The organism is Plasticicumulans acidivorans, from assembly GCF_003182095.1.
Classification (GTDB): Bacteria; Pseudomonadota; Gammaproteobacteria; order Competibacterales; family Competibacteraceae; genus Plasticicumulans; species Plasticicumulans acidivorans.
This window is the reverse complement of record NZ_QGTJ01000004.1, coordinates 1-56790: the sequence shown is the minus strand read 5'-3', so window position 1 is coordinate 56790 and position 56790 is coordinate 1. Positions and strand designations below refer to the sequence as shown.

The following is a 56790-nucleotide window of genomic DNA, read 5'->3' as shown; positions in this document are numbered from 1 at the left end:
CGGGCGCCTGAAGCGGCCGCCGGGTGGCCAGCCCGCTCCGATAAAACAGGCTCCGGCACGCCGCGTCGGAGCCTGAGCGTCGACCCGCGCGGCGCGTCGCGGCACCCCGTATCTGCTTGCGCCGCTAGCAGCGGGCGCCCGCTCCGCCGTCCGGCGGACAGAAGCGCGCCGGCGGCATGATCAGCTCGCCGGGGCCGAGCATCAGCGGCCGCCAGTTCGCATCATCGAGCTGCATGACGTAGCGGTCCCCCGCCGTCGCCGCCCCGAGCGCGAGCGTCAGCGCGTCGAAGGTCACGCCGGCCGGCTGCCAGCCGACCAGCGCCAGATCGGCGAGGTAGCGCTCGCCGGGAGTGACATAGCCGCTGCCGTACAGCGCCTGCTCCGCATCCTCAGTGCCCTGCGGGCGCCACAGCGCAGCATTCAGGTTCATCAGGTAACGCTCGCCGGGCCCCAGCTCATCGAGACGGACCGGGGTCTGCAGGCTCAGGGGAATCCAGCCGCTGTCGGCCAGCGTGTGCAGATAGCGCTCGCCGTGCGTCGTGAATCCGCCGACGCCCTCGGCATGTGCCCCAGCGGCGCCGGCCAGCGCCATGGCCATGGCGACGACGAGGCGGCCCCGCTGCGCGAGACGTGGTGCATTCATGGCGATCTCCCTCCCGGGCAGATGATCCACGATGCCGATCCTGAACATCGAGCGGCGCGCCACAGGCACCCGGCGCGCTATCTCAAGATTAGACCAGCAGCCCGCGATCGCAACACAAATAACTTTTATATCAAACAGTTATCAAGCGATTCTCAGGCGCTTCGCGAGCAGCCCGCTCAGCCGCGCAAGATGCCCTCGCTGAGCAGGTAGTCGTAGATCGCCTGCGCGGCGGCGGCCGGTTCCGGCTGCACCAGCAGCTGGCCCTTGCCGGCGCTGGCGGCCGCGCCCTGCGCGGCGCGCATGCGCTCGGCACCGCTGCCGCTGATCAGCTTCAGGCGCTTCGGGCGCTTGCGCGCCGGCTGCTCCTCGCCGGGCGGCTGCCACAGCGGCGCGGCGGGCACCGCGATGCGCTCGATCTGGCCGCGCTGGGCACGGGCGTAGGCGCTCTGCCGCGGCTCCGGGGCGGCGCGGTCGACGCTGAGCAGCACCGGCAGCGCCGCTTCGACACCGCGCCGGCGGCCGCGCGGCAGCGCCTGCGCCAGCTGGGCACGACCACCGTGCAGCTCGAAGCCGGCGACCGCGGGCACGATCGGCATGCCCAGCGCCGCGGCCAGACGGTAGGGCAGTTCGCCGCTGCCGGCGCCCTGCTCCGCCGCCGCACCGCACAGCACCAGCGCCGGGCGCAGCGCCTTGAGGTGCGCGACCAGCACCGGCAGCACATCGGCGTGCGCCGGCACACCGAGCACGCTCAGCCGCTCGACGCCCATGCCGAGGTATTCGCGCAGCGCCGGCTCGTCGGCGTCGCCGGCGTGGATCAGATGGATGTTGGCGCCCGGCACGTTCAGCGCGAGCTCCAGCGCACGTGCATCGAGCACCGCGCGGCGGTTGCGCGCCGAGGCCGGATGACGGCCGACCGAGACCAGAACGGCGATATCAAGCGCCATGACGCTTCTCCTCGATGAGCCGGGTCAGCGCCGGCATCACCCGCTGCGCGTCCTGCACGATGGCCAGATCGGCGCGCTTGACCATCTCGGCGTGCAGATCGGTGTTGACGGCGATGACTCGCTCGCAGCGGGTGATGCCCTGCAGATGCTGCGGCGCACCGGCGATGCCGAAGGCCAGATAGCAGCGCGGATCGACCAGCGTGCCGGAGGCGCCGACCTGACGGTGACGCGGCAGCAGGCCGGCGTCGCAGACCATGCGCGAGCCGCCCTCGGTGGCGCCGAGCGCAGCGGCGACGGCATGGAAGGCGCTCCAGTCGTGCACGCCGTTGCCGGCGGAGCAGATGAAATCGGCCTCGGCCAGCGGCACGCTGTTGGGATCGATCGCCAGCAGGCCGCGATCGAGCAGCCGCGTCGGCGTGTCGAGCTCCGGCACCGGCAGCGCCAGCGCCTCGTGACGCACGCCGCCGAGCGGATCGGCGGCTTCCGGCGCCAGCAGCAGCAGGCGCGGCGGCGCCATGTGGTAGTCGCTGCGGCCGCCGTTGCCGCGGGCGATGGCCTCGCCGGCGCTGAGCTTCTGCACGCGCACCGCGGCAGTCTCGCCGAGCTGTGCCGCCAGCCGGCGGCCGAGATCGCCACCGCCGATCGGCGTATCCGGCAGCAGCACGTGGCGCGGATCGAGCGTGGCGATGACCGCGGCGACGGCGGCGGCACGGGCTTCCGGCGCGTAGCCGGCGAACACCGCGGCGTCGAACTGCAGCACCCGGTCGGCGCCGGCGAGGTCGAGCCCTTCGGCCGGGCCGAAGCAGACGGCGACCACGGCGCCGCCGTCGGCCGCCAGCAGCCGCGCCCCGCCGAACACGTCGCGGTCGTGTGCCGACAGGCGGCCGTCATCGAGGTCCGGCACCGCCAGCACCCAGAACGCCGGCTCGGCGATGACCACGGTCTTCAGTGCCGGCTCGGCGGCGCGCAGCGGCGCACTGGCGGCGACGCTGGCGCTGCCCGGGCGCTGGCTGCGGTCGATGCGCACCCGGCCGTTGGCCTGCGGCCCGGCGGCGTACCAGGCGCGCGGATCACGGCGCGGCAGGCCGCGCGCGGAGAGGGTTTCGCCGGCCGGCTCGCCGCAGTACAGGCGCTCGGCGCGCGGGTCGCGGCGCACGCGGCCGCTGCCTTCGAGGCGCGGGCGGCGCATGTTGCGCAGACGCGGTGTCGTGCTCATTTCCCGGCCTCCACGGCAGCCAGCAGCAGTTCGGCGAGATCGGCGACATCGGCGCGCGGCTGCACCACGCCTTCGAGCATCACCGCACAGTTCGGGCAGGCGACGGCGACCAGCTCGGCGCCGGTTTCGCGCACGTGGTCCATGCGCACGTCGGGGATGCGGCGCTTGCCGGGCACGTCGGTGAAGGTCGAGCCGCCACCCCAGCCGCAGCAGGAGGAGCGCATGCCGGAGCGGTTCATCTCCACGACCTTGATGCCGATGCCCTTGAGCACGCGCCGCGGCGCCGAGACCTCGCCGTTGTAGCGGCCGAGGTAGCAGGGATCGTGGAAGGTCACGCGGCGACCGCTGTCATCGGCGGCGGGCTTGAGGCGGCCGGCCTCGATCAGCTCAGCGAGCAGCGTCGAGTGATGGACCACGCTGTAGTAGCCGCCGAGGGCCGGGTATTCCCTGCCGAGCACCTGCAGCACATGCGGATCGGCGGTGACGATGCGCGCGAAGCGCCCGGCGTAGCCGTTGAGCGTGGCGATGTTGCGGCGGGCGAGCGCCTCGAAGGTTTTCTCGTCACCGAGGCGACGGGCGACGTCGCCGCAGTCGAGCTCCTCGGCGCCGAGCACGGCGGGTTCGATGCCGGCTTCGCGCAACAGCTTGACCAGCGCGCGCAGCGTGCGCTGATTGCGCATGTCGAAGCCGCCCTCGCCGATCCACAGCAGCGCCTCGGTGTGCTCGACCTCGGCCAGCAGCGGCAGGCGCAGGTCCGCCGCCCAGTCCAGGCGAGCGCTGGTCGGCCGGCCGCAGACGGTATCGGTGGCCTTGAGCTCTTCGAGCACCGCCGGCGCCTTGTTCGGCGTGGCGCCGAGTTCCAGCGTCTGGAAGCGGCGCAGGTCGACGACGGCATCGACGTGCTCGATCATCATCGGGCATTCGTAGACGCAGGCACGGCAGGTGGTACAGGCCCACAGCGTGTCCGGGTGGATCATCGCGCCGCTGCCGATGATCGGCTTGTCGATGGCGCCGTGGGCGCTGCCGACCGGGCGCTGCGGGTACGGGCTGCCGCTGTAGCCGAGGTCGGAACCGTGCGTGCCGCTGGCGGCGACCAGATCCTGGATCAGCTTCTTCGGGTTCAGCGGCAGGCCGGCGGCGAAGGCCGGGCAGGCCGCCTCGCAGCGGCCGCACTGCACGCAGGCGTCGAAGGCGAGCAGACGGTTCCAGGCGAAGTCGCGCGGCTGCTCGACGCCGAGGCGCTCGGCCGTCGCCGGCAGCGGCTGCAATGCCGAATCCGGCGTGGTCGCGCCAAAGCGCGCCGGGCGCGGGTGAAACGCCAGGTGCAGCACGCCGTTGAGCGCGTGCTTGAGCGGGCCGTAGCCCATGCCGACGTACAGCTCGATGCAGGCCCAGGCGCCGAGCGCGAGCAGCGCCAGGCCGCCGAGCGAGGCCCAGGAAAACGGCGCGATCAGCCCCGCCGCCGGCAGCGTGGCGATGGCAAAGAACACGATGAAGGCGGTGAAGGCATACGGCAGGCGGTCGAAGCCGCCGCGCGACAGCCGCGGCGAGACCTCGGGCTTGCGTCGTGCGTACAGGCGCAGCAGACCGGCGCTCATCAGCGCCAGAAACGCCAGCAGCAGCCAGGCGAGGACGACACCGCCGAGCGCGAACAGGTGCACGGCGAGAATCAGGGCGGTGGCGGCGATGAAGCCGCCGGCGGTGAGCATGTGCATGCGGGCGGCGGCGCGGCCGGTGTCGCCGGCCTTGGCGCGGCCGACCGGGTCGCGCAGCACGGCGTCGTGCACGTCATGCAGGTAACGGCCCGGCATCGCCAGCAGGCCGGCGACGGCGTCGACCGCCGCCGCGCGGCCGGCGCGCCAGCGGGCGGCGCGGGCCACGGCGAGCGCGGCCAGCGCGAGCAGGCTGGCCAGCACCAGCAGACCGGGAATCAGGGCATTCATCGGCAGTACCCCATGGGGTTGGGGCGCGGCGCGCGCGCCGGCCGCCCCGCACGGGGCGGGGCGTCAGGCGCGTCGGGCGGCGCTCAGAAGTCCTTGCACAGACGCAGCGAGTCGTAGATCGCGCCGTGGATGTCGCGCGGCGAGATGCAGTCGCCGACGCGGTACATCAGGAAGCCCTCGCCGGAAATCTCCGGCTGCGGCTGGTAGGCGAACAGCGTGTCGAGGTCGGTCTGGCCGTGGTTGCGGCTCTCGGCCTTGAGCTCGAAGTACAGCGCCTCGGCCGGGCGGATGCCGTTCTCGACCACCACCTGATCGACGACGCGCTCTTCCTGGCGGCCGGTGTACTCGTTTTCGAGCACGGCGATCAGCTTGTCGCCCTCGCGGTAGACCTCGTGCAGGAAGGTGTTGGGCGTGCAGATGACGTCCTTCTCCGCCAGACGCTTGTTGTAGACCGGCACGGTGGTGCCGCCCATGCCTTCGGCGACGTGCAGGTCGGGGGTGACGATCTCCACCAGCGCACCGCGGTTGGCGATGAAGTCCGCCGTGGTGGCGCCGGCGAACAGGCTGGTGACGTCGAACACCAGCACGTTGGCCTTCGGCTCGACGCGCCCGGAGAGGATGTCGTGGGTCGACACGCACAGCCCTTCGGCCGCGCCCCAGCCGGGGAACTGATCGATGAACGGCACGCCGCCGGTGGCCATGATGACGATATCGGGCTGCTCGGCGCGGATCATCGCCGCATCGGCGGCGGTGTTCAGGCGCAGGTCGACCTTCAGCCGCTTCAGCTCCAGCCCGAACCAGCGCACGATGCCGCCGATCTGGTCGCGCGCCGGCGCCTTCGCCGCCCAGCGCACCTGGCCGCCGATCTCCGGCTCCTTCTCGAACAGCGTCACCGTGTGGCCGCGCTCGGCGCAGACGCGGGCGGCCTCAAGACCGGCCGGGCCGCCGCCGACGACGACGATGCGCTTTTTGACCTCGGCCTTGCTGAACTGGTGCGGCATCACCGCCTCGCGGCTGGTGGCGGCGTTCTGCGCGCAGAGCACGTCGAGGCCCTGGTACTGGCGGTCGATGCAGTAGTTGGCGCCGACGCACTGCTTGATCTCGTCGAGGCGGCCTTCGCGCATCTTGTTGACGAAGTGCGGATCGGCGATGTGGCCGCGGGTGATGCCGACCAGATCGACGTGGCCTTCGTCGAGGATGCGCGCGGCCTGCAGCGGATCGCGGATGCCCTGGGCGTGGATCAGCGGGATCTTCACCTCGGCCTTGATGCCGGAAGCCAGATGCAGGAACGGCTCCGGCGGGTAGGCCATGTTCGGCATGCAGTTGGCGAGCGTGGCATGGGTGTCGGCGCCGGAGCCGGTGACGCTGAGCAGGTCGATCAGGCCCGTCTCGGTGTAGAAGCGGGCGATGCGGATGGCCTCCTCGTGGTCGATGCCGTCCGGGTGGAATTCATCGGCGCACATGCGCAGGCACAGCAGGAAGTCGTCACCGGCGCAGCGGCGCACTTCCTCGATCACTTCCAGGCCGAAGCGCATGCGGTTGTCGAAGCTGCCGCCGTAGCCGTCGGTGCGCTTGTTGGTGCGCGGCGACCAGAACTGGTCGATCAGCTGCTGGTGGTCGGCCGACAGCTCGATGCCGTCGAGGCCGCCTTCCTTCGCCCGCCGCGCCGCCTGGCCGAAGGCCTTGATGATGCGCTGGATGTCTTCGAGCTCGATGGTCTTGGCGGTGGCGTGGTGCACCGGCTCGCGCAGACCCGAGGGCGACACCAGGTGCGGCCAGTTGCCGCCGTCCCAGCGGTTGCGCCGGCCCATATGGGTGATCTGCGCCATCAGCGCCGCGCCGTGGCCGTGCACCGCGTCCGAGAGCTTCTGCAGCGGCACGATGATCTTGTCGTTGCTGAAGTCGAGCGACTTCCACCACTGCGCCGGACTGTCGGTGGCCACCGAGCTGGAGCCGCCGAACATGGTCATGCCGATGCCGCCCCGGGCCTTTTCGGCGTGGTAGCGGATGTAGCGGTCGCCGGGCACGCCGTCTTCGGCGTAGACCTCGGCATGCGGGGTGCTGATGATGCGGTTGCGGATCGTGACGTGCTTGATCCGCAGCGGCTCCAGAAGCTTGTCGAACTGGCCCATGGCGGTCTCTCTCTGGCAACGAAGGATGCGGGGCCGTGGCGAACGACGGGCGCACGCTCCCCGTGCGGCGGCCGGCGGCCGCCGCTTCAACACCCGATTGGCTGGAACGTCAGCCGGTGCTCAGACCGGCTTGACTTCGAACAGGCAGTACTCGGCGCCCTCGGCGGCGCACTGGATTTCTTCGGCGTGCACCTTGTAGTGCCTGCCGAGCGCGTCGCCGACGTACTCGACCGCGCCTTCCCACCAGCCGCTGAACATGTAGTCGACCTTGTGATCGGCCTGCTTGTACTGGTTGACGAAGGAGGAATGGTCGAGGCGGATGCGGGCGTGGCCGCTTTCCGGGTCGAAGGATTCGATCGAGAACATGCCCCAGCCGCGCTGTGACAGCCGGCGCAGGTAGTGCTCGAAGGTCTGCAGCGGCGTGAAGCCGTAGTGCGCGGCCTCCTGCTGGCACCAGTAGTAGGCCGACTTGTGGCCGGCGGCATCGAGCAGCTTGCGGTATTCGGCGACGCCGAGCGCGGCCTCGATCGCCTTGTGGTTGTTCACGAAGAAGTGCTGCGGCACCAGGATCATCGGCAGCGCATCGGCCTTCCACCAGCCGGTGACGTCGTCGACTTCGAGCGGAATCTGCGGCTGTCCCATGATCAGGCCCCCCACACGTCTTTGAGCACGCGCATCCAGTTGCCGCCGATGACCTTGCGCACTTTGGTCTCGGACCAGCCGGCACGCAGCATCGCCGCGGTCAGGCTCGGGAACTCGCCGATGGTCTCGAAGCCCGTCGGGTTCTTGATCTTGCCGAAGCGGGTCAGCCGGCGCAGATAACCCTTGTCGTGGGTCAGCCACTCGAAGAACGGCTGGTCGTAGCCTTGCGTGAAGTCGGTACCGACGCCGACGCTGTCCTCGCCGGCGATGTTGATGATGTAGTCCATCGCCTCGACGTAGTCGTCGACGGTCGACTCGATGCCCTTGGCCAGAAACGGGGTGAACATGGTCACGCCGATGAAGCCGCCGCGCTCGGCGATGAAGCGCAGTTCCGCGTCGGACTTGTTGCGCGGATGCTCCTTCAGGCCCGAGGGCAGGCAGTGGGTGTAGGCGACCGGCTTTTTCGATTCGAGGATGACATCCTCGGAGGTCTTCGAGCCGACGTGCGACAGATCGCAGAGGATGCCGACGGCGTTCATCTCGGCGACGACTTCACGGCCGAAGTCCGACAGGCCGCCGTCCTTCGATTCGTAGCAGCCGGTGCCGACCAGGTTCTGCGTGTTGTAGGCCATCTGCATGACGCCGACGCCGAGATCCTTGAACACCTTGAGGAACGGGATCTGGTCTTCGATGCCGGAGAGGTTCTGCCAGCCGAGGATGATGCCGGTGCGGCCTTCCTGCTTGGCGCGCAGGATGTCGGCGGTGGTGTGCACCGGCGTGATCAGGTCGGCGTTGTCGCGGAAGAACTGCTTCCACCGGGCGATGTTGTCCAGCGTGCCGCGGGCGTTTTCCCACACGCTGCAGGTGCAGTTGGCGGCGGTCAGCCCGCCCTTGCGCATATCCTCGAAGATCGCGCGGGACCAGTTGGCGATGATCAGGCCATCGATGACGATGGCATCCTGATGCAGTTCCTGGGGAGTCATGGCTCGTTCGCTTCCTGTGTGGCGGCACGGTGGCGGTACGGATCGGTGCTCGGCATCCGCCGGGCGGTTCCGGCCGGTGTGCTGATGGCCGGAGTCTATGCCCCGCCCCGCCGCCGCCCTTGGCCCGCCAGCGACAGCGACTTGCACGAATGCGTCATCCCGACTACGACAGTCCCGGTGAGGCACACAGATGACGCAGGCAGGTAAGTCCTTGCAAAGCCCGGTTGCCGCTCGCGTCAATTGGCCTGACGCCGCGCTGGCGCCGTGCAAGAATGCGCAGAAGTTCCCTAGTGGCAACGCCCGACGCAGACAGGTCAGCGGGTCATTCCCGCATCACGCCAAGGAGCCAGAGAACAGATGGATGTCCGTCGGGACTCCTCAGCCGAGAAGCCCACCCTCGCCCGCAGACGAACTGCATGGCTGCCGCGCGCCCTGCTGGCCCTGCTGCTGCTGTGCTGCCAGCTGGGGGTGCCGGTGGCCGCCGACGATCCGCAGGACGCCGATCCGATCGTCATCGTCACCCGCCGCGACCTGTCGCTCGACCGGCTGTCGAGCAACAGCCTGCGTTCGATCTTCGCGTTACGCCTGCGCAACTGGCCGAACGGCACGCCGGTCAAGGTGTTCACGCTGTCCGACAGCGACCCGATTCACGAGCGTTTCTGCCGCGAAGTCCTCGGCATCTACGGTGCCAATCTGCGCGCCGCCTGGGATCGCGTCATCTTCACCGGCCTCGCCGCCTCGCCCAACGTCATGCCGACGGAAGGGGCACTGCTGGACGCCGTCGCCCACACGCCCGGCGCCATCGGCTATGCCCGGCGCAGCGAAGTGACCGATGCCGTCAAGGTCCTCTACTTCGAACAGGGACGCTGAAATGGACCGCAAGCCTTTCTTCCTGTTGCTGTGCTGCACATGCGTGCTGCCAGTCGGCGCGGTCGCGGCGGAACCCGACCCCTATCCGCTGTCCACCTCGGACCGCTACGGCCTGAACTTCAACGGCTTCGTCAGCCAGGGCTATTTCAATTCCAGTTCGAGCTCGAACAACTTCAACCGCAGCGGCAAGCCGGGGGGCTCGTTCGATTTCACCGAGGCGGCGGCCAACATGCACTGGCAGTGGACCGACCGCATGTCGTTCGCGGCGCAGGCGCTGTATCGCAAAGCGCCAGCCTCGGTCGATGACGGCGTGCGCCTCGACTACGCCTTCGTCAACACCACCTTCCAGACGCCGTTCACCGACGCCGCCGGGGTCATGATCGGGCGCTTCAAGAACCCCTTCGGCTTCTACAACGAAACCCGCGACGTACCGTTCACACGCCCGGGCATCATCCTGCCGCAGTCGATGTACACCGAGCGCGGCCGGCCGTTCGCGATGAGCTCGCAGGGCATTCTGGTCTACGGCGATCTCTACCGGCCGTGGGGCACGCTGGGCCTGAAGCTGAGCTTCGGTGAGCCGGTGCCCGGCGGCAGCTCGCTGGAGTACATCATCTTCAACAAGGACCTGCCCGGCGAGTTCGAGCCGCGGCGGGCAATCACCGCACAGCTGCGCTATGACGGCCCCGAGCCGCAGCTCGGCTGGAGCGCCGCGCTGAGCTACCAGGAATATTCCTACGACCTGACCAAGCCGCGCGCCTCGCTCGGCCTCGACAGCTTCCGCTTCAGCTACAAGAGCGTGGCGCTGTCGCTGCAGTACGCCGAGCCCGACTGGAAAATCACCAGCGAAAGCTCACGCGGCGTGGCCTTCGACGATGCCGTGCGGCTGACCACCTACCTGCAGGGCGATTACCGCATCCTGCCCGACCTCAGCGTCTTCGCCCGCGCCGACCTGATGATCCTCGACAACCGCGACCGCTGGGGCAAAAAAGCGGAGGCCGCCGGCCGCGGGCCGGACTACAACCGCTACGCCAAGGACTACTCCATCGGCATGAACTGGGAACCGCGCCCGGACCTGTCGCTGCGCCTGGAATGGCACCACACCATCGGCAACGCCTTCCTCAGTTCGGCGGAAAACGATCTGCTGGACGCCGCCAAGACCTGGAACATGGGCATGGCGCAGATTTCCTACCGTTTCTGAGCGCGGTGGCCAGCGACGCTGCCACATAAGGCCATGTCGCCGCCGGGTATGTCGCTTTGGCGATACCGCGCGATACTGAAAACTCGCCGCTCTTCACCCCGTGCGGCGGGCAACACCCGCTCCCCCCATTCTCAAGCCGCGCCCGCGCGCCCGGTGTCCCATGCAATCGCTGCTGTCCTCGGTTCTCGCCCTGCTGATCTCGGTCGCGCTGCTCAGCCTGGCGGTAGGCATGTTCGGCACCTTCCTCGGTCTGCGCGCCTCGATCGAAGGACTCTCCAACGAGATCATCGGCCTGATGTCCTCGGGCTATTACGCCGCCTTCATCGCCGGCAGCCTGATCTGCGGACGCATGATCAACGCCATCGGCCACACCCGCGCCTTCGCCGTGCTGGCCTCGATCAACGCCGCGCTGGTGGTGGCGTTTCCGCTCTCCGACTGGCCACCGCTGTGGATCGCGCTGCGCGCCGCAACCGGCTTCTGCATCGCCGGCATCTACGTGGTCATCGAAAGCTGGCTCAACGCCCGCGCCAATCCGTCGAACCGCGGCACGCTGCTGTCGCTGTACCTGATCGTCACCTACGGCGGGCTCGGCACCGGCCAGTTCCTGCTCAACCTCGCCGATCCGCACAACGACCGCCTGTTCCTGATCGCCACGATCCTGTTTTCGCTGATGGCGGTGCCGCTGTCGCTGTCGCGCGCGAAGATGCCGGTGCTGCCGCAGACACGTGTGCGCCTGAGCATCATGGAGCTGCTGCGCGGCGCGCCGGTCGGCACCAGTGCCTGCGTCTGGTCCGGCATCTCCTGCGGCGCGGTCTACGGCCTGGGGCCGATCTTCGCGCAGGACCTCGGCCTTGAGGTCTCGCAGATCGCGCAGTTCATGAGCGCTCTGGTGATGAGCGGCCTGCTGCTGCAGTACCCGGTCGGGCGGCTGTCCGACCGCTTCGACCGCCGCGCCGTGCTCGTCTGGGTCTGCCTGCTGATCGTCGTCACCTGCGCCGGTATGCATGCGCTGCTGCTCTATTTCAACGGCAGCGGGCTGCAGCTGTGGTACGGCGCACGCTACTGGCTGCTCGGTCTGGCCGCGCTGTACGGCGGACTGTCGTTCACCGTCTATCCGCTCGGCGTGTCGATGGCCAACGATCAGGTGCGCCCGGAACAGATGGTGCCGGCCGCCGGCCTGCTGCTGATCTCTTACTCCATCGGCGCCACGCTCGGCCCGGCCGCGGTGGCCTGGCTGATGGAATACATGGGCCCGATCGGCCTGTTCGCGCTGCCCGGCGCCAGTGCCGTGCTGCTCGGCGTGCTGTCACTGTGGCGGCTGCTGCGCTACCCGGAACTGCTGCCGCGCGAAGGCCGCGACGACCCGGTGCCGCTGCCCGAATCGACGCCGCGGGCGCTCGAAATCGGCGCTTCGGCGGTACGCCCGGGCGAACCCGGCTGAAACCGGCATCCCCCCTCGGGCGATCGGCGCCGGAGCGGGCCTCCTTGCGCTAACCGGCGGGCCATCATCAGAAAATTCACACACTGATCGACTAGGCTGACCCCATTGGATGCGTGCCCGACGGCCGATGCACCGGCCGCCGGGTTCCTGCCCGCGCAGCCGGCCATACCGCCCAGGCCGAAGGAGTCAGCACCATGCCCGCCCCATTGATCGCCGCTGCCGTGTCCGCCGTCGCCCCGGCACTGGCCAAACGCGGCCTCGACCTGCTCAGCGGTGTGTTCCGCGGCGCCCTCGACCAGGGCACCCAGCAGGTCGCCGAACTGATCCACGACAAGACCGGCATCGACGTCAACGACATCGCCGATGAAAAACTCAGCGACGAGCAGTGGCGCCAGCTCAAGGAGTTCGAACTCGCCAATCAGGAGCAGCTGCTGACGACGCGTCAGGCCAGCGAGGCACACGAGCTGGAGATGGAACGCCTGCGGGTGCAGGACTCCGCCAACGCCCGCGCCGCCGCCACCCAGCGCGATGCCAACGATGACCGCTTCGTGCGCCGTTTCACCTACTACTACGCCTACCTGATCACCGGGCTGACCTTCTTTTTCATCTTCGCGGTGATCGGCGCCAGCGTCTTCAAGCAGGCGCCGATCAACCCCGACGCCTGGCGCATGATCGACACCGTGCTCGGCTTCCTGCTCGGCGTCGGCCTGTCGGCGATCATCCAGTTCTTTTTCGGCTCCAGCCAAGGCAGCCACCGCAAGGGCGAGCAGCTGGAAGCGCTGGCCCGCGCCACCTCCAGCGAAGGGAGGAGCGCACCATGAGCCTCAATCGCCAGCAGGCCATCTTCCTGCAGCACGTCGCCGAGCTGATCCGCAAGGCACCGGAACTGGGCCTGACGATCACCGGCGGCGAGCTCTACCGCACGCCGGAACAGCAGGCGATGTACCTGCGCGACGGCCGCAGCAAGACGATGAACAGCCAGCATCTCAAACGTCTGGCGATCGACCTGAACTTCTTCGTCGAGCAGCCCGATGGCAGCCTGCGTCTGGTCTACGACGACGAGCGCGTGCGCCAGCTCGGCCAGTTCTGGGAAAGCCTCGACCCGAGCGCCAACCGCTGGGGCGGCAGCTGGTCGAGCTTCAAGGACGTGCCGCACTTCGAGCGCCGTGAAAGCGCCGGCAGCAAAGCCGCCGTCGCCGCCGCGCCGGCCGCCACCCCGGTGGTCAGCGCCCCGCCGACACCGGCCGCTGCACCCCTCGGGCGCATGCCGCGGCTGGCCGGCACCGTCGGTTTTCGCCAGACCAACCAGCGCGACGACGTCGAAACCATACAGCGCCTGCTCAACCTCAACGCCGCAGGCTTCGGCCTCGATCCACTGCTCAAGCCCGACGGCATCTTCGGCACCAAGACCACCGAGGCCGTGCGCGGCTTCCAGCAAAAGATGATCGGCATGGCCGAGGGCGACGGCTGCGTGCAGCCGGGCGATGCCACATTGCGCGCGCTGTGCGCCACGCTGCCGGGCGCGCTCGATGCCGTGCTGCTGCAGTTCATCTTCCTCGCCGCCGCCGAGGACGCGCTCGCCGCCCTGGCGGCGCCGATCATCGACACGATGCAGCGCCACGACATCACCACGCCGCTGCGCGCCGCGCACTTCATCGCGCAGATCGGCCACGAGAGCGGCGAGCTGCGCTACCGCGAGGAGATCGCCAGCGGCGCGGCCTATGAAGGCCGCCGCGACCTCGGCAACACCCAGCCCGGCGACGGCCGCCGCTACAAGGGCCGCGGCCTGATCCAGCTCACCGGCCGCGCCAACTACGCCGAATACAGCAAGACCAGCGGCCTCGATGTCGACGTCGTCGCCGACCCGGCCCGCGTCGCCACCGATGATCGCCTCTGCGTCGACGTCGCCGGCTGGTACTGGTCACTGCGCGAGATCAACGCCCTGGCCGACCGCGACGACCTCGAAGCCGTCACCCGCCGCATCAACGGCGGCTTGAACGGGCTGGCGGACCGCCGGCGGCTGCTGGGACGAGCGAAGGCGCTGCTCGGTGCGTAGAACCCTCCGGCCAAAAGAAAGGGTCGGGTGCCTGGTCACCCGACCCTTGCTGTCAACATCCCCCGCTGAACGCGGGCGACGTTTCTACTCTACGCCACTGCCGGCTTATTGCACGCCTTTCAGCCAGGCGGCGACCTTGTCCGGGTTGGCGGCGATGTAGGCGGCGGCTTCCTTCTCGAAGGAGGTCGATTTGGCCTTCAGCATGATCGCTTCGAGGTCGGACAGCGGCAGCTTGAGGTTCTTGATGAACGCCGCGGCGGACGGGTGATCGGTCTCGAAGCCCTTGCGCGAGACGGCGTGGATCGCCTCGGCGCCACCCATCACGCCCTTGGGCTCGTCGAGGTAGCGCAGCGGGTACTGCGCGAACATCCAGTGCGGGCTCCAGGTGGTGACGACGATCCATTCCTTGCGCTTCACCGCGCGGTCGAGCGCGGCGACCATCGCGGCGTCACTGGCCGTCTGCAGGTGATAGCCGAGCTCATAGGCCTTGATGACCTTCTCCGAAGCCTGGGTCAGACCGGCGCCCGGGTCGATGCCCTGGATGGTGCCCTTGAGCTGCTTCTTGACTTCGGGCTTGGTCAGGTCGGTGATCGACTTCAGCTCGCTTTCCGGGATGTAGGTCGGCACCGCCCAGCCGAGCTTGGCGTTGTCGTAGAGGATGCCGAGGTCGACGACCTGATCCTTGAACTTGGCCCAGTAGTTCTGGTGCGTGGTCGGCAGCCAGGCCATCAGCATGACGTCGGTATCGCCTTTGGCGACGCCCTGGTACTGCAGGCCGATATCGGCGAGCACCAGCTCGACCTTGTAGCCGAGCTTCTGTTCGAGGATCTGCTTGGCGATCTGCGTGGTCGCTTCGCAGTCGGACCAGGCGGTCCAGCCGATCTTGATCGACTTGTCCTCGGCATGCACGGCACCGGCGGCGAGGCCGGCAGCGACGATCGCACTGCCGAGCAGGTTCTTCATCGTATGGCGCAAGGTTTTGATCATCGGGACAAACTCCTGCTGCTGGGAAAAGGAGGCCGCGTGCCGCCGGGGGTGGACGGCAGCGGACTCATACGGGGGGTGGGGGAAACCGGAGTGGCGGAAGCTCAGTGCTCGGCGCGCGGCGCCTTGCGGCCGCGGCCGAAACTTTCAGTGATGCGGTCGAGGATGATCGCCAGCAGCACCATGCCGAGACCGCCCTCGAAGCCGAGGCCGACGTCGAGCCGCTGGATGCCGCGCAGCACCTCGTCACCAAGGCCGCCGGCACCGATCATCGAGGCGATGACCACCATCGACAGCGCCATCATGATGGTCTGGTTGATACCGGCCATGATCGACGGCATCGCGTTGGGGATCTGCACTTTGAACAGCAGCTGCGTCGGCGTGCAGCCGAAGGCGAGGCCGGCTTCGATCATCTCGCGGCGGACCTGGCGGATGCCGAGGTTGGTCAGACGCACCACCGGCGGCATCGCGAAGATCACCGTGGCGAACATGCCGGGCACGCGACCGAGGCCGAAGAACATCGCCGCCGGGATCAGGTAAACGAAGGCCGGCATGGTCTGCATGAAGTCGAGCAGCGAGCGCACCACCGCCTCGACGCGGTCCGAGCGCGCCGCCCAGATGCCGAGCGGAATACCGGCGATCAGCGCCGCCACCGTCGAGGCCAGCACCAGCGACAGCGTGACCACGGTCTGGTCCCACAGCCCGATGCCGTGCAGCACGGCAATCGCCGCCAGGGTGAACAGCGCGAAGCCCTTACCGACGCGCCAGAAAGCGAGGCCGACGAGGAGGCCGCCAAGCAGCCAGATCGGCATGCTGGTGAGCAGCGATTCGACGATGCCGGACACCCAGCCGATGCTCGCCGCGATGATGTCGAACAGCCACTGGAAGTGGTTGAGCAGGAAATCGACGAAGTCCTTCACGTAGTCGCCGATCGGCAGCCATTTGTCATCCACGGGCCTTACCTCGCGTCGCAGAGTTTGTGCAGCAGGGCCGACTTGGAGATCGTGCCGCGGTAGCGACCGTCGGCGCCGACCACCGGCAGCGGGAACGGCTGGTTCGCCGCGCGGCCGAGCAGTTCGTTGATGTGAGTGCTCTCATCGACCGCCTCGCCGGCTTCGAGGAAGGCGGCGTGCACATCGCGCTCGCTGCGCTCGACGGCATCGAGCAGCGAAGGAATCGACACCACGCCGAGGTAGCGGCCGTCGGCGTCGTGCACATAGCCGTATTCGTGCTTGTGCTGGCGCAGCGTGTGCAGCGCGCTGTCGAGCGAACTGGCCGAACTGGTGATGTTGAGCATTGGCATGTGCGGCTCGTCGCCGAGCAGGTCACTGGCCGAGAGAAAGCGCGTGATGTCGACGCCCTTGAAGAAGGCGCGCACGTAGTCGTCGGCCGGATTGCGCAGGATCTCCTCCGGCGTGCCGACCTGCACCACGCGGCCGTGGCGCATGATGGCGATGCGCGAGCCGATACGCAGCGCCTCGTCGAGGTCGTGCGAGATGAACACGATGGTGCGGCTGTGTTCTTTCTGCAGCCGCAGCAGCTCGTCCTGCATCTCGGTGCGGATCAGCGGATCGAGCGCGGAAAACGCCTCGTCCATCAGGATCACGCTCGGGTCGGTGGCCAGCGCGCGGGCCAGGCCGACGCGCTGCTGCATGCCGCCGGACAGCTCGTCCGGGTAGCTGTGCAGGAAGGCGCCGAGGCCGACGCGCTCCAGCGATTCCTGCGCGCGGCGGCGGGCGTCCTTGCGGTTCATGCCGGCGATGTCGAGGCCGAAGGCGGCATTGTCGAGCACCGTCAGGTGCGGCATCAGCGCGAAGGACTGGAACACCATCGCCATGTTGCGCCGGCGCAGCGCGATCAGGTCGTGCGGCGCCAGCTTGGCGACGTCCTGACCGTCGACGATCACCTGACCGGCGGTCGGCTCGATCAGGCGGTTGAGCAGGCGCACCAGCGTCGATTTGCCCGAGCCCGACAGGCCCATGACGACGAAGATTTCGCCTTCCTCGACGCTGAAGCTGGCGTCATCGACGCCGATCACCAGCCCGGTCTGTTTGTAGATCTCCTCCTTGTCGAGGCCCTGCCGCAGCAGCTCGAAAGCGCGTTCGGGTCGCGTCCCGAACACCTTGTAGAGGTTCTTGACCACCAATTTTTCTGTCATGAGCGCGTCATAGCCTCGTTTATGTTCCTCGGTCGTCGGTCCAGCGCGGACGGCGCGCACGAACCCCTTTACGGTGTATTGCTGCGCCCGGCGGCGGCACTGGCATGGCTGCTCGGTGCAGTTTCATACTGTGAGCGGGGCGAGCTGCCCCGGCCGACGCATCCCTCGCCGATCCCGCCATGCCTGAAGACACCGAACGGCAAACCAGCCCGCTGCACATCGGCTTCGTGCTGCTGCCGCAATTCACGATGCTCGCCTTCACCTGCGCGGTTGAGCCGCTGCGCATGGCGAACATGCTCAGTGGCCGCGAGCTTTACCGCTGGACGTTGCTGACCGGCGACGGCACGCCGGTGCCGGCCAGTAACGGTCTGCTGCTGACGCCGCACGCGGCGCTGGCACAAGCGCCGGCGCTCGACGTCGTCTTTGTCTGCGGTGGTGTCAACGTGCACCAGACGCTCGACAAGAACCTGATCGCCTGGCTGCACAAACAGGTCGCGCGCAAGGTGGTCATCGGTGCGCTGTGCACCGCGACCTACCTGCTGGCCAAGGCCGGCCTGCTCGACGGCTACCGCTGCACGGTGCACTGGGAGCAGATGGCCAGCCTGCGCGAGGAGCATCCGCGGCTGGTGATCAGCTCCGAGCTGTTCGAGATCGACCGCGACCGCTACACCAGCTCCGGCGGCACCGCGCCGCTCGACATGCAGCTGCATCTGATCCGCGCCCGGCACGGCGCCAAACTGGCCGCGGCGATCAGCGAGGAGTTCATCTGCGAGCGCATCCGCGGCCCCAATGACCGCCAGCGCATTCCCTTGCGCATGCGCCTGGGCACCAGCCAGCCGAAGCTGGTCGAAGCCGTCTCGCTGATGGAGGCCAACCTCGAAGAGCCGATCAGCCCCGACGAGATCGCCAGCCACGTCGGCCTGTCGCGGCGCCAGCTCGAACGCCTGTTCCAGCGCTACCTGAACTGCGTGCCGACGCGGTACTACCTGGAGCTGCGTCTGGCCCGCGCCCGTCAGCTGCTGCTGCAGACGACGATGCCGATCGTCGACGTCGCCCTGGCCTGCGGCTTCGTCTCGGCACCGCACTTCAGCAAGTGCTACCGCGATTTCTACGCCATCGCCCCGCGCCTCGAACGCCGCCACAGCGAGCCGCACGTGCTCGGCCGGTTGCAGGTCGGCGAAGTCGACGCGGCGCCGCTCGACGATCCCGGCGCCGACTGAAGGCGCCGTCGCACCGTGCCGCGCATGTCGCAGTGCGACATGTCGGCAGGAGCCGCCAGCGACAGGGTGGTGGTCGGTGAATGACGAAACCCGAGCAGTCATCGTCGCCACCCCGTCTGCCGTGCGCCGCTCAGCCACGCGCCGCACGGCGCGGCGGCCACACTGCAAGCGCCAATACGGTGCAGCAACGCACCATCATGGCACACGCAAATACTTCTGCCGCCAACGGTTTTTGCGAACTCGTGTGAACTCGGTCGGCGTGCATGGCGGCGTGTCTCCGGGCTGGGCGATTCCCGCAGTGGCGGGAAGCTGGCGATGTCGTGCCCCGAAGCGTAGGCAGCGCCCCCTAGTCGCTGCTGATGTATCCGCGACCCGGGCTTGTCACATTGCGACACCCCGTGAATGACGCCACGACGACAGGTCGCGTACTCACCGCTCACCGTCGCAGGCAGACAAGTCGGCGGCCCCGTGCCGCTTACCCTGTGGATCGCCCCCAACGACCCGACCACGGAGCCGCCGATGGCCCAGCGCGCCGAAACGCCCCAGTACCTGATCACCATCGCCTGCCCCGGCATCGTCGGCACCGTCGCCCGCGTCAGCAGTTTTCTCGCCGAGCGGCAGTGCTATCTGCACGAAATGCAGCAGTTCGACGACGCCGACAGCGGTCGCTTCTTCCTGCGGGCACGCTTTTATCCGGCGCACGGCGAGGCACTCGACCTGCCGCTGCTGCGCGAGGAGTTCGCCCGCTTCGCCGCCGAGCAGGACATGGAATGGGCGATCCACGACGCCGCCGAGCGCATGCGCGTGCTGATCATGGTGTCGAAGTTCGACCACTGCCTCGACGATCTGCTCTACCGCCACCGCCACGGCGAGCTGCAGATGGAGATCACCGCGGTGGTCTCCAATCACCCTGACCTGCGCACGCTGGTCGAGTGGCACGGCATTGCGTATCTGCACGTGCCGGTCAGCGCCGAGACCAAGCCGCAGGCCGAGGCGCAGCTGCTGCAGATCGTTGCCGACACCCGCAGCGAACTGGTCGTGCTCGCGCGCTACATGCAGGTGCTGTCCGACGAGCTGTGCCGGACACTGCGCGGCCGTGCGATCAACATCCATCACTCCTTCCTGCCCGGCTTCAAGGGCGCCAAGCCCTACCACCAGGCGCACGCGCGCGGCGTCAAGCTGATCGGCGCGACCGCGCACTACGTCACCCCCGACCTCGACGAAGGCCCGATCATCGAGCAGATCGTCGAGCGCGTGGACCACGGCCACACGCCGCAGATGATGGTCGCCGTCGGCCGCGACTCCGAGGCGCAGGCGCTGGCGCGGGCCGTGCGCTACCACATCGAGCGGCGCGTGTTCCTCAACGGCGAGCGCACGGTGGTGTTCCGGTGAGTCGGGCCTTCGTCCGCGAGGACAGCGCCGAACCAAGTCTGCCCGACCGCCCGCTCAGCCCGCACCCGAACTACGTCACCGCGCGCGGCCTGGCCCAGCTCAAGGCCGCGCACGAGCGCCTGCAGGCCGAACGCGCCGCACTGCCCGCAGACGCCCTCGGCCTGCGCGAGCGCCGCGCCGAACTCGACCGCGAGCTGCGCTGGTACGCCGCCCGCATCGACGGTGCGATCCCGGTGCCACCGGCCAGCGGCAAACCGGCGCGTGTCGGCTTCGGCAACCGCGTGCTGTTCGAGACGGCAAGCGGCGAAGAACGGCATGTGCGCATCGTCGGCGAGGACGAAGCCGACGGCCAAGCGCTGATCAGCTGGGTTTCGCCGCTCGGCTTCGCCCTGCTCGGCGCGGAAATCGGCGACTGCGTGCTCTGGCAGCGACCGGCGGGAGATGCCGAGCTGTACATCCTCGACATCGAGGGATGAGCGTGCGGCGACCAGCGCCGCACACCGCTATCGCACGCTACCGGGCAGCCGGCTGCGCAGCCGCTCAGTGCAGGTACAGCCCTTCCAGATGCAGGTCGTCGGCGGTGACGTTGAGGACGCTGCCCTGCGCGTACCAGTCGCCGAGGACGATGCGCCAGCCGCTTTCGCCGTTGCCGAGGTCGACCTCGTGGATCGCCGGGCGGTGGGTGTGGCCGTGGATCAGGCGGCTGACGCCGTGCGCACGCATCGCCTCGCGCACCGCCTCGGCGTTGACGTCGGTGATCTGCGGCAGCTTGCCCGCCTGCGCCGTGCGGCTGTCGGCACGCAGCTGCACGGCGAGCTGGCGCCGCTCGCCGAGCGGCAGCGCCAACAGCTGCGCGATGCTCGCCGGGCTGCGCATGCGGGCGCGAAAGGCCTGGTAGTCGACGTCGTCGGTGCACAGCGTGTCGCCGTGCAGCAGCAGCGTCGGCGTGCCATAGAGGTCGATGACGCTCGCCTCCGGCAGCAGCGTCATGCCGGCGGCGGCGGCGAAGCGCTCGCCGAGCAGGAAGTCGCGGTTGCCGGCCATGAAATACACCGGCACCCGCTGGCGCTGCAGCGCGGCGAGGCTCGCGGCGACGCTGCGGCCGAGCTCGGCGTCGTCATCGTCGCCGATCCAGGCTTCGAACAGATCGCCGAGGATGTAGAGCGCTGCGGCGTGCGTGCAGCGCTCGGCGACGAAATCTCTGAACAGCTCGACAGTCTGCGGACGGCTGGCGTCGAGGTGCAGGTCAGAGATGAACAGCGTCGGTTTCATTCGACGACTTCCACCTTCTCGATGACGATCGGCTCGACCGGCACGTCGCCGTGGCCGTAACGGCTGGTGGTCGGCACGGCGACGATGGCGTCGGCGACGTCCATGCCCTCGACGACACGGCCGAACACGCAGTAGCCCCAGCCGCGGGCGTTCTTGCCGGTGTGATCGAGGAAGCCATTGTCGACGACGTTGATGAAGAACTGCGCGGTCGCCGAGTGCGGATCGGAGGTGCGCGCCATCGACAGCGTGCCGCGCAGGTTCTTCAGGCCGTTGTCGGCCTCGTTCTCGATCGGCGCGTGGGTTTCCTTCGGCCGCAGGTCGGCATCGAGCCCGCCGCCCTGGATCATGAAACCGGGAATCACGCGGTGAAAGGTGGTGCCTTCGAAGAAGCCTTCCTGGGCGTAGCGCAGGAAGTTCGCCGCGGTGGCCGGGGCGTTCTTGTGGTCGAGCTCGATGCTGACGGTGCCGAAGCGGGTGTGGAATTTGATCATGACGATGGACTCACTGAGGCTGGGAAACAGTCACTTTGCGGATGATGACCGGCTCGACCGGCACATTGGCATAGGGACCGACGGTGCTGGTGTCGACCGCTTCGATGCGCTCGACGACATCCATGCCGGAGACCACGCGGCCGAACACCGCATAGCCCCAGCCGTCGCGGCTCGGGTAGTCGAGCATGGCGTTGTCGACGGTGTTGATGAAAAACTGCGCGGTCGCCGACTGCGGGTCGTTGGTACGCGCCATGGCGATGGCGCCGCGGACGTTGTGCAGGCCGTTGCGCGCTTCGTTGCGGATCGGCTCACCCGTCTCCTTGCGCGACATCTGCTCGTCGAAGCCGCCGCCCTGGATCATGAAGCCCTTGATGACCCGATGAAACACGGTGCCCTCATAAAAGCCTGACCTGGCGTAGGCGACGAAGTTGGCCACCGTCACCGGTGCCTTCTGCTCGTCGAGTTCGAGGCGGATGGTGCCGAGGCTGGTTTCCATCGTCACCGGCGTCAGTGCCAGAACGGCCGGTGCGGCGAGCAGCGCGGCGAGGCCCGCGGCCGCGGACAGTGCATGACATTTCACGAATACGAGTCTCCCGACTTGACAGGCCGAGCATCATACGGAGCGCGCCTCGCTTTGTCCGTCCCGCACCGATTCCGCTACCATCGCCCGCTCCGACGCGATACGGCCCAGCCGCCGGCATGGCGTCCCCCCACCGTCGTCAGGAAGTCCCCGCTCATGCTCCAGATCTACAACAGCCTCAGCCGCAAGAAGGAAGCGTTCGTCCCGATCGAACCCGGCAAAGTGCGCATGTATGTCTGCGGCATGACCGTCTACGACTACTGCCATGTCGGCCACGCCCGCGTCATGGTGGTGTTCGACACCGTGGTGCGGCATCTGCGCGCCGCGGGGCTCGACGTCACCTACGTGCGCAACATCACCGACATCGACGACAAGATCATCCGCCGCGCGCAGGAAAACGGTGAGGACTACCGAACGCTGACGGCGCGCTTCATCGACGCGATGCACGAGGACTCGGCAGCGCTCGGCGTGCTGCCGCCGACGCACGAGCCCAAGGCCACGGCGACCATCGACGGCATCGTCGCCATGGTGCAGACGCTGGTCGCCAGCGATCACGCCTACGTCGCCGGCAACGGCGACGTGTATTTCCGCGTCGCCAGCTTCCCGAGCTACGGCAGGCTCGCCAACAAACGCCTCGAAGACCTGCGCGCCGGCGAGCGCGTGGCCGTCGAAGAGGCTAAGGCCGATCCGCTCGACTTCGTGCTGTGGAAGGCCGCCAAGCCCGGCGAGCCGGCCTGGGCATCGCCGTGGGGCCCGGGGCGGCCGGGCTGGCACATCGAGTGCTCGGCGATGTCGAAATGCTGCCTCGGCGAGCACTTCGACATCCACGGCGGCGGCATGGACCTGAAGTTCCCGCACCACGAAAACGAGATCGCGCAGAGCGAGGCCGCCAACGGCCAGCCCTTCGTCAACGTCTGGATGCACAACGGCTTCGTCAATATCGACGACGAGAAGATGTCGAAGTCGCTCGGCAACTTCTTCACCGTGCGCGAGGTGCTGGCGCGCTACCCGGCCGAGGCGGTGCGCCTGTTCATCCTCTCCAGCCACTACCGCAGCCCGCTGAACTACTCCGACGAAAACCTCGACATCGCCCGCAACCGCCTGGTCGGCCTCTACACTGCGCTGCGCGACACCCCGGCGGCTAGCGGCGAGCCGGTCGCCCCCTTCGTCGAGCGCTTCGTCGCGGCGATGGACGATGACTTCAACACCCCCGAGGCGCTGAGCGTGCTCGACGAGCTGGCGCGCGAGCTGAACCGTGCCAAGGCCGCCGGCAGCGACACGCTGCCGGCGCTGGCGACGACACTGCGCGCACTCGGCGAGCGCCTCGGCCTGCTCGGCAGCGACGCCGACGGCTTTCTCAAGCAGGGCAGCGGCGGCGCCGGTGCGCTTGACGATGCCGCCATCGAACAGCTGATCGCCGACCGCCAGACCGCGCGCAAGGCCCGCGACTTCGCCGGGGCCGACCGCATCCGCGACCAGCTGGCGGATCAGGGCGTGGTGCTCGAAGACAATGCGCAGGGGACCAGCTGGCGCCGGCGCTGAGCGCCAGGCAGCGCCAGTGACAGGCACCGTCGTCCGCCACGGCCGGCCCTGATGCGCTGGCGGCGCTGGTTGCCGTTCCTCGACTGGCCGCGGCCGACGCGGCAGTCGCTGGCGGCCGACGCCCGCGCCGGCTTCAGCGTCGGCCTGGTGCTGATCCCGCAGGCGCTGGCCTATGCCACGCTGGCCGGCATGCCGCCGGCGACCGGCCTGTACGCAGCGCTGCTGCCGGGCATCGTTGGCATCCTCTGGGGCTCGGCGCCGCTGCTGGCGGCCGGGCCGGTAGCACTGACCAGCCTGCTCACCGCCGGTGCCCTGCAGGCGTTCGCCACCCCTGACTCGGCACAGTGGCTGACGCTGGCGATCTGGCTGGCGCTGTGGTCGGGCCTGTTCCAGCTGCTGCTCGGCGTGCTGCGCCTCGGCGCCATCGCCCATCTGGTGTCCGGGCCAACCACGACCGGCTTCATCAATGCCGCGGCACTGATCATCATCAGCTCGCAACTGCCGGCGCTGCTTGGCATCAGCGGCGGCTTCGGCCTCGACCTGCCGGCGCGGGCGCTGAGCGCCTGGCAGGCGGAGCCTTTGCGCACGGCGGCCGGCATGGCCTTCGGCGGCGGCGCGATCGGTCTGCTGTTCGCGCTGCGCCGCTGGCTGCCGCGGCATCCGGGCGTGCTCTACGTCTGCGCCCTCGGCATCGCCATCAGCTATTTCACCGGCTACGCCGCGCTCGGCGGTGCGGTGATCGGCGCGGTACCGAGCGGCCTGCCGAGCCTGGCACTGCCGCCGGCGCTCGACTTCGAGCAGCAGCGCGCGCTGCTGCCGGCGGCGCTGATCGTGGCGCTGGTCAGCTTCACCGAGGGCATGTCGAGCGCGCGGGCGATCACCCGCCAGCGCGGCGAACGCTGGGATGAGAACCAGGAGCTGATCGGCCAGGGCCTGGCCAAGATGGCGAGCGGGCTGAGCGGCGGTTTTCCGGTCAGCGCCTCGTTCTCGCGCTCGGCCCTCAACCTCTACGTCGGCGCGACCAGCGGCTGGTCGGCGCTGTTCACCGCCGTCTGCGTGGTGATCTGCCTGCTGTGGGGCACGGCGCTGCTGGCGCCACTGCCGCGCGCGGTGCTGGCGGCGGTGATCGTCGTGCCGGTGCTGCGGCTGATCGACATCGGCGAGCTGCGCCGGCTGTGGCGCATCTCGCGCGACGACGGCCTGGTGGCAGCGATCACCTTCGCGGCCACGCTGCTGTCGGTGCCGCATCTGCACTGGGGCGTGGCCGCCGGCTTCGTCGCCAGCATGGTGGCCTCGCTGTACCGCCGCGGCCAGCCGCGCATCGTCGAGCTCGGCATCCTACCCGACGGCCGCCTGCGCGAACGCGCGCGCTACCAGCTGCCGCCGTTCGCCCCCGACGTGCTGGCGCTGCGCCCGGATACGGCGATCGTCTACCTCACCGCGGCGCCGATCGAGAACTGCGTGCTCGACCGCCTGCGCCCCGGGCTGCACAGCGTGCTGCTGGTCGGCAGCGGCATCAACGACCTCGACGCCACCGGCCTCGACATGCTGCTGCAGCTGCATGACAGCCTCGCCGCGCGCGGCATCACCCTCTATCTGTGCGCGCTGAAGCGGCCGATCTGGGAGCTGCTGGAACGCTCCGGTGCCGCCGAGCGCATCGGCCGCAACCACTGCCTGCGTACAGAACGCGAGGCCGTGCAGCGACTCGGCGCGATACCACCTATCTAATCGTACAGGTGGTGCTCGTCATACCGACGGACCATGCTGCCGGTGCCGCCACCGCAATCGCCAGAATGAGGGATTCCGTATGACGTCCGTCGCCCGCACCGCCGACGCCCATCGTCCTCTGCCCGCCGGGCTGTCGCTGGCCGGCCCGCGCCCGCCGGCGTGGTGGACCGGCCTGCCGCCGCAGGACTGCCCCGGCCTGCAGGCCGACGGCACGCTGAGCTCGCTGCCGCTGCCCGACCTCGCCCGCTGCTCGCGGGCAGCGGTCCGCGACTACTTCGACAACACCTGGACGCTGACCGAGCTGCTGTTCGCCACGCTGCGCAGCGAGGACGCTTTTTTCCGCCCGCCGTATCACGGCCTGCGCCACCCGATGATCTTCTACTACGGCCATCCGCCGGTGCTCTACGTCAACAAGCTGCGCGTCGCCGGCCTGCTCGACGCGCCGCTCGACCCGTATTTCGAGCGCATCTTCGAGACCGGCGTCGACGAGATGCGCTGGGATGACATGTCGAAGAACACCATGCAGTGGCCGACGCTCGCCGAGGTGCACGCCTACCGCGCACGGGTTTACGCCATCGTGCGCACGCTGATCGACAGCCACCCCGGCCTCGCCGCCGGCCATGCGCCGATCACGCCGCAGGAGCCGCTGTGGGCGCTGTTCATGGGTTTCGAGCACGAGCGCATCCACCTCGAAACCTCCTCGGTGCTGATCCGCGAGCTGCCGCTCGAATGCGTGCAGCGCCCGGCGCAGTGGCCGCCGCTGCATCCTTCGGCGCACCGGCCGTCGGCGTTCCCGCCGCAGGCCGGCCGCGACTATCCGCCGCTCGAACTGCTGGACATCGCCGCCGGCACGGTGCAGCTCGGCAAACCGGCCGACTGGCCGAGCTACGGCTGGGACAACGAATACGGCGCACGCCGGGCCGAATCGGCGGCCTTCCGCGCCGGGGCGCGGCTGCTCAGCAACGGCGAATTCCATGAATTCGTCGTCGCCGGCGGCTACAGCGAGGCGCGCTGGTGGAGTGAAACCGGCTGGGACTGGCGCAGCTTCCGCAATCTCAAGTGGCCGACCTTCTGGGTCGCCGAAGGGCCGGCCGGCCTGCATCGCTACCGCCTGCGCACGCTGTGCGAAGTCATCGACATGCCCTGGGACTGGCCGGCCGAGATCAACGCCCATGAGGCCAACGCCTACTGCGCCTGGAAGAGCGCACAGGACCATCGCCCCTATCGCCTGCCGAGCGAGGCCGAGTTCAACCGCCTGCGCGGCGCCATCGCGCACGACCCGGTGATGGACCATGCCGGCCCGCCGCTCGCCGCCGCCTGCGGCCTCAATCTCAACCTCGCCTGCGGCTCGCCGTGGCCGGTCGACGCCGGCGCCGCCAATGCGCTCGGCGTGCACGATGCCGCCGGCAACCTCTGGCAGTGGCTCGCCGATGACTTCAACCCGCTGCCCGGCGCGCAGGTGCATCCGTACTACGAAGACTTCAGCGCGCCGTGCTACGACGGCGAGCACACGATGATGCTCGGCGGCTCATGGATCGCCACCGGCGACGAGGCCAGCCGCTGGGCGCGCTTCCACTTCCGCCCGCATTTCTTCCAGCACGCCGGCGTGCGTCTGGTGCAGGCGGCGCACGACGGCGGCGCGGTACACCTGCATGCCGCCGGCGGCAGCGCCGTCTATGAGGCGCAGCAGATGGTCGCCGACTACCTGCTGCTGCATTACGCCGCCGCCGAGGTGCAGATGCCGTGGGCCTGCGGGCCGCAGGGCGCGACCGGCTTCCCGCAGCGCTGCGCGCAATGGCTGCTCGACGGCGCCGAGCGCTACGGCGTCGCGCCCCGGCGCGCCCTCGATGTCGGCTGCGCCGTCGGCGGTGCGAGCTTTGCGCTGGCGCGCACGTTCGGCGAAGTGCTCGGCGTCGATCTCAGCCGCGCCTTCATCGATGCCGCCCGGCAGCTGCAGCAGCACGGCGAGCTGGACTACTTCGAGCGCGAGGAAGGTGAACTCGGACGCACCGCGCAGGCACGCATCGCCGCCGACATCGAACGCAGCCGCGTGCACTTTCGTCAGGCCGACGCCTGTTCGCTGCCGGCCGAGCTGGTCGACTACGACGCCGTGCTGCTCGCCAACCTGCTCTGCCGGCTGCCGAGCCCGCGGGCGCTGCTCGCCCGCCTCGGCGGCCCGCGCGGACTGGTGCGCGTCGGCGGCCTGCTGGCGCTGTTCTCGCCCTACACCTGGCTGGAGCAGTTCACGCCGCCACCGGCCTGGCTCGGCGGCTACACGCGCGACGGCGCGGCGGTCCACAGCGCCGATGCGCTGAAGGCCCTGCTCGGCGCCGAAGGCTTCGAGCTGCGCCGCGAGGAAGAAGTCCCGCTGGTGATCCGCGAGCACCGGCGCAAATACCAGTTCATCGTCACCCACGGCCTGTTGTGGCAGCGGGTACGCTGAACACGCCGCCCCGGCCTGTGCCGAAACCGCCTTCGGCACAGCGGCCGTTTTTGAAATAAGCCTGAAAAATAAAAACTAATCTAAAAAATCGTGATGCACATCACTAAATATTAATTAATGTTTTTTTGAACCATCACTTTAAAGACTGTCAGAAAAATTAACTTGCCAATTAAATAAAAAACAAATTCTGAAGGCTTTTCATAAAGATAAAAATTAGGCTCGGGTTTTGCTTGTACGACATGGCAAACCGTACCTACGCAGAAAGGATTCCTCATGTTCAACAAGACCGCCCTCGCCCTGGCCCTGTTGCTCGGATCGGCAACCGCCTCGGCCACCACCATCAGCTACGGCGATTTCTCCTCCACCGCCGGCCTACAACTCAACAACTCGGCGGCCTCGGCGACCGACGACAACGGCCGCAGCGTGCTGCGCGTCACGCCGTCCGCCTACAACAAGGCGGGCTCGGCCTTCAGTACCGATGCCATCACACTGGCCGCCGACGCCTCTTTCAGCACCAAGTTCAGCTTCAATTTCAACCATCAGCTCGCGGGCGGCGCCGATGGTCTGGTGTTCGTCGTGCAGACCGTCTCCAACACCGCCGGCGGCGGCGGCGGCGGCATCGGCTATGCCGGTCTGTCGAACAGCGTCGGCATCGAATTCGACAACTACAACAACGGCGCCGGTGACGGCTACAGCGCCAACCACGTCGGCATCGACATCAACGGCAACGTCAATTCCGTCGCGCTGAACACCTCGCTGTCCGTGATCCTGGATTCCAGCACGGATCTCTTCGCCTGGATCGATTACAACGGCGTCACCGATCTGCTCGAAGTCCGCCTGAGCAGCACCGATGCGCGCCCGGACGATGCCCTGCTGTCGTACGTGGTCGATTTGGCCAGCGTGCTCGGCAGCACCGACGCTTATGTCGGCTTCACCTCCGGCACCGGCGGTGCCGCGGCCAATCACGACGTCATCTCCTGGGAATTCCGTGATGCCTACGACCCGGTGACCGACGTGCCCGAGCCGCTGTCGATCGCGCTGAGCGGTCTCGGCCTCACCGTGCTGGCGGCGAGCCGCCGGCGTCGTCGCTGAGCCCGGCCGGCCCGCGCTCAAAACAATCCCGCCGCAAGGCGGGATTTTCATTTTCCGGCTCGGCTGAATCGCCGGCTACGCTCAGACGAACATCCGTCCGCCAGGGAGTGAGCCGTCATGGATACCCGTCACCCGCAGCGCCATCTGCTGTGGCCGCTGCTGATCCTGCTCGCGCTGTTCGGCCAGGGACTGCGCGCCGCCGAGCACCTGCCAGCCCTGCACATCGATGCACACGACATTTCGGTGTCCGGCATTTCCTCCGGCGGCTACATGGCGGTGCAGTTCGCCGTGGCGCATTCAGCCAGCGTGCGCGGCGCCGGCATCGTCGCTGCCGGCCCCTACCACTGCGCCGAGGACAGCGTCTGGCAGGCCACCGGGCCGTGCATGCGCGGCGACACGCCGATCGACGTCCGCCGCCTGGAACGCTACACGCGACGCCAGGCAGCCGCCGGCACGATCGACCCGGTCGCCCATCTCAAGGGTCAGCGCGTGTGGATCTTCTCCGGCAGCAAGGATGAAACCGTCGCCCCGCACATCGGCGCGGCGCTGGAAGCGTTCTACCGCCGCTTTACCGATGCGGCGAACATCACCCGCGTCGCCGACATCCCCGCCGCACACGCGATGCCGACCTTCGATTTCGGCCGCGCCTGCGACGCCACCGGCGAGCCGTTCATCAACGACTGCGACTACGACGGCGCCGGCACGCTACTGAGCTGGATCTACGGTCCGCTGCAGCCGAAAAACGCCGGCACGCTGAGCGGCCGCTTCATCGAGTTCGAGCAGGACGACTTCACGCCGAGCCCGCGCCTGCACAGCCTGAGCGCGACCGGCTGGGTGTACGTGCCGCAGGTCTGCGCCGCCGGCGGCTACTGCCGGCTGCACATCGCCTTTCACGGCTGCAAGCAGTACCAGGAGATGAGCTACTTCGACGGCAATACGCCGGTGCGCTTCGGCCGCACCTTCATCGATCACGCCGGCTACAACGCCTGGGCCGACAGCAACCGGCTGGTCGTGCTCTATCCGCAGACCAACACCGTGCTGTCGAACCCCAACGGCTGCTGGAACTGGTGGGGCTACAGCGACGACAGCGACTACGACACCCAGCGCGGCAAGCAGATCGCCACCGTCTGGCGCATGGTCGAGCGCCTCGCCGGGCAGCGCTGAGCGCCGCCCGCGCCAGCGCGCCTCAGACGCGCTCGAACACGCCGGCGGCGCCCATGCCGGTGCCGATGCACATGCTGACCATGCCGTAGCGGCCCTGCGTGCGCTGCAGGCCGTGCACCAGCGTCGCCGTGCGGATGGCGCCGGTGGCGCCGAGCGGATGGCCGAGGGCGATGGCGCCGCCGAGCGGGTTGATCCGCGTCGGGTCGAGGCCGAGCTCGCGCTGCACCGCCAGCGCCTGCGCGGCGAAGGCTTCGTTGAGCTCGATCCAGTCGAGCTGTTCCTGCGTCAGCCCGCAGTGCGCCAGCACTTTCGGGATCGCCACCACCGGGCCGATGCCCATCACCTCCGGCGCCACGCCGGCGACCGCATAGCCGACGAAGCGCGCCAGCGGCGTCAGGTTTTCCTCGCGCAGCACGCGCTCGCTGACCAGCAGCACGGCGGCGGCGCCGTCGGACATCTGCGAAGCGTTGCCGGCGGTCACCGAGCCACCGGCGGCGAACACCGGCTTGAGCTTGGCCAGGCTCGCCGCCGTGACGTCGGCGCGCGCGCCTTCGTCATGCTCGACCAGCTGTTCGCTGATGCGCAGCGTGCCGTCGGCACCCGGCCGGTGTGTGCGCACGCTGACCGGCGAAATCTCGGCGCGGAACAGCCCGCCCTGGATCGCCGCCACCGCCCGGCGGTGCGACTCGACCGCCATCGCATCCTGATCCGCGCGCGAGACCTGCCAGCGTTCGGCGACTTTCTCCGCGGTCAGGCCCATGCCGTAGGCGATGGCGATGGTTTCCGGCTGCTCCAGCGCCGCCGGGTTCAGCGTCACCTTGTTGCCCATCATGTTGCTCATCACCGTCATCGACTCGACGCCGGCGGCGATCATCACGTCGGCCTCACCGAGGCGGATGCGCGCCGCGGCATCGGCCACCGCCTGCAGCCCCGAGGCGCAGAAGCGGTTGACGGTCAGCGCCGGCACCGACGGCGGCAGGCCGGCGAGCAGCGTGCCGATGCGGGCGACGTTCATGCCCTGCTCGGCCTCCGGCATCGCGCAGCCGACGACGACATCACCGATGCGTGCCGGATCGAGCTGCGGTACCTGGGCGACGACGCGGCCGAGCACGTGCGCCAGCAGATCATCCGGGCGGGTGTGGATGAAGGCGCCCTTGCGCTTGCCGACCGGCGTGCGCGTCGCGGCGACGATGTAGGCATCCTGGATCTGACGGGACATGGATGGACTCCTTTGCAATGGGTGAGCGTTGCCCTCACCCCTGCCCCTCGCCCGCGGGCAGAGGGGATGTCAGGTATGGATTCCCCGCCCCCGGCACCTCAGCCGGTGAATTGAGGGGGAGGCTCGCCGGGGAGGACGGCCGGGGCGGGGAAGCCGTGGGAACACAGTCGAATCACGCGAGTGCGGGCGCCGCGCCCCGCCCGGCAAGCCACCGGGAACGGGGCGGCAGCGCCGGCGCTCAGTTGCGCAGCGGCTTGCCGGTATCGAGCATGTGGCGGATGCGCGCCTGGGTTTCCGGCGTCTGCAGCAGCTCGATGAACAGCCGGCGCTCGACGGCGAGCAGCCAGTCCTCGTCGACCGTCATGCCGCTGTCGACGGCGCCGCCGCACAGCGCCTCGGCCAGCGCGCTGCCGACGCGGTAGTCGTGCGCGCTGATCTGGCCGCCTTCGCGCATGTTCACCAGTGTCATCTGCAGCGTGGCGATGCCGTCACGGCCGGCGACCGCGACGGCGCGCGCCGGCAGCGGCGGGTGGTAGCCGCTGGCGCTGAGCGCGCGGGCACGCTGCAGCGCGACATAGAGCACCTCGCGCGGGTGGAACACCACGCTGTCGCCCGCCTGGGCGAAGCCGCGATCCCGCGCCTCGATGGCGTTGGCGGCGAGCCTGGCGGTGGCGATCGGCATGAACAGCGGCTGCAGGCAGGCCAGCGGATCGCGGTTGGCGGTGCGCGCGGCCAGCGCCGCCGCCTGCAGCGCCATTTCCTTGCAGCCGCCGCCGGCCGGGATCAGGCCGACGCCGGCCTCGACCAGGCCGATCGGGCTTTCCAGCGCGAACACCCGCTCGCTCGACTGCAGCGCGAACTCGCAGCCGCCGCCGAGCGCCATGCCCTGCAGCGCGGCGACCACCGGCACCTGCGCATACTTCAGGCGCAGCGCGGTGCGCTGGAAGTTGGCGACCATCGCCTCGATCTTGGCGAAGGCGCCGGCCTCGCAGTCGGCGGCGAGCTGGCGCAGATCGGCGCCGACAGCGAACGGCGCCTCGTGCCAGATCACCACGCCGTCGAGGGCGCGCTCGGCGTAGTCGAGCGCCGCCTGTACGCCATCGAGCACCGCGTCGTTGATCGCGTGCGCCTTCGAGGTGAACGACAGGATGCCGATGCCGGCGTCGAGATCGGGGCGATGCCACAGACGCACGCCGGCGTTCTCCCACAGCGTCTCGCCCTGGCGCGGCTCGGCCTCGCCGAACACGGTTTCCGGGTAGATCTGGCGCTCATACACCGGCAGCGTCGAACGCGGCCGCAGGCTGTCGCTGGCGGCGGAGTACGAACCCTGCGGCGTATGCACGCCGTCGCGCTGCAGCACCCAGGCCGGCAGCGGCGTGGCGGCCAGCGTCTGCCCGGCGGCGATGTCGGCCTCGATCGCCTGCGCGATCGTGCGCCAGCCGGCGGCCTGCCAGGTCTCGAACGGCCCCTGCGCCCAGCCAAAGCCCCAGCGCAGCGCGAAGTCGACGTCGCGGGCGTTGTCGGCGATCTGCGCCAGATGCACCGCGCAGTAGTGGAACACGTCGCGATACATCGCCCACAGGAAGCGCGCCTGCGGCTGCGCGCTGGCACGCAGCGCGGCGAAGCGCAGCGCCGGATCGCGCTCCTTGAGGATCGCCGCCACCGCCGGATCGAGCTGGCCGGTACCTTCGCGGTATTCGCCGCTGGCAGCGTCGTAAACGCGGATCGCCTTGCCCTCGCGGCGGTAGACGCCGACGCCGCTCTTCTGGCCGAGCGCACCGCGCTCGATCAGGCCGAGCATCCACGCCGGCAGGTGGAAATGCGCATGCCAGGGGTCATCGCTCAGCGTGTCCTGCATGGTGCGCACGACGTGGGCCAGCGTATCCAGGCCGATGACGTCGGCAGTGCGGTAGGTCGCGCTCTTCGGCCGGCCGATCAGCGGCCCGGTCAGCGCGTCGACCTCGTCCGGCGTCAGCCCCTGCGCCTGCGCGTGGTGCAGCGTCAGCAGCAGTGCGAACACGCCGACGCGGTTGGCGACGAAGTTCGGCGTGTCCTTGGCGCGCACCACGCTCTTGCCCAGACGCGTGGTGAACCAGCTCTCCAGCGCATCGAGCAGCGCAGCGTCGGTGTGCGGCGCGCTGATCAGCTCCAGCAGCGCCATGTAGCGCGGCGGATTGAAGAAATGCACGCCGCAGAAGCGGGCGCGCAGGCGCTCGGGCAGCACCTCGGCGAGCGAGGCCAGCGGCAGTCCCGAGGTGTTGCTGGCGAACACCGCATCGTCACGCAGGTGCGGCGCGACCTGGGCGTAGAGCGCGTGCTTGATGTCGGCGCGCTCGGCGACGGCCTCGATCACCAGATCGCATTCGGCGAGACGGGCGAGGTCGTTGGCGTAGGTCGCGGCCTCGATCGCGGCCGCACGGCCGCGCGTGACCAGCGGTGCCGGCTGCAGCTTGCTCAGGCCGGCGATCGATTTGCGCACCAGCGCATCGGCACGGCCTTCGGCGGCCGGCAGATCGAAGAGGATGACCGGCACATCGGCATTGGCGAGGTGGGCGGCGATCTGCGCGCCCATGACGCCGGCACCGAGCACGGCGGCGCGACGGACGGTCAGGCGTGGGCTGGACATGAATGGGGACTCCTCAGGCTGAGCGGACGGATGGCGTCGGCGACGCCGGCGACAGGGCGAGCGCGGGGAGCACCGCCCGCGCACGGGCGGCGATCTCGACGGCTCGGGGGATGTCGCGCGCCGCGGCGCGCGGCGTGGGATCAGCGGTTGTGTTCGCGCAGGGCGCGCTTGTTGAGCTTGCCGACGCTGGTGCGCGGCAGTTCGCCGACGAAGCGCACTTCGTCCGGCACGCCGTAGCGGGAAATCCGCCCGGCGTCGGCAAAGCCGCGCAGGAAGCTGCGGATCGAGTCGGCATCCGGCTCGATGCCGCTGCGGGCGACGACGAAGGCCAGCGGCCGCTCGCCCCATTTGGCATCCGGCACGCCGATCACCGCGACTTCGGCAACGTCCGGGTGGCGGCCGATCAGCTCTTCGAGTTCGAGTGAGGACACCCACTCGCCGCCGGTCTTGATCACGTCCTTGAGCCGGTCGGTGACCTGCAGGTAGCCGCGCGGGTCGACGTGGCCGATGTCCTGCGTGTGCAGCCAGCCGCCGTGCCAGAGCTCTTCGGAGGCATCGGCGTTGTGCAGATAGCCCTGCGTCAGCCACGGCGCGCGCACCACGATCTCGCCGGCGCTGTGGCCGTCGCGCGGCAGCGTCTGCATTTCCGGGTCGACGGTGCGCAGCGCCACCAGCGGCACGCTGCGCCCGGTCTTCACCCGCAGCGCGATCTGCGCTTCGCCGTCGAGTTCGCTGTCGGCCGGATCGATCTGCGCCAGCGTCAGGATCGGGCAGGTCTCGGACATGCCGTAGCCGGTGAACAGGTCGATGCCGCGCTCCAGCGCCTGCTTGACCAGTGCCGTGGTCAGCGCCGAACCGCCGATGATCAGCTTCCAGCCGCGCAGGTCGGTCTCGCCGGCGCTGGGGTGGTTGAGCACCATGCTGAGGATCGTCGGCACGCAGTGCGAGAAACTCACGCGCTCGCGCTGCACCAGCTTGAGGATGCGCTCGGGGATGTAGCGGCCGGGGTAGACCTGCTTCACGCCGGCCATCGTCGCGATGTAGGGCATGCCCCAGGCGTGCACGTGGAACATCGGCGTCAGCGGCATGTAGACGTCGCCGCGGTGGAAGCTGCCCTGCTGCGGCGCCAGCGCCAGCGCGTTGCACACCGCCAGCGTGTGCAGCACCAGCTGGCGGTGGCTGAAGTACACGCCCTTGGGCAGGCCGGTGGTGCCGGTGGTGTAGAAGGTCGTCGCCCGCGTGTTCTCATCGAACTCGGTGAACTCGAACTGCTCCGGGCAATCGGCGAGCAGCGCCTCGTACTCGCCGGCATACCCCGCCGGCAGCGCCATGGCCTCATCGGCCAGCAGCACGCGGGTCTGCACGGTATCGAGGGCAAAGCGCGCGACCGGCTCGACGAAGTCGCTGTTGACCAGCAGCACGCGGGCACCGGCGTGGTTGAGCGTGTACTGGATCTGCTCGTCGGACAGACGCACGTTCACCGTCTGCAGCACCGCACCGAGCATCGGCACCGCGAAGAAGCATTCGAGATAGCGGTGACTGTCCCAGTCCATCACCGCGACGGTGTCGCCGGGCTGCACGCCGAGGCGCGTCAGCGCATGCGCCAGCTGATGCACGCGGCGGGCGAACTGCGCATAGCTGTGGCGGCGGCCGTCGACATAGACGATTTCCTGCTCCGCGGCATTGGCCAGCGCGCTGTGCAGCAACTGACCGATCAGCAGCGGATAACTGTACGCGGACGGCGTGACCTGAATGGCGTGTGCTGACATTGGATGAACCCCTCCTCACTATCGGGTATGCATAACCGGCCGCAAGCGACCAGCGCTCTGATGTGTGCTCATGCCCGATGCTCTCCGAGCTGTGCACTTAATTAACTGATTGTGAGGAGAATCCTAGAAGCTGGACGGAGCAGTGTGTTTGCATCGCTGGCCGAAATACTTGCAATATCGGCCACAATGCTGCGCCTTGCAGGAGGCCGACATGGTCGACTCAATCAACGCCACCGTATCCATCGATTTCGTGCATCAGCTGTTCGCCGGCAGCACGCTCGCCGCCGACAGCCGCGCCACGCTGCTGCGCGATGCCGGCATCGCCGCCGCCCTGCTCGACGAAAGCGCCGCCCGCGTCACCACCGACCAGTTCGCCACGCTGTACCGCGCGCTGGCGCGGGCGCTCGACGACGAACTGCCCGGGCTGTTCTCGCGCCCGGTGCGCGGCGGCACGCTGAAGTTCCTCTGCAGCGGCATGCTCGAAGCCGCCAGCCTGCGCACCGCGCTGTACCGGCTGACGCGCTTTTTCCGCCTGGTGCTCGACGATCTGCGCCTGGAGCTCGAACACGACGGCGACACCTGGCGCATCGTCTTCGAGCCCTGGCAGCCGGGGCTGGAGGCCCGCACCTTCGCCCAGGAGATCCTGCTGCGCGTGATCCACGGCGTCAGTTCCTGGCTGGTCGGACGCAAGATCCCGCTGGCGCGCATCGACTTCACCTACCCGCGCCCGGCGCACGCCTCGGAATACGTCTTCCTCTACCCCGGCCCGGCCTACTTCGAGCAGCCGCGCACGGCGATGTATTTCGCGCAGGAAGACGCCGAAAGCCCGATCCGCCAGGACCGGCGCACGCTGTCGGCGTTTTTGCAGCGCGCGCCCGGCGACTGGCTGTTCTCCTCGTTCGCCGAGCGCATCGTCAGCCACCGCGTGCGCGAATACCTCGAACCGCGCCTGCACCAGGCACTCGGCGCCGACAGCGTCGCCCGCGCCCTGCACATGTCGGTGCGCACGCTGTCACGCCGCCTGCAGGCCGAAGGCACCGGCTTTCAGGCGATCCGCGACGAACTGCGCCGCGACGTCGCCATCCGCCGCCTCTGCGGCTCCAACGCCCCGATCACCGTCATCGCCGCCGACCTCGGCTTCGAAGACGCCACCACCTTCCACCGCGCCTTCCGCAACTGGACCGGCAGCACCCCGGGGGCGTATCGGGGCGGGCGCTGAAACCGGCCGTCAGCGATGACGGTTACGCAGATTGCGCACATGCCGGCGCTGCGTCTTCAGGCCGGGCGCCAGGCGCTGCGTTTCGATGCGCTGGGCGAGCCGCGCACCGGCCGCCGGACTGAGCCCCCCGCCGGCTGCGCACGCACGCCACGCAGCCGCTCGCCAGCGCTCAGAGACAAGCCCTGCGGCCGCTCCGACGCCTTCCATTCGCAGCCGAGCAGCACCACGGCGGAGTGCACCGCCTCGGCCGGCAGCTCATACCGCTCGCGCAGGGCCTGCACATGCTTCCAGTGCTGGCGGAACGGATTCTGAAAACGTGTCTTGTGCCGGTAGATCACCTGCGTCCACTGCGCCTCGCGCGCATCGCCGAAGAGCCAGCCGCTGAAATGCTTGGTCTCGATCACGGTGACCCCGCCCGGGCCGATGACGATGTAATCGATCTGCGTGGTATCGCCGGCACCGAGCGCCAGGGTCACGTCGTGCAGCACGCGATAGCCAGCCGCCGGCAGCTCGCGCAGCAGACTCCGATACACGAGGTATTCCCCGAACCAGCCTTTGATCTGCGGCCGGAACAGGCGATACAGGCCGACCAGTACGGCCACCAGTAAAAGCGGCCAGAGCGACTTCGCCACGCTGAGCAGCGTGGTGGTGAGCAGAGCACGTGTATCCATGAGCAACAGTCCTCGAAATGCAATCCGTCATGGGGCATCGCGGTGCGCTGGGTGCGCGGTGCTGCGTTCCTGTTCCAACTGCAGATACCGCTGAGCGTCGCGGTCGCCGCAACGCGCTTCAGCCTCCAGCCGGGCGCGGATTTCCGCATGCAGCACCAAAGGGGACGGCCACGACGAATGCTCGCCCGCCTGGCAGGCGATGCGATAAAGCATCAGCAAACGCCGCCCCAGACCAGCGGGCTGTGGTGTCAGCCAATCAGCCGTTGCCGTAAAACCGGCGAGCAAGTCCCGATGGATAAAATCGTTTTCTTCTGCGCTATCAGGGCCACACAAACTGTGTTCCGGATCACAAATCATCGGGGCACATGGCGTTTGCACACATTGCGGCAAGGGAACATTGATCGCTTCCCGCATCGAAGCTTCGTGCGGGTGGTGCAGCCAGCTTTTATATTCGACGCCGTCGATCAGTATTTCAGTCAAGTCCTTACGTGAAATCTGTCGATCGAGCCGGCTCAAATCTATTTGCAGGCTCATGACGTCGGCCGACTTCAAACGGGCGGTTTTTTCCTCCGTAGCAAAATGCGTCACTGCGATTTCAACGACCAGCCATTCGCCACTGGCATCGCGTAACAGCAGATCAGGCACACAGCCTGCGTAAGAGCATTCGACATCGACGCTGTGCGCCGCAAACATCCGTGACGGCCAAAGAACCTGCTCCGCAACAGCCATCATTTTCGTTTGCTGCAATTCGCTCAGCCGCAACTCCGGCAAACGCAGACGCATCGCTTCAGCAATGATCTGTTTTGCCAAGCGATGTAATGCCGACTCAGCAGCACCAATACACACACCGACCTGGTAATGCGCGAAATGATGCGCCCGTTCACGCCCGCCATTGCGGGCGACCAGCCGCGCTGAGCACTGCGTGCAGCGGCAGGCGCATGCCAAACCGCGCTCGACGTCCTCGATGAAGTGCAGGCGCCCATCTTCGCCGAGCCCCCAGCTCAAGCGCGGCTCACGCCGACCGTTCGCCCCCATGCCGATCCCCCACGCATCCCGAATGCGGCGCCCAGTCGGCGTCCACGGCATGCTGTGCCGATCCAACACCACGCAGGGCCGGGGGAACCGGGTATGAACGGGGTTAGTGAGGGGGTAACCGTCGAAACTGCCGAGGATTTGCAGGCCGTACTCGATGCTGCCGAGGTGGCATGTTCGTTTCTTGCCGAGATCAACCGCGACAACGAATACCTGCCAAATCTGCTGTTTCAAGCCATTGCAGAAAAAACCCGGACACTCGCCGCTGCCGGCGTACCGCTATCGAACATTACGTTCAACTCGAACGATCTCGCCGAATACATGCCCACCATCGGCAACATCCGCAAAACATTCAGCAACGATGCGGAACGTACGAAATGGGTCAGTGCACAATGGCGCAAACTTGAAAAACAACTGCCCGAACACCTCACAGGGCTGCAACAGCACGCCCGAAACCTGCAGAAATCCTGGCTGCCAACACTGGAAAAAATCCAGTCACCTGGCGGGGCTGGGCAATTCACACTTTATCGATTAAGTACCATGCCGGCAGAATCAGCGACGGCGGAAACATATAGCCCGCTGCAAGCCGCCATTGGCAGCACGCCATTAGACTGCCATGCGGACAGCATCGAATACACGACGGCCCGTGCCGGCAAACTGCCGCCGTGGGCCCGCTGGCTGGAAAATTTCGAACTCATCGGCCATCGCCACCGCAGATTTAAACTGCTTTTCTGCGCCGGTTACTTTCCACTCATGACCTGGGCCATCATTTCCATTCACATGTGGCTTATTCACTGGCTCGGAAACACGCCCAGACTCTGGCAAATCCAGGTTTTTTATTACGGACTGATCCCTGCCATCATCCTCGCCATATTTGTCATCCCGTTCATCAGAATCAGCATTTACAAAGTCATCCCCTCACCCTTCATTCTCACGGGCTTTCAGTGCGTGGATGGATTGCTGCTCGAACTCAGCCGGGCGGACGGCCGCCACCGCGTCAATCCCCAAAGCCCCCGCAGCTTTCGGCTCACCGTGTATTCGGCGAGCTGTCCGATCTGCGGTGGATATGTCGGTGTCGAGGGCGGCGGCTGGCGTTACCCGGGGCGGCTGATCGGGCGCTGTTACGAGGCACCGCGCGAACATCTGTGGAGCTTCGATCACGTCACGCGCTCCGGCCGACGGCTGCGCTAGCCCGCATGCGGCCGTCGCTGTCCCAGCCGGCGGCCGCATGCCCTGCCCGCGATCAGTGCCTCACACCGCCGTCGCCAGCAGCTCCCGCAGGTTGGCGTCGAGCTGGTCGATGCAGGCCGGGTCGGTGCCGAACAGGCCGAGGTGGCCGTCGATGCAGTCGAGCGGGCGGAACTCGCTGTCGGGGATCAGCTGCTGTTCGAGCAGGCAATCGGCCGGCGGGAAGAACATGTCGTGGCTGATCGGCATGACGTAGGTCTTGGCCTGGATGCGGCCGAGGGCGGCGGCGAGGTCGCCGCCGGTGTGGCGGCTGACGTCGCCACGCTGCCACTTCCAGGCCATGCACAGCAGGTCGTTCGGGTCCATCGGCCCGAAGTAGCCGCACATGAACTGCTCGACGAAGCTCTGCATCGACTCAAACCCCAGCGCGTGATGACGACCGGCGCGGAAGAAGTCGGTACTCCAGCCCATCACCGTCCACAGCCTGGCGTGGCGCTGCAGGCCGGCGGCGACGTCGCTCGACTGCGCGTAGTCGCCGTTCTGGAAGCCCGGGTCGCTGGTGATCGCTTCGATCAGGGTCTCGGCGAAGACGAAGTCGTGCTCGGTGTTCTTCGCGGTGCCGGCGATCGGCGCGGCACGCTTGACCATCTGCGGATAGCGCACCGCCCATTCATAGGTCTGCTGCGCCCCCATCGAGCCGCCGAGCACCAGTGCCAGCGAGTCGATGCCGAAGTGCTCGGTGAGCAGACGATGCTGCGCGCGCACGTCGTCACCGATGCGCACCCTGGGGAAGCTGGCGCGGCCGAGCGGGCCGGGGGTGTTGTGCGGTGAGGTCGACAGGCCGTTGCCGATCTGGTTGACGATGACGATGAAGTACTTTTCCGGGTCGAGCGCGCGCGCCGAGCCGATATAGACCTGCTCCATGATCTTGCTGGTGCCGGAGTACCAGGTCGGGATCAGGATGGCGTTGTCACGGGCGGCGTTGAGCTGGCCGTGGGTGGCGACGGCGAGCCGGCAGTGCGGGATGGCGCCGCCCTCCTCCAGCTCCAGCGTGCCGATGTCGATGAGTTCGTAGGGGCCGTGCAGCGCCTGGCCGTAGTACGGGTGGTCGGTCATGGGGAAGTCTCTCCTGCAGGCGAGTGCGCAGGCCCGGCCAGCGCGGCGGCCGGGCCCGACGAAGGTGGCCGTGCTGCCGCTCAGGCGAGCTCGAAACCTTCGTACTCCTTGGCGGCGACCTCATCGCACTGCTGGCGGTAGTGGCCGACGCCGCCAATGTAGGACAGCAGCCGCCGCGGCTTGCCCTTGACGTTCGAGCCCATGTACCAGGAGTCGGTCTTGGTCACCAGGGTGGCGTTGGCGATGGCGTCGTGATGCGCCACCCACTGCGCTTCGAACTGCTGCGTCGGCTCGATCACGCTCAGGCCCCGGCGGCGCATATAGAGGATGCAGTCGGTGATCCAGTCGACCTGCTGCTGCAGGCAGGTGGTCATGTTGCACAGCGCGGCCGAGGGCGCGAGCGGTGCGGCGGTGGTGAACATGTTCGGGTAGCCGTGGACCTGCAACCCCATCGCGGTGCTGATGTCCCGGCTCCAGTCATCCTTGAGCGAGCGGCCGCCGCGGCCGCGGATGTCGATGCGCGTCAGCGCGCCGGTGCCGGCATCGAAGCCGGTGGCGAGGATGAGGATGTCGAGCTCGTGGAGCTTGCCGTCGGCGGTCTTCACCCCTTCCGGCGTCACGCACTCGATCGGCGCTTCCTTGACGTCGACGATCTCGACGTTGGGGCGCAGATAGGCTTCGAGGTAATTGGTTTCCAGCGGCACGCGGTGCGTGCCGAAGCCATAGCTGGTGGGGATCAGCTTGGCTTCGAGCTCGGGATTGTTCAGGCGCTCGCGCATCTTCTCGCGCACGAACTCGGAGATCTCCTCGTTGACCTGCGGGTCGAAGAACATCTCCTGGAACGAGGACAGCCACAGCGCCAGCGAGCCGTCGTCCCACAGCCCCTGCAGCACCTGCCGCCGTTCGGCCGGGCTCAGCTCGGCGTAGGGCTTCTGCTCGAAGTCGTAGTCGAAGCCGGCGAAGGTGTGCTGCACGCGCTCGCGCAGCTCGTTGAAGCGCGCCTTGTACTCGGCGCGGTCAGCGTCGCTGTACTTCGGGTTGTGCATCGGAATGATGTACTGCGGCGTGCGCAGGAACACCTTGAGGTGGCCGACCTGGCTGGCGATGGTCTGGATCACCTGGATGCCGGTGGCGCCGGTGCCGACGATGCCGACGCGCTTGCCGGCGAAATCGATCGGCTCCTTCGGCCAGCGCGCAGTGTGGAACACCTGGCCCTTGAAGGTTTCCTGGCCGGGGAAGGTCGAGGTCAGCGGCGCCGAGAGCATGCCGCAGCAGGTGATGAAGAAGCGCGCATCGACGGTCTCACCCGTGCTGGTGGTGATCGTCCAGCGCTGCGTCGCCTCGTCATAGCGGGCGGATTCGATGCGGGTGCCGAACTCGATGTCCTTGCGCAGATCGCAGCGATCGGCGACGAAATTCAGGTAACGCTCGGTTTCCGGCTGCGCCGGGAAGCGCTCGCTCCAGTTCCACTCGTTGTACAGCTCCTGCGAGAACCAGTACTGGTAGATGTAGGCCTGCGAGTCGACGCGGGCGCCCGGATAGCGGTTCCAGTACCAGGTGCCGCCGACATTGTCGCCGGCCTCGTACACCTTGACCTTGAAGCCCTCCTTGCGCAGCCGGTAGAGCTGATACATGCCGGCAACGCCGGCGCCGACGATCACGGCATCGAAACTGGCCGGCTTCTGCGCTTCGACCTGAGTGGTGGCGGTCATGGGTCGTCTCCTTATTTTTTGCGTGGTGGTTGCAGGCGAGCCGTGCGCGGCGGGCACGGCGCTGGCGCCTGGGGAACGACACTACGCAGCGCCCGGCGGCGGGTATTGAAGGTTCCGGGCGATTCTTTGAACGATCGCGTTCTGCCGCGATCACGCCGTTATTCGTCGGGAAAACAACGCAAAATGTGCATTTGCACATTTTGCCGCCGACCACCCGCCGAGCCCGCCAGCGGCACGCGGCAGGGGCTGGCGGACGACGGCGAACGGCACCAGGGCGGGACGATCAGCGCGGCGCGGCCGCCTGACGCAGCTGGGCCGGCGTGGTGCCGAGGCGGGCACGCAGTACCCGCGTCATGTGCGCCTGATCGGAAAAGCCGCACAGCGAGGCGACTTCCTTGACGGCGAGTGCGCCGTCGGTGAGCAGCCGGCGCGCACGCTGCACGCGCTGGGAGACGACATAGGCATGCGGTGCGCAGCCGAGCGAGGCACGGAAACGCCGGCTGAACGTCCACACACCGAGGCCGACGACCGCCGCCAGCTCATCGAGGCTGAGGTTCTCGTGCAGCCGTGCCTCGATGAACTCCTGCAGACGGCGCAGCTGCAGTGGCGACAGCCGCCCTTTCGCCTGCGGCTCGCGGTAGCTGACGCTGGCGTAGTGGCGCAGCAGGTGCACCGCGAGCTGCACGCCGAGCGCCTCGACGTACAGCGCCCCGCCGATGCCGGCGCCCTGGGCCTCCTGGGTGACGGCGTCGGTGATCGCCATCAGCGTCGGGTCCTGCGCGCGCAGCAGATCGTGCAGGCGCACCTCGGCGACCGGACGTTCCATCATGTCGTCGGCAACGCGCGCCATCAGCGCATGCGATACATAGACGTGCGACACCACGATGTCCTGCGTCCAGTGCCAGTGCGAGGGCTGCGAGACCGTCAGCAGCGAAATGTCGCCCGGCGCGCAGGAGGTGCGCGTCCAGCGCTCGTCGAAACAGCGGTCCATCGGCGTCTGCCCGCTGCGGTAGCGCACCAGCATGTAGTGGTCCATCGGCGGAATCGGCACGTCCAGGCCGCGGTAGCAGTAGGTGCGCTGCTTGACATCTTTCCAGCCCAGATCGTCGCTGGCCGACAGCACCTTGCCCGGAACCCAGATCGGCAACTGCTCGGGCGTGATAAGTGAGGCCATGTTTTGCCGCCTCCCGAAAAACGTACGCTCAAAGTAGAAGTGGGAGTAGCTCCCGGCAACGTGGCACGGCGCTCGCCGGGGGACGCCGCCGGCGCCCGCGCCATGCGGGCAGGCCACGGCGCGGCGCAACGGGCCGCGAACGCGCGGCCGGGAGCGGGCGCGAGCCGGCTCAGAACACCTTCATGTAGCGCAGATTGATCCGCGACTGCTCCTCGAAACCGTTGTCGACATCGAGATCGCGGCCGAGCTGCAGCTGCAGCTGATCGCTCGGCGTCACCTGGTAGGTGGCACTGAGCAGGAAGTTGGTGGTGTTGGTGCGATCGTCGAGCTTGTGGCCGTCGACGCGGTTCTCACCGCCGTAGCGCCACGACAGATAGGGCGAGATTTCGAGCTTGTCGCTGACCTGGAAACGCAGCGCCGCCTGCAGGTGATAGAGCGTCGAAGTCTCCAGCCGCGCGCTGCCCGCGCCGTAGTCGTTGTTGTCACCGAACCACTTGGCATCGGCGGTCAGATCGAGCTTGGTCTTGCTCCACAGCGGCGTGATGAAGCCGGCCTGCAGCGCGAAGGCCCAGCGGTTTTCACCGAGGTTGAGCGCGTCCTTGCGCTCGTACTGACCGAAGGGCAGGAACAGGTACGGCGCGATGCCGAAATAACGCCCGCTCTGCGCGTCGTTGAGCAGCCACAGCGTCATCGCCAGGATCGGATCACCGAAACCGCTGTTGCTGCCGAGCGCCGAGGCATCGTCACTGGCACTGAGGCGACCGAACGGCAGCAGGATCTGTGGATCGATGGTGTAGCCGCCGATCTGCGCAAAATGCACCGCACGCAGGATGCCGACGGTGGAATCGAGCGAATTCTTGCCCGGCAGCTTGTCGCCGTCGGCATAGAGCGCATCGCGATGGGCGAACTGGTAATACACCAGCACCAGATTGGTACCGGGCGGCGCGGCGGTGTAGTCGCCGGGGGCGACGTCGATGGCGGCGGCAGGCTGCGGGAGCAGCGCACTCAGCGCCAGAGCGAGGCCGGCGCCGAGCGCGCGCGGCCGCAGACTGCTGTCGATGAAACGCAGCATGGGGGTTCCCTCTTCTGGTGGTGGTCGAGCCTGTTTCAGTCACGTCGCAGCGTGACGGCCGCTGCGGTGGCTCTGCCGCGGCGGCTTTCTGGATGTATCCGGCGACCCGCGGACGCTGGCGGCGGCAGCGGGCCTTTCATGCAAACGTGAGTTCTACCTCCCCATCAGCCCGCCCTCGCCGGCACGGACAATGGTGCAAATAGCGGTTCTGGTTTCGCCATGCGCGAAAAGCTGTAAAACCGACACTAGGCAAGCGCGCCGCCGGTGGTCTTGAACGATCTGGGCAATTCCTTGAACGAAACGGTGCCGGCCATACTCCGCCGCGCGGCCACCGACGGTAAGCGAGCAAAAACGGCGCATTTCGCCCAGAGTCATGCAGGCGCAAGTCTGGCTTTTCACGGAGTCGAACCAAGATGCCAAGCTCCTTGCTCAACGCCCGCACGAGCTCACCGGTGGCGTTCTGGAAGCATCACCCCGGCGCCGATGAATGCACCGAGGATCTGGTCGCTGCGACGCTGGCGTTCCAGCAGGCCACCCAGTGCGATCTGGTCAAACTGATGCCGGCCGGCCACTACCAGGTGGCCGGTCGCGGTGTCCACGGCGTCTGGCAGGGCGATGCCCTGGGCCGGCGCAGTTTCCTCAGTCGCGCAGTGCAGCAGCCGGCGGACTGGGCACGGCTGTCAGCCGCGCTGACGACGCAGGAGCGCGCCATAGTCGAGGCCGCACGCCGCGTGCGCCGCGCACTCGACCCGCAGCGGCCGCTGCTGGCGACGGTGTTCGCACCGCTGACCCAGGCCATGATGCTGGCCGGCAGCGAATGCCTGCAGACACATCTGCGCCATGCCGGCGAGGCGGTGCAGGCCGGCCTCGCGACGCTGACGGCGGCCACGCAGACCCTGATCGCGGCCTACGCCGAAGCCGGCGTCGACGGCATCTACCTTGCCGCGCAGCACATGAGCGACGCCCTGGTGCCGTTGCCGCTGTATCGCAGCTGGGCGCGCGACAGCGACCTGCAGACGCTGGCAGCCTGTGCCGATTTCGCCGGCAACGTCCTGCATGTGCATGGCAGCGGCGTACATTTCGAAGCGCTGCCGAGCAACGGCCACTGGACGATCCACTACGAGCTCGAACCCGGCAACGCCACGCCCGAAACCTACCGCCGGCACACCCGGCTGGCGGCGGCGATCGGCCTGCCCTTTGCGATCTGGGACGATGCCGCGGCCGTCGACGCCGCGATCGCCGCAGCACTGCGGCGCTTCGGCCAGCGCACGGCGCTGTTGACAGGCCCCTGCGTCGTCCCGCTCGCTGTCCCCACTGCCCGCATCGCCACCTGGATTCGCCATGCCCGCCACGCTGCCGCTCGATCATCACGGTCCGACTGAACTCAGCGCCACCCCGTGGGACGCCACGGATCTCGACCGCCCGCTGTTCGCGCGCTTCAGCGCCTGCGTCGAGCAGGCGGGCGGGCACGCCGCGGTCATCGATACCGACGGCCGCGTCTGGAGCTACGCGCAGCTGCAGCACACAGCGCTGTGCCTGGCGGCGCAGCTCAGCGCATCCACGGCTCCGGTGGCGATCCTGCTGCCCGCCGGCGGTGCGCTGGCGGCGGCGTTTCTCGGCGCCCTGGCCGCCGGGCGGACGTATGTCGCACTCGACCCGGCGTTCCCGCCCGAGCGCAACCGGCTGATCCTCGCGCAGGCCGGCGTCGACTGCATGATCTGCACGGCCAGCACCCGCCACTGGCTCAGCGCCGCACCGGCCGCCTGCCGCATGATCGACATCGATGCGCTCGACGGCGAGCCGCTGCCGACGCCGTGCGGGCATGCCAACAGCATCGCCTACATCATCTACACCTCCGGCAGTACCGGGCAGCCGAAAGGCGTCTATCAGGATCAGCGCGGCCTGCTGCATGACGTCATGCAATACAGCCTGGCGGTTCACCTGCACGCTGGCGATCGCCTGAGCTGGCTGTATTCGCCGAGCGTCAGCGGTGCGATCCGCGACATCTACGCCGCGCTGCTCAATGGCGCCACGCTGGTGGCAATCGACATCCACGCCTGCGGGCTCGCCGGACTCGCCCGCATCGTTGCCGCGCAGCGGCTCAGTGTGTTCCACGCGATTCCGCCGCTGCTGCGCGCCTTTCTGCAAAGCGAGCCGCCGCCCGCAGCACTGGCCACGGTGCGCCTCGCCTATGTCGCCGGCGATCGCTTCTTCGCCAGTGACCTGGCGCTGTTCTACCGCAGCTTTGCGCCACACTGCCTGATCTACAACGGCATCGGCTCGACCGAATGCGCCACGCTCTATCGCCACTGGTTCGTCGATGCCGCGCGCGTACAGACGGCGCTGGTACCGGTCGGTCACGCGCTGCCGCAGCGCGAGGTCCGCCTGCTCGATGCGCAGGGCATACCGGTCGCGCGCGGTGACATCGGCGAGGTCGAAGTCTGCAGCCCATTCATCGCCCGCGGCTACTGGCGCCAGCCGGCGCTAACCCAGCGCTGCTTTCGCGATGCGCCGCAGCGCCCCGGCTGGCGCTGCTTTCGCACCGGCGACCTCGCCCGCGAACGCGCCGACGGCCTGCTCGAATTCGTCGGCCGCAAGGACGGCCAGATCAAGATCCGCGGCCACCGCATCGAAACCGGCGCCGTCGAGGCCGAATTGCGTCGTCTGCCCGGCGTGCGCGATGCCGTCGTGCTGGCGCTCGGCGCCGCCGAGGCGACGCAACTGGTCGCCTGCCTGTGCGGCACGCCGCAGCCGGAATCGCAACTGCGCCAGGCCCTGCGGCGCACGCTGCCGGAAGCCTGCGTGCCGACGCACTTCCAGTGGCTCGAACGCATTCCCAGCCTGCCCAACTTCAAAGCCGATCTGCAGCGGCTGAAGCAGCAGCTGACACCGGCACCGGCGGCCGGCAGCGAGCTGCCGGCAGATGCGCCCTGGCCGCAGCGGCTGGCGGCATGCTGGAACGACGCGCTGCGCCGTCACGGGCCGATCGACACGCAGTGCAGCTTCGCCGATCAGGGCGGCGATTCACTGGCGGCGATGAGGCTGCTGGCCCTGCTCGAAAAAGCCTGCGGTCGCTCGCTGCCGATCGCGCTGGTCCACCGTCAGCAGACCTTCGCTGCCCTGTCGCAAGCCTTGGCCGCCCTCACCGACGGCCGGCCGTGCCTCATCGTGCTCTCCCCCGGTTTTCCGCGGCTGGCCGAATTCGCTCACGGCCTGCGCGAACAGCTCGACGTGCACCACATCGTGGTCGATGCCAGCACCGAAGCGACGCCAGAGGCCCAGGCAGCCGCCGCGGCGGCACAGATCCGCGCCCTGGCGCCGGACACGGCACTGCACCTGCTGGGGCTGTCGTACGGCGCCTGCGTCGCCTTCGACACCGCCTGCCGGCTGCACGCGGCCGGCGTCACGGTCGCCAGCCTCAGCGTCGGCGACATGGGACCGGCTTACGCGGCGTCGCCACGCCTGCACCTCGGCGGGCGGCTGCGCCAGATCCGCCGCATCCTCAGCGGCCGCGAAGCCCCCGCCCTGCGGCGCAAAACGCTGCGCCTGCTCGAACGCGCCCTGCCCGCCGCGCCGGCCGAACGCCTGCTGCAATACCTGCTGCGGCGGACCCGCCCGGCACCGCAGCACGGACTCGCCAGCGAGCTCGGCGCGCTGCTGCGCCAGCGACAGCTGAGCCGCTGGCAGCCCGGCCACCTCCCCGGCGCGATCGGCGTGCTGGTCGCCGAGGCCGGCCTCACCGAGAAATGGCGTCTGCCGGCCGATCTCGGCTGGAGTGCACACGCCGACAGCGTCCGCATCTGTCGCCTCGACGGTGGCCACGGCCAGCTGCTCGATGCCGCCAACGAGCCGCGGCTGCGCCGTTTCCTGCTGGAGCAGATGGGCCTGCTGCCACCCGCCGCGCACCGGGTCGATATGCCGCCACGCTCCTGAGCGATGCAACGATTTGGGTTCTACCCGGCCGGATGCCGCACTACCGTGAGTCCAAAGCCGAATACAGCAAACGCCGGGAGTTTTGCGATGAAAGCCTTGCCAGACATTCACCTGTCCATGCTCGATCTGGTCGCCGTGCGCGAGGGCGGCAGCGTCGCCGATGCGCTGGCGATCGCGGTGCGCGGTGCGCAGCACGCCGAAACACTCGGCTTTCGCCGCTACTGGCTGGCCGAACATCACAATATGGCCGGCATCGCCAGCTCGGCGACGGCGGTGCTGGTCGGCCACATCGCCGGCCAGACCCGGCAGATCCGCGTCGGCTCCGGCGGCATCATGTTGCCCAACCATGCGCCGCTGGTGGTCGCCGAAGCCTTCGGCACGCTGGCCGAGCTCTACCCCGGGCGCATCGACCTCGGCCTCGGCCGCGCCCCCGGCACCGACCCGCTGACGATGCGCGCCCTGCGCCGCGAGCGCGTCGAGACCGAAGCCGACTTCCCGCGCGAGGTCGAGGAGCTGCAGCGCCTGCTGGCACCGGCCGCGCCCGGCCAGCGGCTGATCGCCATGCCCGGCGCCGGCACCGAGGTACCGATCTGGCTGCTCGGTTCCAGCCTGTTCTCGGCGCAGCTGGCGGCACAGCTCGGCCTGCCCTACGCCTTCGCCTCGCATTTCGCGCCGCGCATGCTGCCGACCGCGCTCGACATCTACCGCCGCCACTTCCGCCCGTCGGCGCACCTCGCCGCCCCCTACGTGATGATCGGCGTGCCGCTGGTCGCGGCGCCGAGTGACGAGGAAGCTGTCTACCTCGCCAGCAGCGTGCAGCAGCGCGTGCTCGGCATCGTCCGCGGCGAACGCCGCCGCCTGCCGCCGCCGCGCGAGCAGTTCATGGACGGCCTGCCGCCGCGCGAACGTGCGGCGATCGAGGACTTCCTCGGTGCGGCGGTGATCGGCGGGCCGCAGACGGTGCGCGCAGGCCTCGCCGCACTCGCCGAGCGCAGCGGGGCCGACGAGTTCATGCTGGTCTGCGACATCTTCGATCCGCCGCTGCGCCTGCGCGCGCTCGACATCGCCGCGGCCGCCTGCCGCGACTGACCCCGCCCCGCCACCGGCAAGCGCTTGCCGAGGAGTCCGCTCATGTCCCCTGCCGAATCGCTGCACGAGCGCGTCTGCGGCGCGCTGATGGGCGCCTTCATCGGCGATGCCCTCGCCCTCGGCCCGCACTGGTATTACGACCTCGATGAACTGCACCGCGACTACGGCGCATGGATCGACGACTACCGTGCGCCCAAAGCCGGCCGCTACCACGCCGGCCTGGCCGCCGGCGAGCTGTCGCAGGCCGGTCATCTGCTGGCACTGACGCTGCACTCGCTGGTCGCCTGCGGCGGCTATGACGAGGCCGACTTCTGCCGGCGGCTCGACGAGGAGCTGTTCCCGCAGCTCGACGGCACGCCGTACTGCGGCCCCGGCGGCTACACCAGCCAGTCGATCCGCGAAGCCTGGCAACGCCGCGTGCGCGAGCAGCGGCCGTGGGGCGAGTGCGCCGGCCATGCCGACACCACCGAGGCGGTCGAGCGGGCGCTGGCGATCGCCGTGCGCTACGCGCTGGCGCCGGCGGCGCTGGCCCGGCACGTCGCCGCCAACACGCTGCTGACCCAGTGTGATGAAACCGTGGTCGCGCTGAGCGTCGCCTACTGTGCGGTGCTCGGCGAGCTGGTGCAGGGTCATGCGCTCGATGCCGGCATCTCGGCCCGGCTGATGGCGCGGGTGAAGGCCGGCGAGCTGCCGTTCCACGCCGTCACCGTGGCGGCGCTGCAACCGCCGGCGCCCGGCGGGCCGCTGCCGGCGCGCGTCGGTCAGTTCGCCTCACCCGATGCGCTGCTCACCCCCGGCTGCGTCGCCGCGGCCGCCGTCGACCCCGGTATCCGCATCGAGCCGGCGTGGAAGGCGGCCCTGGTCTATGGCATGCCCTGCGCGATCTACCACCAGCTGCCGGCGGCGTATTACCTCGCCGCGCGCTTCCCCGGCGATTTCGAGTCTGCGGTGCTGCACGCGGTCAACGGCGGTGGACAGAACCAGGCGCGCGCGATCCTCACCGGCGCGCTGGCCGGGGCGCAAAGCGGCCTCGGCGGCATTCCGCCGCGCTTCATCGACGGTCTGGCCGACGGCGCCGCGCTGCTGGCGCTGAGCCGACAGCTGGCGGCGCAGATCAGCGGCTGAGCGCTCAGCGCTCGATGACGAATTCGGCGCGGCAGCCCTTGTCGACCCAGATGTTGTCGCGATCGAAGCCCCAGCTGCGCTCATACTCGCAGCGCTTGTCGGAGAGCTGGCGCACCAGACGCACGCCCCCCGAGCCGATGCGCGCCCGGCAACGCGTGTAGCCGCGATCCTGCGATTCGCAGCGCAGCAGCGTCTGCCGGCCCGAGCGACGATCGTCGTAGCCGCCACGCGAATCGTCGCGATAGGGATCGCGGCGGTAGTCGTCACGGTAATCGTCCTGGCGATAGTCGTCGCGGCGGCGGTTGTCATCGTCATAGCCGCGACCGCCCCGTCCGTCGTAGACGATGAATTCGGCGCGGCAGCCGTCGTTGACCCAGATGCCGTGGCGGTCATAGCCCCAGCTGCGCCCCTGCTCGCAGTCGTCGCGGCTGAGCTGGCGGCTGAGGCGCACGCCGTCGCGGGTATCGGCCGGGCAGCGGGTGGTGCCGTTGTCGACGGACTCGCAGCGCAGCCGCGTATCGGCCGCGGCGGGTGCATTCCATAGCAGCAGACTGCCCAGGCAGCCCAGCACCAGGCCGTAACGGCGCAGCCGAGCACATGAAACAGAAGCCTTCTGATACATCTTGAACAGTTCTCCGTGGCAAAAGCGGGGTCTGCGCCGACTGCACACCGGGCACGGCGCAGCTACGCCAAGGGTACTGGCTGCGCGCCGGCTGGCCAGCTCCCGACCACAAGAAAACCACGCCGCCCGGCGTGAGCACGACGACCACGGCAGGATGACAAGCGGCCGACCGCGCAGCGGCGCGAACGCCTGCCGCCCCGCCGCGGGTGAGCGACACCGCCGCGCCAGCCGCCTGGAGCATCACCGCGGCGCCAGCCGCTCTGGAGAATCGCCGCGACGCACTGCCGCAAGCCGCGCGGCAGCTTTTTCTGTCGCTCCGCGATTCACTCGACAGGGAGCGATGGCGACAGCAGCAGGCTCATGGCGTGCGCGCGAACCCGTCGGGCGCCACCGGCTCGAACCATTGCACCGCGCGGCCATCCTTCACCGGCTGAACGCTGAGATAACTGAAGGGGCTGCCCGGCGCCGCACCATGCCAGTGGCGCTCGTTGGCGGCGAACCATATGCAGTCGCCGGCGCGCACCTCGCTGATCTCGCCACCTTCGCGCTGCACCCGTCCCACGCCATCCACGACGAAAAGGATCTGCCCGCACGGATGCGCATGCCAGTGCGAGACCGCACCGGGTGCGGCGAACACACGCAGGGCGGTCATCTCGCCTTCAGCCTCGCTCGGAAACAGGCTCTGGATCAGGAACGGCCCGCTCATCATGCCGGCGGCGACCGGCACGATACCGCTGCCGGCACGCCGGATCGTCATCACGGCGGGCAGTGATGGGCTGGATGCGGACGGATGACTCATCGGTCGGCGCCCTCCTGCAAAGCCGCTGCGGCGACGCCGGAGGCGAACGACCAGTCATCGAGCGTCGAGTGGGCGAGCACCACCATCACGTCCGCCGGGCGGACGCCGGGCGCTTGCGCCAGATGGCTGACCAGCCGGCGATAGAACGCGCGCTTGGTCGCCGGCGTGCGGGCTTTGCCGGTGGTGATATGAAAGAGGACGAAGTCATCCGAACGCGGACCGCCGAGGTAGCAGCGGTCGAAGCGCAGCTCCTCCGGCCGGTGCTGATGAATGACCACGAAGCGGTCGTTTTCCGGCACCTCGAAACATTCGACGAGCGCGCGGTCGAGGCTGTCCGCCACGGCGCCCAGATAGTCGGCGGACTTCCCCGCCAGCAGTGAGATTCGGGTGAATGGCATGGCAATGCTCCGCTGAGTGTTGACAGCCGCAGGGTGGCGCCACACGATCGTCCCGAAAATCAGATTATTTTTAATACTCAATCCTAAAAAACAGGACGATTGCAGTGCGCCTCACCAATCTCGACATGGATGCGCTGCGCAGCTTCGTCGCCGGCGTGGATGCCGGCTCGTTCGCCCGCGCCGCCGACCGGCTCGGGCGTTCGAGTTCCGCGGTCAGCGCGCAGCTCAAGAAACTGGAAGACCAGACCGGCGTTGCGCTGCTGCGCAGAGCGGGACGCGGCCTGAGCCTGACCGACGGCGGCGAAGCGCTGCTGTCCTACGCGCGCCGCCTGCTCAGCCTGAATGACGAGGCCCTCAGCGCCGTGCGCGGCATCGAGCTGGAAGGCTGGATCAGGCTCGGCCTGCAGGAAGATTTCGGGGAGACGGTCTTGCCGCATGTGCTGGGCCGCTTCGCGCGCGCGCATCCCAAGGTGAAGATCGAAGGCCGCATCGCGCGCAACGGCGAACTGAAGGAGAAGATGGCCGCCGGCCTGCTCGATCTGGCGCTGAGCTGGGATGACGGCACCGCCGCGACCGCGGAGCGGCTGGCCACGCTGCCGCTCTGCTGGCTCGGCGCCGCCGGCGGGCAGAACGCCTGGCCTGCGCACAGCGGCGAACCGCTGCCGCTGGTTGCCCTCGAAGCGCCCTGCCTGCTGCGCACGCTGGCCTGCGAACGGCTCGACCGACAGGGGCTCGCATGGCGGATCGCCTTCGTCAGCCCCAGCCTCGGCGGACTATGGGCAGCGACCGCGGCCGGCCTCGGCATCGCGCTGCGCACGCCGGTCAGCCATCCGCCCTCGGTCCGTGTGCTGGACCCGGCCCGGCACGGCCTGCCCGAGCTGCCGTCGCTCGGCCTCGTGCTGCAGCGGGCCGCCCCGGACATCGGCCCGCTCGGCGAACATCTGGCCGCGATCATCCGCCAGGCCCTGCATGAAACCCTGCCCGCCACGTACCTGCCGCCCGCAGGCGACGCGTTCCAAGCATTGCCTGGCTGAGGCAGGAAGCGGCACACGGGCGCGGTGTGCCGCGTGACCGCCGCGCGGGCCGCCGGCTCAGGCGGCGCAGTCGCAGGCCCGCCGCGGGCCGGTGAAATCCGGCCGCGCACGGCCGCGGGGCATCATCCACGGCGGCGCGGGTCACGTGGGCGGGCAGCAGGTGCCATGGCTCGCCTGACCGACGCCGGGCTCGATGGCAAGCGCCCGCACCGCGTTGACCCGCCGCGCTGCAGCCGGGATTGCCAGGATCGGCGACGTTCACAGCCACCGCCATGCGGCAGGACTCGACAGACCTGCCGCACGAGAGCACCGGCGGGCGGGCCGAGTTTTGTACATGTGCGTACGCATTGCACCTATCCGGGCGTTTGTGCACGCGATTTCTCATTGCAGAGGGGACAGAACTGTGAGCTGCGTGACAGGCGATGAACCTGCCACACGGTAGCGTGACGAACCTGCGGCCACGCTCGCGGATCGAGCGTGCCGCAACTCCGGCCCAGGCGCCGGCCGCGATTCACGCCGCACAAGGAATTCTCATGAAACAGCTCTCCGCCACGCTCTCGCAACTGATCGGCACACCCTGCTGGGGGGTACGTCACGATCAGGGCGCTTTCGTCACCCTCGAATTCGGCACACCGCGGCTCGACATCCGCGACGGCAATCCGCACGCCGCGCTGCCATCGCAGCGGCGCCGAAAGATCAGCGTGCGTGGCGAATGGCGTTTGTGGCTGTACGCCTGTAACTGGACTTATGAGGAATCCGGCGAGCTGATCGCCCACAACGACAGCTCGGCCGCCGGCATCGCCCACGCGCTCGACCGGCTCGACAGCCAGAAGCTCACGCGCATCCACACCTCGGCGACGACCGGAGCGACCTCGTTCCTGTTCGAGGCATCGAGCCGCCTCAGCGCCCAGCCGCTCGAACCCGAGGAGCCGCTGTGGCACCTGTACATGCCCGCCGGCGAGGTGCTCAGCGTGCGCGCCGGCGGCTGGGTCAATGTTTCGCGCGACGGCACACCCTGCGGCGAGGAGAACTGGGCACGCCTGCCGGAGGACTTCAGCACCCATGCCTACCACAGCAGCGGACTGCAGATGCAGCTGCCGAACGCCGCCGTCTGGGCCGGGCGCATCCGTCGCGATCTGCTGTGAGTGCAGTCGTTTAATTTAGCTAATGACTATCGAACAACTAAAAACAATCAATTTCACCTAGGCGTTCAGCTGTAGCACGCTGTAGCCATGCCGACGGCCGTACCGTCGGGACTCGCGCGGCTGCGCGGGTTTGCGCCGTGTGTCTTCAGGAGATGCCGCCATGTACGCCACGCTCGATTCAGCCAGCCTCGACCTCGGCCCTCTCGCGGCCTGTCCGGCGCACCGGCCGGTGCGCTCGCCGCTGGCGCGCGGCCTGCTGCTGGCGCTCGGCGTGAGCATGTTCGCCCTCGGTGCGCTCGGGCTGGTGCTGCCCCTGCTGCCGACGCTCGCCTTCTGGCTGGTCGCGGCCTGGAGTCTGGTGCGGGCCCGGCCGGCACTGGCCACGCCACTGCTCGAACACCGCCGCTTCGGCCCGACGCTGCGCGACTTCCTCTGCTACGGCGTCGTCCGCCGCCCGGCCAAGCGCATCGCCATCGGCGGCATGACGGCGAGCCTCGCCGGCAGCGTGCTGGTGCTCGAACCGTCCTTCGCGCTTGCCGCACTGGTCGCCACCTGGGCGACGGCGAGCGTGTGGTTCGCCAGCCGCCCGGAAGGCTGAGCCGCACCGCCGGGAGGCAAGCGGTTCGATGCTTGCATGACGATACCCGCAGCGCCGCCCGCGGCTGACTGCCTCATTACAAGCATTTGAAACCGCTGATGAAGGCCGGCCGTGCCCAGCACGCACTGTCGGCTTTCGTCGTGGCTTGCGGAGGATTCGCCACGATGAACCTGAGCTACTGGGTCCAGACCTGCGAGAACTGGACGATGACGAATCACCCCGGTGAACGGCCGCTGCTGTTTCGCCATTCCGGCACGCTCGACGGTGTCTGCAGCCGCCTCGGCGTGCTGCCGCTGATCACCTTCGTCGATGAGGCCAATTACGAGTACCGGCTGTGCGACGAGGTCTGCGGCGAGCCCGAGGAAGATGAATTCCTGCTCGATCCGCTCACCGGCCTGCCGCTGCGCGTCGAGGACAACCGCTGGTTTGCGGCCAGTCGCGGGCTGGAAACCTTCAGCGCGCTGCGCAGCCAGCTGCTGCGCGGGGTGCTGCCGGGCTGCAACGCCGCCGACACCGCGGCGCTGCGCAGCGAGGTGGCCGAAGTGCTGAGCATCCTTGAGCCGGTCGCCGCGCGCGGCGGGCGCTTTCACTTGTGCGTGGTCTGAAGCGCCGTCGCGCGCAGACAAGTCCTCGACGCCGGCCGGCAAGTGCGCCGGGGGCACTCGGCTAAGCTTGAGGCGTGGTCCACATGGACACATCCGCCCCGCTCCCGCGGGAGAGACCGCATGCCCGGCATGCGGCGCCGAAGGCGCAAGTGCCCGAAAACGCTCAGGCAAAAGGACCGCGGGAACACATGGTCGGCTCTGGAGAGCGGTCGCGTCGACGACCCACCGAAGGAGAGGACGCCGCCTGCCGGCGCCCTGAATCTCTCAGGTAAACGGACAGAGGGGCATCGTTTCGAACGCCGTCGCGCGGCTCGCACCGCATGTCGCGCACCGTAGCCAACCGTTTGCAGGAGATGCCCCCGTGTTCCACAAGTCGATGAACATTGCCGATTACGACGCCGAGCTGTTCGCTTCGATGCAGTCCGAAGCCGAGCGCCAGGAAGCGCACATCGAGCTGATCGCCTCGGAAAACTACGCCAGCCCGCGCGTGCTCGAAGCCCAGGGCTCGGT

The 56790-nt window shown here is 68.6% G+C and carries 49 protein-coding genes, 1 pseudogene and 1 riboswitch (1 of these 51 only partly in view); of the genes and pseudogenes, 25 read left to right on the top strand and 25 right to left on the bottom strand.

All coding sequences use genetic code 11. The annotated features are described in order from the left end of the window. Positions 1-11: the 3' end of a DMT family transporter gene (locus tag C7443_RS08100; RefSeq protein WP_110018096.1), read on the top strand. 931 nt of this gene lie to the left of the window's left edge; the window shows 11 of its 942 coding nt (coding positions 932-942); its start codon lies beyond the left edge, outside the window; the stop codon is at positions 9-11. 113 nt (positions 12-124) lie between these two features. Here the strand turns inward: C7443_RS08100 and C7443_RS08095 are convergent, their stop codons facing one another. The 7 genes from C7443_RS08095 to C7443_RS08065 all read right to left on the bottom strand — a co-directional run bounded on the left by C7443_RS08095 (position 125) and on the right by C7443_RS08065 (position 8503). Beyond that, positions 125-643, bottom strand: coding sequence for a hypothetical protein (locus tag C7443_RS08095; protein ID WP_110018095.1), 519 nt, complete (start codon positions 641-643; stop codon positions 125-127). 176 nt (positions 644-819) lie between these two features. Continuing rightward, the gene (locus C7443_RS08090; RefSeq protein WP_110018094.1) at positions 820-1587 is read right to left on the bottom strand and encodes an adenine nucleotide alpha hydrolase family protein; all 768 of its coding nucleotides are present in this window, start codon (positions 1585-1587) and stop codon (positions 820-822) included. After that, complete coding sequence (locus C7443_RS08085) at positions 1577-2803, bottom strand: electron transfer flavoprotein subunit alpha/FixB family protein (RefSeq protein ID WP_110018093.1); 1227 nt, start codon at positions 2801-2803, stop codon at positions 1577-1579. Before C7443_RS08085 ends, C7443_RS08090 begins: the two co-directional genes overlap by 11 nt. Next, a complete protein-coding gene (locus tag C7443_RS08080) occupies positions 2800-4746 on the bottom strand; it encodes a DUF3483 domain-containing protein (RefSeq protein WP_110018092.1) in 1947 nt (648 codons plus the stop codon). Before C7443_RS08080 ends, C7443_RS08085 begins: the two co-directional genes overlap by 4 nt. Before the next feature lie 83 nt (positions 4747-4829). Next, positions 4830-6878: an FAD-dependent oxidoreductase gene (locus C7443_RS08075; RefSeq protein ID WP_110018091.1), complete on the bottom strand. Its 2049-nt coding sequence runs from the start codon at positions 6876-6878 to the stop codon at positions 4830-4832. Positions 6879-6998: 120 nt separating this feature from the next. After that, entirely contained in the window at positions 6999-7520 is a 522-nt protein-coding gene (locus C7443_RS08070; protein ID WP_110018090.1) for a 4-vinyl reductase, read from the bottom strand. A gap of 2 nt (positions 7521-7522) precedes the next feature. Further along, complete coding sequence (locus tag C7443_RS08065) at positions 7523-8503, bottom strand: dipeptidase (protein ID WP_110018089.1); 981 nt, start codon at positions 8501-8503, stop codon at positions 7523-7525. A 357-nt stretch (positions 8504-8860) separates the two neighbouring features. On the opposite strand from C7443_RS08065, the gene C7443_RS08060 reads away from it, so the two are divergent. The 5 genes from C7443_RS08060 to C7443_RS08040 all read left to right on the top strand — a co-directional run bounded on the left by C7443_RS08060 (position 8861) and on the right by C7443_RS08040 (position 14068). After that, positions 8861-9373, top strand: coding sequence for a type 2 periplasmic-binding domain-containing protein (locus C7443_RS08060; RefSeq protein WP_110018088.1), 513 nt, complete (start codon positions 8861-8863; stop codon positions 9371-9373). Between the two features lies 1 nt (position 9374). Beyond that, on the top strand, positions 9375-10571 hold the full coding sequence (locus C7443_RS08055; protein WP_110018087.1) for a porin family protein: 1197 nt from the start codon (positions 9375-9377) through the stop codon (positions 10569-10571). A gap of 160 nt (positions 10572-10731) precedes the next feature. Then, positions 10732-12012, top strand: a complete 1281-nt coding sequence (locus C7443_RS08050; RefSeq protein WP_110018086.1) for an MFS transporter — start codon at positions 10732-10734, stop codon at positions 12010-12012. 194 nt (positions 12013-12206) lie between these two features. Further along, positions 12207-12833, top strand: a complete 627-nt coding sequence (locus tag C7443_RS08045; protein ID WP_110018085.1) for a hypothetical protein — start codon at positions 12207-12209, stop codon at positions 12831-12833. Continuing rightward, on the top strand, positions 12830-14068 hold the full coding sequence (locus C7443_RS08040; protein ID WP_110018084.1) for a M15 family metallopeptidase: 1239 nt from the start codon (positions 12830-12832) through the stop codon (positions 14066-14068). Before C7443_RS08045 ends, C7443_RS08040 begins: the two co-directional genes overlap by 4 nt. A gap of 105 nt (positions 14069-14173) precedes the next feature. On the opposite strand, the gene C7443_RS08035 is transcribed toward C7443_RS08040, so the two are convergent. The 3 genes from C7443_RS08035 to proV all read right to left on the bottom strand — a co-directional run bounded on the left by C7443_RS08035 (position 14174) and on the right by proV (position 17210). Continuing rightward, positions 14174-15055 carry a glycine betaine ABC transporter substrate-binding protein gene (locus C7443_RS08035; RefSeq protein ID WP_425467072.1) on the bottom strand — a complete coding sequence of 294 codons (882 nt, stop codon included), beginning with the start codon at positions 15053-15055 and terminating at the stop codon, positions 14174-14176. Between the two features lie 101 nt (positions 15056-15156). Then, a complete protein-coding gene (locus C7443_RS08030) occupies positions 15157-16005 on the bottom strand; it encodes an ABC transporter permease (RefSeq protein WP_110018083.1) in 849 nt (282 codons plus the stop codon). Positions 16006-16010: 5 nt separating this feature from the next. Beyond that, on the bottom strand, positions 16011-17210 hold the full coding sequence (gene proV / locus C7443_RS08025; RefSeq protein WP_110018082.1) for a glycine betaine/L-proline ABC transporter ATP-binding protein ProV: 1200 nt from the start codon (positions 17208-17210) through the stop codon (positions 16011-16013). A 179-nt stretch (positions 17211-17389) separates the two neighbouring features. On the opposite strand from proV, the gene gbdR reads away from it, so the two are divergent. The 3 genes from gbdR to C7443_RS08010 all read left to right on the top strand — a co-directional run bounded on the left by gbdR (position 17390) and on the right by C7443_RS08010 (position 20298). Beyond that, on the top strand, positions 17390-18430 hold the full coding sequence (gene gbdR / locus C7443_RS08020; RefSeq protein WP_110018081.1) for a choline metabolism transcriptional regulator GbdR: 1041 nt from the start codon (positions 17390-17392) through the stop codon (positions 18428-18430). Positions 18431-18949: 519 nt separating this feature from the next. After that, positions 18950-19822 carry a formyltetrahydrofolate deformylase gene (purU, locus tag C7443_RS08015; protein ID WP_110018080.1) on the top strand — a complete coding sequence of 291 codons (873 nt, stop codon included), beginning with the start codon at positions 18950-18952 and terminating at the stop codon, positions 19820-19822. Beyond that, positions 19819-20298, top strand: coding sequence for a GreA/GreB family elongation factor (locus tag C7443_RS08010; protein WP_110018079.1), 480 nt, complete (start codon positions 19819-19821; stop codon positions 20296-20298). Before purU ends, C7443_RS08010 begins: the two co-directional genes overlap by 4 nt. A 64-nt stretch (positions 20299-20362) precedes the next feature. Here C7443_RS08010 and C7443_RS08005 read toward each other — a convergent pair whose 3' ends face one another. From C7443_RS08005 to C7443_RS07995, 3 genes are read right to left on the bottom strand one after another with little or no spacing between them, the layout of a single operon-like run. Beyond that, positions 20363-21094, bottom strand: coding sequence for a UDP-2,3-diacylglucosamine diphosphatase (locus tag C7443_RS08005; RefSeq protein ID WP_110018078.1), 732 nt, complete (start codon positions 21092-21094; stop codon positions 20363-20365). Beyond that, entirely contained in the window at positions 21091-21585 is a 495-nt protein-coding gene (locus C7443_RS08000) for a peptidylprolyl isomerase (protein ID WP_110018077.1), read from the bottom strand. Before C7443_RS08000 ends, C7443_RS08005 begins: the two co-directional genes overlap by 4 nt. A 10-nt stretch (positions 21586-21595) precedes the next feature. After that, complete coding sequence (locus C7443_RS07995; protein ID WP_246004597.1) at positions 21596-22165, bottom strand: peptidylprolyl isomerase; 570 nt, start codon at positions 22163-22165, stop codon at positions 21596-21598. A 156-nt stretch (positions 22166-22321) separates the two neighbouring features. Here C7443_RS07995 and cysS point away from each other — a divergent pair, with 156 nt between their 5' ends. From cysS to C7443_RS07970, 5 genes are all read left to right on the top strand, one after another. Further along, a complete protein-coding gene (gene cysS, locus C7443_RS07990) occupies positions 22322-23707 on the top strand; it encodes a cysteine--tRNA ligase (protein ID WP_110018076.1) in 1386 nt (461 codons plus the stop codon). Between the two features lie 51 nt (positions 23708-23758). Then, positions 23759-25435, top strand: coding sequence for a SulP family inorganic anion transporter (locus C7443_RS07985; RefSeq protein WP_110018075.1), 1677 nt, complete (start codon positions 23759-23761; stop codon positions 25433-25435). Between the two features lie 79 nt (positions 25436-25514). Then, positions 25515-27878: a 5-histidylcysteine sulfoxide synthase gene (ovoA, locus tag C7443_RS07980; protein ID WP_110018074.1), complete on the top strand. Its 2364-nt coding sequence runs from the start codon at positions 25515-25517 to the stop codon at positions 27876-27878. Between the two features lie 273 nt (positions 27879-28151). Next, positions 28152-28970 (top strand): lectin-like domain-containing protein, encoded by an 819-nt coding sequence (locus C7443_RS07975; RefSeq protein WP_110018347.1) that lies wholly within the window; start codon positions 28152-28154, stop codon positions 28968-28970. A 117-nt stretch (positions 28971-29087) separates the two neighbouring features. Next, positions 29088-30134: an extracellular catalytic domain type 2 short-chain-length polyhydroxyalkanoate depolymerase gene (locus C7443_RS07970; protein WP_110018073.1), complete on the top strand. Its 1047-nt coding sequence runs from the start codon at positions 29088-29090 to the stop codon at positions 30132-30134. 22 nt (positions 30135-30156) lie between these two features. On the opposite strand, the gene C7443_RS07965 is transcribed toward C7443_RS07970, so the two are convergent. The 3 genes from C7443_RS07965 to C7443_RS07955 all read right to left on the bottom strand — a co-directional run bounded on the left by C7443_RS07965 (position 30157) and on the right by C7443_RS07955 (position 35748). Then, on the bottom strand, positions 30157-31353 hold the full coding sequence (locus C7443_RS07965; RefSeq protein ID WP_110018072.1) for an acetyl-CoA C-acyltransferase: 1197 nt from the start codon (positions 31351-31353) through the stop codon (positions 30157-30159). Between the two features lie 238 nt (positions 31354-31591). Continuing rightward, positions 31592-33979, bottom strand: a complete 2388-nt coding sequence (locus C7443_RS07960) for a 3-hydroxyacyl-CoA dehydrogenase/enoyl-CoA hydratase family protein (protein ID WP_110018071.1) — start codon at positions 33977-33979, stop codon at positions 31592-31594. Positions 33980-34119: 140 nt separating this feature from the next. Further along, the gene (locus tag C7443_RS07955; RefSeq protein ID WP_110018070.1) at positions 34120-35748 is read right to left on the bottom strand and encodes a fatty acid--CoA ligase; all 1629 of its coding nucleotides are present in this window, start codon (positions 35746-35748) and stop codon (positions 34120-34122) included. A 211-nt stretch (positions 35749-35959) separates the two neighbouring features. On the opposite strand from C7443_RS07955, the gene C7443_RS07950 reads away from it, so the two are divergent. Beyond that, a complete protein-coding gene (locus tag C7443_RS07950) occupies positions 35960-36967 on the top strand; it encodes an AraC family transcriptional regulator (RefSeq protein ID WP_110018069.1) in 1008 nt (335 codons plus the stop codon). A gap of 56 nt (positions 36968-37023) precedes the next feature. Here C7443_RS07950 and C7443_RS07945 read toward each other — a convergent pair whose 3' ends face one another. Then, a complete protein-coding gene (locus C7443_RS07945; protein WP_110018068.1) occupies positions 37024-37638 on the bottom strand; it encodes a nuclease-related domain-containing protein in 615 nt (204 codons plus the stop codon). A gap of 27 nt (positions 37639-37665) precedes the next feature. After that, on the bottom strand, positions 37666-38724 hold the full coding sequence (locus tag C7443_RS07940) for a competence protein CoiA family protein (protein ID WP_211346182.1): 1059 nt from the start codon (positions 38722-38724) through the stop codon (positions 37666-37668). Between the two features lie 42 nt (positions 38725-38766). On the opposite strand from C7443_RS07940, the gene C7443_RS19860 reads away from it, so the two are divergent. Beyond that, the gene (locus tag C7443_RS19860; protein ID WP_146213264.1) at positions 38767-39861 is read left to right on the top strand and encodes a hypothetical protein; all 1095 of its coding nucleotides are present in this window, start codon (positions 38767-38769) and stop codon (positions 39859-39861) included. A gap of 60 nt (positions 39862-39921) precedes the next feature. Here the strand turns inward: C7443_RS19860 and C7443_RS07930 are convergent, their stop codons facing one another. From C7443_RS07930 to C7443_RS07915, 4 genes are all read right to left on the bottom strand, one after another. Beyond that, positions 39922-40974, bottom strand: coding sequence for an alpha/beta fold hydrolase (locus tag C7443_RS07930; protein WP_110018065.1), 1053 nt, complete (start codon positions 40972-40974; stop codon positions 39922-39924). Positions 40975-41054: 80 nt separating this feature from the next. Beyond that, complete coding sequence (locus tag C7443_RS07925) at positions 41055-42686, bottom strand: flavin-containing monooxygenase (protein ID WP_110018064.1); 1632 nt, start codon at positions 42684-42686, stop codon at positions 41055-41057. Positions 42687-42969: 283 nt separating this feature from the next. Beyond that, complete coding sequence (locus C7443_RS07920; RefSeq protein WP_110018063.1) at positions 42970-43860, bottom strand: helix-turn-helix domain-containing protein; 891 nt, start codon at positions 43858-43860, stop codon at positions 42970-42972. A gap of 169 nt (positions 43861-44029) precedes the next feature. Beyond that, positions 44030-44932, bottom strand: a complete 903-nt coding sequence (locus C7443_RS07915) for a transporter (protein ID WP_246004596.1) — start codon at positions 44930-44932, stop codon at positions 44030-44032. Between the two features lie 413 nt (positions 44933-45345). Between C7443_RS07915 and C7443_RS07910 the strand changes: the two genes are divergently transcribed. The 4 genes from C7443_RS07910 (at position 45346) to C7443_RS07895 (ending at position 51079) form a co-directional block, all read left to right on the top strand. Then, positions 45346-46314 carry a uroporphyrinogen decarboxylase family protein gene (locus C7443_RS07910; protein ID WP_110018062.1) on the top strand — a complete coding sequence of 323 codons (969 nt, stop codon included), beginning with the start codon at positions 45346-45348 and terminating at the stop codon, positions 46312-46314. Beyond that, the gene (locus C7443_RS07905; RefSeq protein WP_110018061.1) at positions 46274-48865 is read left to right on the top strand and encodes an AMP-binding protein; all 2592 of its coding nucleotides are present in this window, start codon (positions 46274-46276) and stop codon (positions 48863-48865) included. Before C7443_RS07910 ends, C7443_RS07905 begins: the two co-directional genes overlap by 41 nt. An 87-nt stretch (positions 48866-48952) precedes the next feature. Further along, complete coding sequence (locus C7443_RS07900; RefSeq protein ID WP_110018060.1) at positions 48953-49954, top strand: LLM class flavin-dependent oxidoreductase; 1002 nt, start codon at positions 48953-48955, stop codon at positions 49952-49954. A gap of 42 nt (positions 49955-49996) precedes the next feature. Next, positions 49997-51079: an ADP-ribosylglycohydrolase family protein gene (locus C7443_RS07895; RefSeq protein WP_110018059.1), complete on the top strand. Its 1083-nt coding sequence runs from the start codon at positions 49997-49999 to the stop codon at positions 51077-51079. A 4-nt stretch (positions 51080-51083) separates the two neighbouring features. Here C7443_RS07895 and C7443_RS20605 read toward each other — a convergent pair whose 3' ends face one another. From C7443_RS20605 to C7443_RS07880, 3 genes are all read right to left on the bottom strand, one after another. Beyond that, positions 51084-51701 carry a DUF3011 domain-containing protein gene (locus tag C7443_RS20605; protein ID WP_110018058.1) on the bottom strand — a complete coding sequence of 206 codons (618 nt, stop codon included), beginning with the start codon at positions 51699-51701 and terminating at the stop codon, positions 51084-51086. A 358-nt stretch (positions 51702-52059) separates the two neighbouring features. Further along, entirely contained in the window at positions 52060-52500 is a 441-nt protein-coding gene (locus C7443_RS07885) for a cupin domain-containing protein (protein WP_110018057.1), read from the bottom strand. Beyond that, positions 52497-52898: a tautomerase family protein gene (locus C7443_RS07880; RefSeq protein ID WP_110018056.1), complete on the bottom strand. Its 402-nt coding sequence runs from the start codon at positions 52896-52898 to the stop codon at positions 52497-52499. Before C7443_RS07880 ends, C7443_RS07885 begins: the two co-directional genes overlap by 4 nt. 104 nt (positions 52899-53002) lie before the next feature. Here C7443_RS07880 and C7443_RS07875 point away from each other — a divergent pair, with 104 nt between their 5' ends. The 5 genes and pseudogenes from C7443_RS07875 to glyA form a co-directional block, all read left to right on the top strand. Next, complete coding sequence (locus C7443_RS07875) at positions 53003-53932, top strand: LysR family transcriptional regulator (protein WP_110018055.1); 930 nt, start codon at positions 53003-53005, stop codon at positions 53930-53932. Between the two features lie 533 nt (positions 53933-54465). Beyond that, a complete protein-coding gene (locus C7443_RS07870; RefSeq protein WP_110018054.1) occupies positions 54466-55077 on the top strand; it encodes a hypothetical protein in 612 nt (203 codons plus the stop codon). A 160-nt stretch (positions 55078-55237) separates the two neighbouring features. Further along, positions 55238-55675: a YbaN family protein gene (locus C7443_RS07865; protein WP_110018053.1), complete on the top strand. Its 438-nt coding sequence runs from the start codon at positions 55238-55240 to the stop codon at positions 55673-55675. Between the two features lie 164 nt (positions 55676-55839). Further along, a complete protein-coding gene (locus tag C7443_RS07860) occupies positions 55840-56280 on the top strand; it encodes a hypothetical protein (RefSeq protein ID WP_146213263.1) in 441 nt (146 codons plus the stop codon). A gap of 97 nt (positions 56281-56377) precedes the next feature. After that, positions 56378-56469, top strand: a riboswitch (glycine riboswitch). A gap of 187 nt (positions 56470-56656) precedes the next feature. Next, positions 56657-56790, top strand: a pseudogene (glyA, locus tag C7443_RS07855) (serine hydroxymethyltransferase); the annotation flags it as partial.

What these genes read in the sequence shown, in the direction of transcription:
- C7443_RS07955 (WP_110018070.1), bottom strand. Translation starts at nt 35,748, where the DNA reads ATGTCAGCACACGCCATTCAGGTCACGCCGTCCGCGTACAGTTATCCG.
- C7443_RS07885 (WP_110018057.1), bottom strand. Translation starts at nt 52,500, where the DNA reads ATGAGTCATCCGTCCGCATCCAGCCCATCACTGCCCGCCGTGATGACG.
- C7443_RS20605 (WP_110018058.1), bottom strand. Translation starts at nt 51,701, where the DNA reads ATGTATCAGAAGGCTTCTGTTTCATGTGCTCGGCTGCGCCGTTACGGC.
- C7443_RS07905 (WP_110018061.1), top strand. Translation starts at nt 46,274, where the DNA reads ATGCCCGCCACGCTGCCGCTCGATCATCACGGTCCGACTGAACTCAGC.
- C7443_RS08085 (WP_110018093.1), bottom strand. Translation starts at nt 2,803, where the DNA reads ATGAGCACGACACCGCGTCTGCGCAACATGCGCCGCCCGCGCCTCGAA.
- C7443_RS08075 (WP_110018091.1), bottom strand. Translation starts at nt 6,878, where the DNA reads ATGGGCCAGTTCGACAAGCTTCTGGAGCCGCTGCGGATCAAGCACGTC.
- C7443_RS08070 (WP_110018090.1), bottom strand. Translation starts at nt 7,520, where the DNA reads ATGGGACAGCCGCAGATTCCGCTCGAAGTCGACGACGTCACCGGCTGG.
- C7443_RS07950 (WP_110018069.1), top strand. Translation starts at nt 35,960, where the DNA reads ATGGTCGACTCAATCAACGCCACCGTATCCATCGATTTCGTGCATCAG.
- C7443_RS07865 (WP_110018053.1), top strand. Translation starts at nt 55,238, where the DNA reads ATGTACGCCACGCTCGATTCAGCCAGCCTCGACCTCGGCCCTCTCGCG.
- C7443_RS07960 (WP_110018071.1), bottom strand. Translation starts at nt 33,979, where the DNA reads ATGTCCAGCCCACGCCTGACCGTCCGTCGCGCCGCCGTGCTCGGTGCC.
- C7443_RS08095 (WP_110018095.1), bottom strand. Translation starts at nt 643, where the DNA reads ATGAATGCACCACGTCTCGCGCAGCGGGGCCGCCTCGTCGTCGCCATG.
- C7443_RS07945 (WP_110018068.1), bottom strand. Translation starts at nt 37,638, where the DNA reads ATGGATACACGTGCTCTGCTCACCACCACGCTGCTCAGCGTGGCGAAG.
- gbdR (WP_110018081.1), top strand. Translation starts at nt 17,390, where the DNA reads ATGCCTGAAGACACCGAACGGCAAACCAGCCCGCTGCACATCGGCTTC.
- C7443_RS08055 (WP_110018087.1), top strand. Translation starts at nt 9,375, where the DNA reads ATGGACCGCAAGCCTTTCTTCCTGTTGCTGTGCTGCACATGCGTGCTG.
- C7443_RS07860 (WP_146213263.1), top strand. Translation starts at nt 55,840, where the DNA reads ATGAACCTGAGCTACTGGGTCCAGACCTGCGAGAACTGGACGATGACG.
- cysS (WP_110018076.1), top strand. Translation starts at nt 22,322, where the DNA reads ATGCTCCAGATCTACAACAGCCTCAGCCGCAAGAAGGAAGCGTTCGTC.
- C7443_RS08090 (WP_110018094.1), bottom strand. Translation starts at nt 1,587, where the DNA reads ATGGCGCTTGATATCGCCGTTCTGGTCTCGGTCGGCCGTCATCCGGCC.
- C7443_RS08060 (WP_110018088.1), top strand. Translation starts at nt 8,861, where the DNA reads ATGGATGTCCGTCGGGACTCCTCAGCCGAGAAGCCCACCCTCGCCCGC.
- C7443_RS07900 (WP_110018060.1), top strand. Translation starts at nt 48,953, where the DNA reads ATGAAAGCCTTGCCAGACATTCACCTGTCCATGCTCGATCTGGTCGCC.
- C7443_RS07930 (WP_110018065.1), bottom strand. Translation starts at nt 40,974, where the DNA reads ATGACCGACCACCCGTACTACGGCCAGGCGCTGCACGGCCCCTACGAA.
- purU (WP_110018080.1), top strand. Translation starts at nt 18,950, where the DNA reads ATGGCCCAGCGCGCCGAAACGCCCCAGTACCTGATCACCATCGCCTGC.
- C7443_RS08080 (WP_110018092.1), bottom strand. Translation starts at nt 4,746, where the DNA reads ATGAATGCCCTGATTCCCGGTCTGCTGGTGCTGGCCAGCCTGCTCGCG.
- C7443_RS07915 (WP_246004596.1), bottom strand. Translation starts at nt 44,932, where the DNA reads ATGCTGCGTTTCATCGACAGCAGTCTGCGGCCGCGCGCGCTCGGCGCC.
- C7443_RS07910 (WP_110018062.1), top strand. Translation starts at nt 45,346, where the DNA reads ATGCCAAGCTCCTTGCTCAACGCCCGCACGAGCTCACCGGTGGCGTTC.
- ovoA (WP_110018074.1), top strand. Translation starts at nt 25,515, where the DNA reads ATGACGTCCGTCGCCCGCACCGCCGACGCCCATCGTCCTCTGCCCGCC.
- C7443_RS08050 (WP_110018086.1), top strand. Translation starts at nt 10,732, where the DNA reads ATGCAATCGCTGCTGTCCTCGGTTCTCGCCCTGCTGATCTCGGTCGCG.
- C7443_RS07895 (WP_110018059.1), top strand. Translation starts at nt 49,997, where the DNA reads ATGTCCCCTGCCGAATCGCTGCACGAGCGCGTCTGCGGCGCGCTGATG.
- C7443_RS07880 (WP_110018056.1), bottom strand. Translation starts at nt 52,898, where the DNA reads ATGCCATTCACCCGAATCTCACTGCTGGCGGGGAAGTCCGCCGACTAT.
- C7443_RS07920 (WP_110018063.1), bottom strand. Translation starts at nt 43,860, where the DNA reads ATGGCCTCACTTATCACGCCCGAGCAGTTGCCGATCTGGGTTCCGGGC.
- C7443_RS07975 (WP_110018347.1), top strand. Translation starts at nt 28,152, where the DNA reads ATGTTCAACAAGACCGCCCTCGCCCTGGCCCTGTTGCTCGGATCGGCA.
- C7443_RS07965 (WP_110018072.1), bottom strand. Translation starts at nt 31,353, where the DNA reads ATGTCCCGTCAGATCCAGGATGCCTACATCGTCGCCGCGACGCGCACG.
- C7443_RS07870 (WP_110018054.1), top strand. Translation starts at nt 54,466, where the DNA reads ATGAAACAGCTCTCCGCCACGCTCTCGCAACTGATCGGCACACCCTGC.
- C7443_RS08035 (WP_425467072.1), bottom strand. Translation starts at nt 15,055, where the DNA reads ATGATCAAAACCTTGCGCCATACGATGAAGAACCTGCTCGGCAGTGCG.
- C7443_RS08065 (WP_110018089.1), bottom strand. Translation starts at nt 8,503, where the DNA reads ATGACTCCCCAGGAACTGCATCAGGATGCCATCGTCATCGATGGCCTG.
- C7443_RS08005 (WP_110018078.1), bottom strand. Translation starts at nt 21,094, where the DNA reads ATGAAACCGACGCTGTTCATCTCTGACCTGCACCTCGACGCCAGCCGT.
- C7443_RS08045 (WP_110018085.1), top strand. Translation starts at nt 12,207, where the DNA reads ATGCCCGCCCCATTGATCGCCGCTGCCGTGTCCGCCGTCGCCCCGGCA.
- proV (WP_110018082.1), bottom strand. Translation starts at nt 17,210, where the DNA reads ATGACAGAAAAATTGGTGGTCAAGAACCTCTACAAGGTGTTCGGGACG.
- C7443_RS07940 (WP_211346182.1), bottom strand. Translation starts at nt 38,724, where the DNA reads ATGCCGTGGACGCCGACTGGGCGCCGCATTCGGGATGCGTGGGGGATC.
- C7443_RS08000 (WP_110018077.1), bottom strand. Translation starts at nt 21,585, where the DNA reads ATGATCAAATTCCACACCCGCTTCGGCACCGTCAGCATCGAGCTCGAC.
- C7443_RS08040 (WP_110018084.1), top strand. Translation starts at nt 12,830, where the DNA reads ATGAGCCTCAATCGCCAGCAGGCCATCTTCCTGCAGCACGTCGCCGAG.
- C7443_RS07925 (WP_110018064.1), bottom strand. Translation starts at nt 42,686, where the DNA reads ATGACCGCCACCACTCAGGTCGAAGCGCAGAAGCCGGCCAGTTTCGAT.
- C7443_RS07970 (WP_110018073.1), top strand. Translation starts at nt 29,088, where the DNA reads ATGGATACCCGTCACCCGCAGCGCCATCTGCTGTGGCCGCTGCTGATC.
- C7443_RS07985 (WP_110018075.1), top strand. Translation starts at nt 23,759, where the DNA reads ATGCGCTGGCGGCGCTGGTTGCCGTTCCTCGACTGGCCGCGGCCGACG.
- C7443_RS19860 (WP_146213264.1), top strand. Translation starts at nt 38,767, where the DNA reads ATGAACGGGGTTAGTGAGGGGGTAACCGTCGAAACTGCCGAGGATTTG.